General features: G+C 45.9%; 53 protein-coding genes (2 of these 53 cut by a window edge). 33 read left to right on the top strand and 20 right to left on the bottom strand.

Features of this window, described 5'->3' with window-relative positions:
* Positions 1-26, bottom strand: a protein-coding gene (locus N646_RS11410) for an IS3 family transposase (protein WP_102949714.1); it reaches 1179 nt to the left of the window's first position. Within the gene, positions 1-26 belong to an annotated coding region that runs on past the window's edge; the region does not span the whole gene.
* 506 nt (positions 27-532) lie between these two features.
* A complete protein-coding gene (locus N646_RS11420) occupies positions 533-1294 on the bottom strand; it encodes a TatD family hydrolase (RefSeq protein WP_017821949.1) in 762 nt (253 codons plus the stop codon).
* A 184-nt stretch (positions 1295-1478) separates the two neighbouring features.
* On the opposite strand from N646_RS11420, the gene hemB reads away from it, so the two are divergent.
* From hemB to N646_RS25215, 4 genes are all read left to right on the top strand, one after another.
* Positions 1479-2540, top strand: a complete 1062-nt coding sequence (gene hemB, locus N646_RS11425) for a porphobilinogen synthase (protein ID WP_031777176.1) — start codon at positions 1479-1481, stop codon at positions 2538-2540.
* Positions 2541-2667: 127 nt separating this feature from the next.
* Positions 2668-3102, top strand: coding sequence for a GNAT family N-acetyltransferase (locus N646_RS11430; protein ID WP_005379245.1), 435 nt, complete (start codon positions 2668-2670; stop codon positions 3100-3102).
* Positions 3103-3721: 619 nt separating this feature from the next.
* Complete coding sequence (gene polA, locus N646_RS11435; protein WP_005379246.1) at positions 3722-6508, top strand: DNA polymerase I; 2787 nt, start codon at positions 3722-3724, stop codon at positions 6506-6508.
* Positions 6509-6701: 193 nt separating this feature from the next.
* On the top strand, positions 6702-6749 hold the full coding sequence (locus N646_RS25215) for a hypothetical protein (protein ID WP_438356636.1): 48 nt from the start codon (positions 6702-6704) through the stop codon (positions 6747-6749).
* Positions 6750-7255: 506 nt separating this feature from the next.
* On the opposite strand, the gene yihA is transcribed toward N646_RS25215, so the two are convergent.
* Positions 7256-7915, bottom strand: coding sequence for a ribosome biogenesis GTP-binding protein YihA/YsxC (gene yihA / locus N646_RS11440; protein ID WP_017635019.1), 660 nt, complete (start codon positions 7913-7915; stop codon positions 7256-7258).
* 159 nt (positions 7916-8074) lie between these two features.
* Here yihA and N646_RS11445 point away from each other — a divergent pair, with 159 nt between their 5' ends.
* The 5 genes from N646_RS11445 (at position 8075) to hemN (ending at position 12783) form a co-directional block, all read left to right on the top strand.
* Positions 8075-8692 (top strand): c-type cytochrome, encoded by a 618-nt coding sequence (locus tag N646_RS11445; protein ID WP_017821950.1) that lies wholly within the window; start codon positions 8075-8077, stop codon positions 8690-8692.
* 838 nt (positions 8693-9530) lie between these two features.
* Positions 9531-10169 (top strand): class I SAM-dependent methyltransferase, encoded by a 639-nt coding sequence (locus N646_RS11450; protein ID WP_017821951.1) that lies wholly within the window; start codon positions 9531-9533, stop codon positions 10167-10169.
* Entirely contained in the window at positions 10169-10711 is a 543-nt protein-coding gene (yihI, locus tag N646_RS11455; RefSeq protein ID WP_005379252.1) for a Der GTPase-activating protein YihI, read from the top strand. The genes N646_RS11450 and yihI overlap by 1 nt, the downstream gene beginning before the upstream one ends.
* Positions 10712-10718: 7 nt before the next feature.
* The gene (locus N646_RS11460; RefSeq protein ID WP_005379254.1) at positions 10719-11207 is read left to right on the top strand and encodes a DUF2489 domain-containing protein; all 489 of its coding nucleotides are present in this window, start codon (positions 10719-10721) and stop codon (positions 11205-11207) included.
* Positions 11208-11391: 184 nt separating this feature from the next.
* Positions 11392-12783 carry an oxygen-independent coproporphyrinogen III oxidase gene (hemN, locus tag N646_RS11465; RefSeq protein ID WP_017821952.1) on the top strand — a complete coding sequence of 464 codons (1392 nt, stop codon included), beginning with the start codon at positions 11392-11394 and terminating at the stop codon, positions 12781-12783.
* A 69-nt stretch (positions 12784-12852) separates the two neighbouring features.
* Here the strand turns inward: hemN and add are convergent, their stop codons facing one another.
* From add to glnA, 6 genes are all read right to left on the bottom strand, one after another.
* Positions 12853-13857 carry an adenosine deaminase gene (gene add, locus N646_RS11470; protein WP_017821942.1) on the bottom strand — a complete coding sequence of 335 codons (1005 nt, stop codon included), beginning with the start codon at positions 13855-13857 and terminating at the stop codon, positions 12853-12855.
* Between the two features lie 147 nt (positions 13858-14004).
* Complete coding sequence (gepA, locus tag N646_RS11475) at positions 14005-16551, bottom strand: phosphodiesterase GepA (RefSeq protein WP_017635014.1); 2547 nt, start codon at positions 16549-16551, stop codon at positions 14005-14007.
* Positions 16552-16653: 102 nt separating this feature from the next.
* Positions 16654-18057: a nitrogen regulation protein NR(I) gene (glnG, locus tag N646_RS11480; protein WP_017821941.1), complete on the bottom strand. Its 1404-nt coding sequence runs from the start codon at positions 18055-18057 to the stop codon at positions 16654-16656.
* A gap of 57 nt (positions 18058-18114) precedes the next feature.
* Positions 18115-19125, bottom strand: a complete 1011-nt coding sequence (gene glnL, locus N646_RS11485; RefSeq protein ID WP_005379271.1) for a nitrogen regulation protein NR(II) — start codon at positions 19123-19125, stop codon at positions 18115-18117.
* A 168-nt stretch (positions 19126-19293) separates the two neighbouring features.
* Positions 19294-19875 carry a DUF4124 domain-containing protein gene (locus tag N646_RS11490; RefSeq protein ID WP_017821939.1) on the bottom strand — a complete coding sequence of 194 codons (582 nt, stop codon included), beginning with the start codon at positions 19873-19875 and terminating at the stop codon, positions 19294-19296.
* Between the two features lie 195 nt (positions 19876-20070).
* Positions 20071-21480 (bottom strand): glutamate--ammonia ligase, encoded by a 1410-nt coding sequence (gene glnA, locus N646_RS11495; protein ID WP_005379275.1) that lies wholly within the window; start codon positions 21478-21480, stop codon positions 20071-20073.
* A gap of 530 nt (positions 21481-22010) precedes the next feature.
* Between glnA and typA the strand changes: the two genes are divergently transcribed.
* Positions 22011-23840: a translational GTPase TypA gene (gene typA / locus N646_RS11500; protein WP_005379276.1), complete on the top strand. Its 1830-nt coding sequence runs from the start codon at positions 22011-22013 to the stop codon at positions 23838-23840.
* Positions 23841-23912: 72 nt separating this feature from the next.
* Positions 23913-24455, top strand: coding sequence for an AAA family ATPase (locus N646_RS11505; RefSeq protein WP_005382971.1), 543 nt, complete (start codon positions 23913-23915; stop codon positions 24453-24455).
* Between the two features lie 31 nt (positions 24456-24486).
* Here the strand turns inward: N646_RS11505 and N646_RS11510 are convergent, their stop codons facing one another.
* Positions 24487-25128, bottom strand: coding sequence for a DUF2959 domain-containing protein (locus N646_RS11510; protein WP_005382972.1), 642 nt, complete (start codon positions 25126-25128; stop codon positions 24487-24489).
* 34 nt (positions 25129-25162) lie between these two features.
* Between N646_RS11510 and N646_RS11515 the strand changes: the two genes are divergently transcribed.
* From N646_RS11515 to N646_RS11525, 3 genes are all read left to right on the top strand, one after another.
* The gene (locus N646_RS11515; RefSeq protein WP_005379281.1) at positions 25163-26107 is read left to right on the top strand and encodes a virulence factor BrkB family protein; all 945 of its coding nucleotides are present in this window, start codon (positions 25163-25165) and stop codon (positions 26105-26107) included.
* The gene (gene dtd, locus N646_RS11520) at positions 26079-26513 is read left to right on the top strand and encodes a D-aminoacyl-tRNA deacylase (RefSeq protein ID WP_021034088.1); all 435 of its coding nucleotides are present in this window, start codon (positions 26079-26081) and stop codon (positions 26511-26513) included. Before N646_RS11515 ends, dtd begins: the two co-directional genes overlap by 29 nt.
* 106 nt (positions 26514-26619) lie before the next feature.
* Entirely contained in the window at positions 26620-27537 is a 918-nt protein-coding gene (locus tag N646_RS11525; RefSeq protein WP_005379283.1) for a bifunctional GNAT family N-acetyltransferase/hotdog fold thioesterase, read from the top strand.
* On the opposite strand, the gene N646_RS11530 is transcribed toward N646_RS11525, so the two are convergent.
* From N646_RS11530 to hslR, 4 genes are all read right to left on the bottom strand, one after another.
* Entirely contained in the window at positions 27523-29640 is a 2118-nt protein-coding gene (locus N646_RS11530) for an AsmA family protein (RefSeq protein WP_017820688.1), read from the bottom strand. The genes N646_RS11525 and N646_RS11530 overlap by 15 nt on opposite strands.
* Positions 29641-29830: 190 nt before the next feature.
* Positions 29831-31459: a phosphoenolpyruvate carboxykinase (ATP) gene (pckA, locus tag N646_RS11535; RefSeq protein WP_017820689.1), complete on the bottom strand. Its 1629-nt coding sequence runs from the start codon at positions 31457-31459 to the stop codon at positions 29831-29833.
* Between the two features lie 336 nt (positions 31460-31795).
* Positions 31796-32671 carry an Hsp33 family molecular chaperone HslO gene (gene hslO, locus N646_RS11540; protein WP_005379290.1) on the bottom strand — a complete coding sequence of 292 codons (876 nt, stop codon included), beginning with the start codon at positions 32669-32671 and terminating at the stop codon, positions 31796-31798.
* Between the two features lie 31 nt (positions 32672-32702).
* On the bottom strand, positions 32703-33089 hold the full coding sequence (gene hslR / locus N646_RS11545; protein ID WP_005379292.1) for a ribosome-associated heat shock protein Hsp15: 387 nt from the start codon (positions 33087-33089) through the stop codon (positions 32703-32705).
* A gap of 253 nt (positions 33090-33342) precedes the next feature.
* On the opposite strand from hslR, the gene gspC reads away from it, so the two are divergent.
* The 12 genes from gspC to N646_RS11605 are packed head-to-tail and all read left to right on the top strand — an operon-like array spanning position 33343 to position 44651.
* Positions 33343-34269 (top strand): type II secretion system protein GspC, encoded by a 927-nt coding sequence (gspC, locus tag N646_RS11550; protein ID WP_017820690.1) that lies wholly within the window; start codon positions 33343-33345, stop codon positions 34267-34269.
* 36 nt (positions 34270-34305) lie between these two features.
* On the top strand, positions 34306-36324 hold the full coding sequence (gene gspD, locus N646_RS11555; protein ID WP_005379295.1) for a type II secretion system secretin GspD: 2019 nt from the start codon (positions 34306-34308) through the stop codon (positions 36322-36324).
* The gene (gspE, locus tag N646_RS11560) at positions 36324-37826 is read left to right on the top strand and encodes a type II secretion system ATPase GspE (protein ID WP_005379296.1); all 1503 of its coding nucleotides are present in this window, start codon (positions 36324-36326) and stop codon (positions 37824-37826) included. The genes gspD and gspE overlap by 1 nt, the downstream gene beginning before the upstream one ends.
* Entirely contained in the window at positions 37826-39043 is a 1218-nt protein-coding gene (gene gspF / locus N646_RS11565; RefSeq protein ID WP_005382993.1) for a type II secretion system inner membrane protein GspF, read from the top strand. The genes gspE and gspF overlap by 1 nt, the downstream gene beginning before the upstream one ends.
* Positions 39044-39102: 59 nt before the next feature.
* Complete coding sequence (gene gspG, locus N646_RS11570) at positions 39103-39546, top strand: type II secretion system major pseudopilin GspG (protein WP_005379298.1); 444 nt, start codon at positions 39103-39105, stop codon at positions 39544-39546.
* A 29-nt stretch (positions 39547-39575) separates the two neighbouring features.
* Positions 39576-40175, top strand: a complete 600-nt coding sequence (locus N646_RS11575; RefSeq protein ID WP_017635010.1) for a prepilin-type N-terminal cleavage/methylation domain-containing protein — start codon at positions 39576-39578, stop codon at positions 40173-40175.
* Complete coding sequence (gspI, locus tag N646_RS11580; protein WP_017820691.1) at positions 40162-40551, top strand: type II secretion system minor pseudopilin GspI; 390 nt, start codon at positions 40162-40164, stop codon at positions 40549-40551. The genes N646_RS11575 and gspI overlap by 14 nt, the downstream gene beginning before the upstream one ends.
* Complete coding sequence (gene gspJ / locus N646_RS11585; protein WP_017820692.1) at positions 40538-41215, top strand: type II secretion system minor pseudopilin GspJ; 678 nt, start codon at positions 40538-40540, stop codon at positions 41213-41215. The genes gspI and gspJ overlap by 14 nt, the downstream gene beginning before the upstream one ends.
* A complete protein-coding gene (gene gspK, locus N646_RS11590) occupies positions 41208-42218 on the top strand; it encodes a type II secretion system minor pseudopilin GspK (RefSeq protein ID WP_017820693.1) in 1011 nt (336 codons plus the stop codon). The genes gspJ and gspK overlap by 8 nt, the downstream gene beginning before the upstream one ends.
* On the top strand, positions 42187-43389 hold the full coding sequence (gene gspL, locus N646_RS11595) for a type II secretion system protein GspL (protein WP_017820694.1): 1203 nt from the start codon (positions 42187-42189) through the stop codon (positions 43387-43389). The genes gspK and gspL overlap by 32 nt, the downstream gene beginning before the upstream one ends.
* Before the next feature lie 7 nt (positions 43390-43396).
* Positions 43397-43888 carry a type II secretion system protein M gene (locus tag N646_RS11600; protein ID WP_005379305.1) on the top strand — a complete coding sequence of 164 codons (492 nt, stop codon included), beginning with the start codon at positions 43397-43399 and terminating at the stop codon, positions 43886-43888.
* 1 nt (position 43889) lies between these two features.
* Entirely contained in the window at positions 43890-44651 is a 762-nt protein-coding gene (locus tag N646_RS11605; protein WP_017820696.1) for a type II secretion system protein N, read from the top strand.
* Positions 44652-44954: 303 nt separating this feature from the next.
* On the opposite strand, the gene cysQ is transcribed toward N646_RS11605, so the two are convergent.
* From cysQ to N646_RS11625, 4 genes are all read right to left on the bottom strand, one after another.
* The gene (gene cysQ, locus N646_RS11610; protein ID WP_005379308.1) at positions 44955-45782 is read right to left on the bottom strand and encodes a 3'(2'),5'-bisphosphate nucleotidase CysQ; all 828 of its coding nucleotides are present in this window, start codon (positions 45780-45782) and stop codon (positions 44955-44957) included.
* 44 nt (positions 45783-45826) lie between these two features.
* Positions 45827-46396 carry an ADP compounds hydrolase NudE gene (nudE, locus tag N646_RS11615; protein WP_005379309.1) on the bottom strand — a complete coding sequence of 190 codons (570 nt, stop codon included), beginning with the start codon at positions 46394-46396 and terminating at the stop codon, positions 45827-45829.
* A gap of 176 nt (positions 46397-46572) precedes the next feature.
* On the bottom strand, positions 46573-47157 hold the full coding sequence (nfuA, locus tag N646_RS11620) for a Fe-S biogenesis protein NfuA (protein WP_005379313.1): 585 nt from the start codon (positions 47155-47157) through the stop codon (positions 46573-46575).
* 97 nt (positions 47158-47254) lie between these two features.
* Positions 47255-47980 carry an amidophosphoribosyltransferase gene (locus N646_RS11625; RefSeq protein ID WP_025998648.1) on the bottom strand — a complete coding sequence of 242 codons (726 nt, stop codon included), beginning with the start codon at positions 47978-47980 and terminating at the stop codon, positions 47255-47257.
* Positions 47981-48064: 84 nt separating this feature from the next.
* On the opposite strand from N646_RS11625, the gene bioH reads away from it, so the two are divergent.
* Positions 48065-48832 (top strand): pimeloyl-ACP methyl ester esterase BioH, encoded by a 768-nt coding sequence (bioH, locus tag N646_RS11630; protein ID WP_021707605.1) that lies wholly within the window; start codon positions 48065-48067, stop codon positions 48830-48832.
* Between the two features lie 124 nt (positions 48833-48956).
* Positions 48957-49421, top strand: a complete 465-nt coding sequence (locus N646_RS11635) for a hypothetical protein (RefSeq protein WP_005379316.1) — start codon at positions 48957-48959, stop codon at positions 49419-49421.
* Between the two features lie 104 nt (positions 49422-49525).
* Here N646_RS11635 and N646_RS11640 read toward each other — a convergent pair whose 3' ends face one another.
* Complete coding sequence (locus tag N646_RS11640; RefSeq protein WP_017820698.1) at positions 49526-51847, bottom strand: Tex family protein; 2322 nt, start codon at positions 51845-51847, stop codon at positions 49526-49528.
* A gap of 229 nt (positions 51848-52076) precedes the next feature.
* On the opposite strand from N646_RS11640, the gene N646_RS11645 reads away from it, so the two are divergent.
* The 5 genes from N646_RS11645 to envZ all read left to right on the top strand — a co-directional run bounded on the left by N646_RS11645 (position 52077) and on the right by envZ (position 57311).
* Positions 52077-53957 carry an ATP-dependent zinc protease family protein gene (locus N646_RS11645; protein ID WP_021034092.1) on the top strand — a complete coding sequence of 627 codons (1881 nt, stop codon included), beginning with the start codon at positions 52077-52079 and terminating at the stop codon, positions 53955-53957.
* Between the two features lie 117 nt (positions 53958-54074).
* Positions 54075-54566, top strand: a complete 492-nt coding sequence (greB, locus tag N646_RS11650) for a transcription elongation factor GreB (RefSeq protein WP_005379321.1) — start codon at positions 54075-54077, stop codon at positions 54564-54566.
* 105 nt (positions 54567-54671) lie between these two features.
* Entirely contained in the window at positions 54672-55067 is a 396-nt protein-coding gene (locus N646_RS11655; RefSeq protein WP_005379332.1) for a DUF1090 domain-containing protein, read from the top strand.
* A 129-nt stretch (positions 55068-55196) separates the two neighbouring features.
* Entirely contained in the window at positions 55197-55916 is a 720-nt protein-coding gene (gene ompR / locus N646_RS11660) for an osmolarity response regulator transcription factor OmpR (protein ID WP_005379333.1), read from the top strand.
* 102 nt (positions 55917-56018) lie between these two features.
* Entirely contained in the window at positions 56019-57311 is a 1293-nt protein-coding gene (gene envZ, locus N646_RS11665; RefSeq protein WP_017820700.1) for a two-component system sensor histidine kinase EnvZ, read from the top strand.
* 74 nt (positions 57312-57385) lie between these two features.
* Here the strand turns inward: envZ and N646_RS11670 are convergent, their stop codons facing one another.
* A protein-coding gene (locus tag N646_RS11670; RefSeq protein ID WP_005379335.1) for a uracil-xanthine permease family protein crosses the window boundary here: on the bottom strand, positions 57386-57671 show its end. It continues 1103 nt past the right edge of the window; only the last 286 of its 1389 coding nucleotides appear in the window; the start codon falls outside the window, past its right edge — the gene reads right to left on this strand; its stop codon occupies positions 57386-57388.

Consider the following 57671-nt stretch of genomic DNA (forward strand, 5'->3'; position numbering starts at 1 on the left):
TGAGTTCTTTTAGTTGTTGATTTCATAACACTCTCCAATTTTTTTGGGGGGAAAGTGTCAACCTTATTTAGGACGGCACATAGATGTGAAAAGCGGCTCAATTGAGCCGCTTTTTTTTGCGGTTGGTTTTTTCTTGGGCTAATTACTTAACTTTCATGACGTAACCACATTTTGTGCATACGTATACTTCCTTGATGCCCAGCAGCTTTTGAAAAAAACTGCGCGGTACGCGTTGTAAGTAAGCACCATGTGTACACACTTCAACTTCCATATTCATGCTGTTTTACATTTGTGCTAATTAATGGGCGTAAATCAGTATAGAAAAATAATGTGTCGAGTTGTCGACAGTTTTGCAAAGCGGACGAAGTAAAGTGACGATATGAGAAGTAAGTAGAGTTGCTAGTTAATTATTATGTTTATCAATAATTTTGTATGGATTGTTCTACTATTTCAACGGGTTGAATCGTTCATTCAATAGTTTAGGTGATAAAAAAGCGACGTTGATTTCGTCGCTTTTTTCAATTCTCGTGAATTAAATATTAAACAGCTTTTTGGCATTCTCAGTCGTTATGGCATCGATGGTTGCGATGTCGACATCACGCAAGTCGGCAACACGTTGTGCAACGAGAGAAGTGTAGGCTGGTTCATTACGTTTACCACGGTGTGGCACAGGCGCTAAATATGGACAGTCGGTTTCTAAAATGACCCACTGCATATCCAAATGTGGAATGACTTTATCCATCCCGCCATTCTTAAAGGTCGATACGCCACCCAAGCCTAAGTGGAAGCCTAGCTCATTGATTGCTTGCGCTTCTTCTAAGCTGCCTCCAAAACAGTGGAATACACCACGCAGACGACCATCTTGCTCTTGTCTTAGCAAAGTGAGTGTTTCTTCAATCGAATCACGAGTGTGGATAACGACTGGTAAGTCCATCTCTTTTGCCCAGTTAAGTTGAGCTACGAACGCCATTTCTTGCTCAGCACGATAGGTTTTATCCCAATACAGGTCGATACCGATTTCGCCCACCGCAATAAACTTGTGTTTCTCAAACCAACCGCGGATGATCTCCAACGTTTGTTCAACATTGCTGTCCACATAACAAGGGTGGAGTCCCATCATTGAGTGGCACACGTCAGGATATGCCGCTTCGGTTTGTAGCATGGGCTCAATAGAGTCCAGATCGATGTTTGGCAACAGGATTTTATTAATGCCTTGCGTTAAGGCGCGTTGTACTACTTCATCGCGGTCGTTATCAAATTCGCTGGCATAGATGTGCGCGTGGGTATCGATCATCGTTACTCTCTGTGCTTCATAGTTGGTTTCGTATTCGAAGTATACTTGAGTGTGAGTGCTGGGTCATTTTCAGTTTTTTTCATTACCTTTTTCCAGATTGTCACTCGCAACATGCATCAAGAGTGATATGATTTTGTTCACCAGATGATTTGATCATCATAACCGTCCAGACAAGGAGAAAATGGTGTCTGTATCAATTCAAGGTCCATTCCCTGCACGCCGTATGCGTCGTTTACGTAAGCACGATTTTAGTCGTCGTTTGATGGCTGAGAACCAACTTTCTGTTAATGATCTGATTTACCCAATGTTCATTCTTATGGGTAAAGATCGTCGTGAGAGCGTGGAGTCCATGCCGGGTGTAGAGCGTTTGTCGATTGATTTAATGCTAGAAGAAGCACAATACCTTGCAAATCTAGGCGTTCCAGCAATCGCGCTTTTCCCTGTCGTAAACCAAGACGCTAAAAGCTTATGTGCTACTGAAGCCTACAACCCAGAAGGTTTGGTTCAGCGAGCAGTACGAGCGCTTAAAGAACACATTCCTCAAATTGGTGTAATCACAGACGTGGCACTCGACCCATTCACGACACATGGCCAAGACGGCATCATCGATGAAGATGGCTACGTAATGAATGATGAAACCACAGAAGTATTGGTTAAGCAGGCTTTGTCTCATGCAGAAGCGGGTGCTGACGTAGTCGCGCCTTCAGACATGATGGATGGCCGAATTGGTAAGATCCGCGAAGCATTAGAAAACGCGGGCTACATTCATACTCAAATCATGGCTTACTCGGCTAAGTACGCATCGAACTACTACGGACCATTCCGTGATGCGGTTGGCTCTTCTTCAAATCTAAAAGGCGGCAACAAGAAAAACTACCAAATGGACCCAGCAAACATTGATGAAGCGATTCACGAAGTGGCGCTAGACATCAACGAAGGTGCGGACATGGTGATGGTTAAACCTGGTATGCCATACTTAGATGTAGTTCGCCGAGTAAAAACTGAACTTCAAGTACCGACATTTGCTTATCAAGTCTCTGGCGAGTACGCGATGCATAAAGCGGCGATCATGAATGGCTGGCTCAAAGAGCGTGAAATTGTGATGGAATCACTATTGTGCTTCAAACGTGCAGGTGCAGATGGCATCTTAACGTACTTTGCGAAAGACGTTGCTGAGTGGTTGGCAGAAGAGAATGCACAAACTGCTCAACACCTAAATCGTACTCCGGAAGCGACAGAAGAGTAATTATCGCTCAGTGAGAAATACCAGACCAACAAGAGTTGTTCGTCTGTATATACCCAAGTAACCTCAGGCGGATTACAACAGTAACAATCCAAGGTGCTTGGGTATTTTTATTTTGGAGAAGAGAACAATGACAATGCTGATTCGTGAAGGCACATTGGAAGAAGCACTTCAAGTTGTGGCGCGTGTTACCGAGTTTTCGAAAGGAGAAACGGTAGACTCCATGACTCAACGTTTAGAAGAGAAAAACAGTTTAATCCTCGTTGCAGAAAAAAATGGCACGATTGTCGGCTTCAAAATAGGTTACGAATTAGAGGATGGTGTTTTCTATAGCTGGTTAGGTGGTGTTGTCCCTGAAGCTCGAAATGAAGGCGTGGCACAGCTGCTTTTGGAAGCTCAAGAGGATTGGGTGGCAGAACAAGGCTACAACACATTAAAAGTGAAATCTCGAAACCAGTTTCCGGCTATGCTTCGCTTGTTATTGAGAAATGGCTATATCATTGAAAAGTTTGAAGAAAAAGTAAATCTTCGAGAATCTCGAGTGCATTTCATTAAAGCAATGTGAAAATAAATGAGATTTTTTCTCATTTAACTGTTGACTACGAAATGAGAATCATTATTATTAAACCTGTCTTAGGGAATGAGGAAAGTTCACAAGGACGTTGAGTGACTTATTAACAGAAGTTAATTAACTGAAAGTTGAGAAGTGATGAAACATTTTTCCGAGAACTTGCACGAATTCTTTTTGACACGACATTGCTCACATTGCTTCCAGTGTAATTTATAGCTTCTTGGTTAAGCTGCTCTATTTACAGAATTTGCTTTACCACTTCTGCTAGGCGACCCCATTCGGGTCGCTTTTTTCTTTTCTACGATTTCTATTTGACGTCACTATTAATATCTTTTCCACATGCGATGATCATTTTAGGATCGTTGATCTTCTCGCCGTTATGCGAATTTATTATTATAAATCAATGATTTGAGTTGGTGTTTTCTTGTGTTTTTTGTTATTGGATAACCAGTGGATAATTTCTATAAACAGAGTTATCCACAGGAGGTGGTGTTTTCGTGAATAAAGTCGGAAAAATTTACGCGACCTAGATCGAGCGAACAAGATAGATTCGGATCAGCAGTCATGGCATCCTAGGCAGATCTCTCAAGTACTGAATTGGATACAGACAATTATGGCAAGTATTCCTGAAAATCCGTTGATCCTTATCGACGGCTCTTCTTACCTATATCGCGCTTTTCACGCCTACCCGGGCACCATGAGCAATGGTGAAATTCCAACTAATGCCGTTTACGGCGTCGTGAACATGTTACGCAGCATGATGCGTCAGTTTGCGTCTGAGCGCATCGCGGTGGTTTTCGATGCAAAGGGAAAAACCTTTCGTGATGATATGTATGCAGAATACAAAGCGAATCGTCCGCCAATGCCGGATGACCTGCGTTGTCAAATTGAACCATTACACAATGTTATTCGTGCAATGGGTTTGCCGCTGATCTGTGTTCCTGGCGTCGAGGCGGATGACGTCATCGGTACGTTAGCATACCAAGCATCACAAAAGGGCATGCCTGTATTGATCAGTACTGGTGATAAAGACATGGCGCAGCTAGTGGATGATAACATTACCTTGATCAACACCATGACGAACGTCGTAATGGATCGTGAAGGTGTGGTTGAAAAGTTTGGCATTCCACCTGAGTTGATCATCGACTACTTAGCACTGATGGGCGATAAAGTAGATAACATTCCTGGTGTACCGGGTGTCGGTGATAAAACCGCGACCGCACTACTGCAAGGTATTGGTGGTCTGACGAAGTTGTATGAAAACCTCGATGATATTGCAGGGCTTGGTTTCCGTGGTTCTAAAACCATGGCGAAAAAGCTCATCGACAACAAAGAAAATGCCATGCTTTCGTATGAGCTCGCGACCATCAAATTGGATGTTGAGCTTGAGGAAACGCCAGAATCATTGCTGAAAGCGGAACCAAATAAAGACGAATTAGTGAAGCTGTATGGCCAACTGACGTTTAAATCTTGGTTGAATGAACTACTTGAAGGCGGTTCTGGATCTGTGGAGGCTGTAGAGCTTGCAGGATCTTCACAAGCTTCTTCTTCTCAAGCCGAGATGGAAACTTCTGCGGTAACAATCGATCGCAGCCAATATGAAACAATTCTGGATAAAGAAACCTTCAATGCTTGGCTAGATAAACTTCAAACGGCTGAGCTGTTTGCATTTGATACGGAGACCGATAACCTAGATTACATGCTAGCGAATCTAGTTGGTTTGTCATTCGCTGTCGATGAAGGTATTGCGGCTTATGTGCCAGTTGCACATGACTATTTAGATGCGCCTGAACAGCTTGATCGTGATTGGGTACTAGAACAGCTGAAGCCAATTCTTGAAGATGCAGCGAAAGCAAAAGTCGGTCAAAACTTAAAGTATGATGCGTCTGTACTCGCTCGTTACGACATTGAGCTAAAAGGTATCAAGCACGACACGATGTTGGAATCGTATATCTACAACAGTGTCGGCGGTAAACACGATATGGACAGCTTGGCGCTTCGCTTCCTACAGCACAGCTGCATTTCTTTTGAGCAAATTGCAGGTAAAGGCAAAAATCAGCTTACGTTTAACCAAATCGAACTGGAACAAGCATCGCCATACGCGGCAGAAGATGCGGATGTGACCCTTCGTCTGCACAATCGCTTGTTTGCTAATATCGAGCAGGATGAAAGCCTGAAGACAGTTTACGAAGAGATTGAAATGCCGTTGGTGCCAGTTCTTTCGCGCATTGAACGCACTGGGGTCTTTATCGATGAAATGAAGCTGAGTGCGCAGTCGGTCGAGATTACCGCTCGCCTTGATGAGCTTGAAAAGAAAGCGTACGAAATTGCAGAGCAAGAGTTTAACATGAACTCGCCAAAGCAATTACAAGCCATCCTATTTGAAAAAATGGGTTTACCGGTTGTGAAGAAAACGCCATCAGGCACACCATCGACGAATGAAGAAGTTCTGCAAGAACTCGCACTAGACTACCCACTACCAAAACTGATTTTGGAATACCGTGGTCTGGCGAAGCTAAAATCAACTTACACCGACAAACTGCCGAAGATGATCAACCCATCAACGGGTCGCGTGCATACTTCTTACCACCAAGCAGTGACCGCAACGGGTCGTCTATCTTCTACTGATCCGAACTTACAGAACATTCCAATTCGTAACGAAGCTGGCCGTCGTATTCGTCAAGCGTTTGTCGCGCCATCAGGGCATAAAATCTTAGCGGTCGACTACTCGCAAATCGAACTTCGCATCATGGCGCACCTTTCTGGTGACCAAGCGTTATTGGATGCATTCCGTGATGGCAAAGATATCCACGCGGCAACCGCAGCAGAAATCATGGGTGTTTCTATTGAAGACGTTTCAAGTGAGCAACGTCGTCGTGCGAAAGCGGTTAATTTCGGTCTTATTTACGGCATGAGTGCGTTTGGTTTGGCGAAGCAATTAGGCATTCCTCGTGGTGAGGCTCAAGCGTACATGGATACATACTTTGAACGTTACCCAGGCGTGATGCAGTACATGGAAGACACACGCAGCACAGCAGCAGATAAAGGGTATGTTGAAACGATTTTTGGTCGACGTTTGCATTTGCCAGAAATCAAATCGCGCAACGGGATGCGTCGTAAAGCTGCTGAACGTGCGGCAATCAACGCACCAATGCAAGGTACGGCAGCGGACATCATTAAGAAAGCGATGCTGTTGGTTGATCAGTGGATTCAGGAAGAAGGCAATGGTCGTGTGAAGTTATTAATGCAAGTACACGATGAATTGGTCTTTGAAGTTGAAGAGTCATCATTGTCCGAAATTGAAAGTAAAGTACAGAAATTGATGGAATCTGCAGCAGAGCTAAAAGTACCGTTGGTTGCAGAAGCAGGTCACGGTGATAACTGGGATCAAGCTCATTAGTCACTTTTAGACCAAAATAACCAATTAATTATGAGCCAGCGCACAAACGCTGGCTTTTTTTTGAGATTAAAAAAGCTAGCGCAAAGTTAACTTTGATGTTGCTTAATAAAAATTTCATGAAAAAAAACTACAAAAATTCTTTGCAATTCTGACCAATTGTTGTACATTAATACTCGTAGGGTACAGAGGTAAGATGTTCTATCTTTCAGACCTTTTGTTTCACGTTATTGGATTAGGCTGATTCAGCCGCCCCAGTCAGTTTTTGACTGGGGCGTTTTTTATTGGGCGAAAGAAAATTATTCTTTTGGATCAGTAGCTTAAAGTTAGCCTTCAAAAACCTTCTTTTTTGACCTTTCTAAGTCACTGCAAAATCTCGATTTTTCCTTCAAATTTATTGCGTTATTCATCCTGTAAATTTACGTCAGTCACACTATTATTTTTTCTTGAAAGAAACTAAGTTACATCTTTTTGAAGATTTGCTTGGCTTAACTGTCTGAATTGTAACGCTATTGGGTGTTTTTGGAGTGAATGTTTGGTGATACACAGGAAACAAGAGCGCTTTTTAACCTATTGAAATCGAATCTCAGTTCAGCAATGCTTCGTCACATAACAATAATTACCAATTTTTCTCTCCCGTTATCCCTGCCAGGAAGGCGGGGATTTTTATTGCCTGTTATTTAGTTCAGATAAACAAAAGCCCCACCAAATGGCAGGGCCGTGTCGAAGAAATTTAACAAATATTGTTAATTATTCTTCATCGCTCGCAGGTATCTCTTGTTCGTCTTCTTCTATCAGGTGTGCTAGTGCTGGTGCAAACCAGGTATCCAGTTTTGCACGTAGCTGATCGACACCTAATCCTTTCAGTGAAGAGAACACATCAACAGAAACGTCACCACCGAAAGTTTCTACTTGCTTACGAACTTTCAGTAGAGTTTGTTTGCGTGCACCACTTTTTAGTTTATCTGCTTTGGTTAGCAAAACTTGCACAGGAATGTGGCTATCGATGGCCCAGAAAATCATTTGTTGGTCGAGATCTTTCATTGGATGACGAATGTCCATTAGAACCACTAAGCCTTTTAGGCACTCGCGTTTCTGTAGGTATTCACCCAAAGATTTCTGCCATTTGTTTTTCATCTCTACCGGTACTTGAGCAAAACCGTATCCAGGTAGATCGACAATGTGACAACCTTCTTCTACTTTGAAAAGGTTGATTAATTGCGTACGACCAGGTGTCTTTGATGTCTTGGCTAAGCTTTTTTGATTAGTTAGACGGTTAAGTGCACTCGATTTACCAGCGTTTGAGCGTCCTGCAAACGCAATTTCGACACCTTCGTCTTCCGGCAGGTGACGAATATCGGGTGCGCTGGTGATGAAATGCGTATTTTGGTAATGAATTTTTACGCTCACTGTTAACTCCATCTCGACTTTGTGTAGTCGATTGATTACTTTTTTGTGAAAATGTGTAAAATAACCGTGCTCGGCATAAGGTCGCCTATTGTACCATGAGTGTACGCGGTATGTTCACATTCCGTGGTACTGGAAGCTTGATAATTATAATGGAATGTCATGAATAAATTAGCGCTAATTTTGAGTCTTTTAGCCAGTTGCTCAGTATGGGCCCAAGGTAATATTGAGGCTGGTAAAGCAAAATCACAAACCTGTGTCGCCTGTCACGGAGCAGATGGCAACAGTGCAATAACAACGTACCCGAAACTCGCAGGCCAACACGCTAAGTATCTTGAGAAGCAGTTAAAAGAACTTAAGCTAGGCATGACAAGTGGTGGTAAACAAGGTCGTTACGATCCTGTAATGAGTGGTATGGCAATGCCACTGAGCGATGAAGATATCGCAGACCTATCTGCTTACTACGCTTCGCTACCAGTTTCAGAAAACTCAACACCTGAAGATGTAGTAGCAAAAGGCAAAACGCTTTATACCGCTGGTGATGCCGAGCGTGGCCTAACCGCATGTATTGCATGTCATGGTCCTCGTGGCAATGGTACTGAGCTTTCAGGTTTCCCGAAAATTTCTGGTCAGCATGCTGACTACATCAAAGCTCAGCTAGAAAAATTCCGTGATGGCGACCGTGGTAATGATATGAATGCCATGATGCGCGACATCGCGAAGAAAATGACAGACGAAGATATCGAAGTGCTGTCTAAATACGTTGGCGGTCTGCACTAATATACCTAAATCGCTCAAGAACCTGCATCTTGAGCTGGTTGGGTAGATGTCCCTACATCGTTCGAGCAACTTGTAACAAAAATGCCCTAGTGAATCCACTAGGCATTTTTGTTCGTGACAGATATCACAGTCGAGTTTGGATGCGAAAGCGATAGTTGGCTCGGCAGTTTGTGAGACATTTGCCATACTTGATGTTGGCTTTTTCTTGTTAGTGTTTTTAAGTTTTTGATTAAATGATAATTTTGATTTTTTAGAAAAATAGGCGGATTATTTTTTCAACCCATTACTTGTGAGCATAACGGGATGGCGTAAAGTAGAAGTCGTTCACAGGGAGTGAATGTAAGGATTTAAGACCACGGTTTAGGTCTCCAAGGATGTAGCTCGGATGCTTGGTGATTTAGAAAGGGATTTAGATAGGTAGGGAGCCTATCAGATAAGGATGGTCATCTCGTCTGACGGTTAAGACAGTGAAACGGATCAGGCACAGGAAGTTGCTCAGTAGACAGGAAGTAAACGGATAGCCAAAATTCATCAGGAAGATGAAAAACAACTCTTTTTGGCAGGGAAAGCTCTAAAAACAAAGGGATCATTGGTGCACCAAATGTGTGCAACACAGTTTCGCCAATTGATGGCACTTAGAAAGCGACAGTCTGACTGTCGCTTTTTTTATATCCGTTGACTTGCTCAGTCGTAACTTGAATTGATATTACTGCACTTATTTAGCGTTATAGGTTGTAAACAAAGTTTTTTAACAAAAATTGCTGAAAAAATACTCAACAACACTCCAATCCGAGTTCACTTTCTGGTATGTTTCGCATCCCTGTTTGAGGAAGTCAGCATGCATACCTGTCCTTTATGCCAAAATCAGCGCACTCACCATTATTTTGAAGATAAGCGTCGTGAATATCTTCAATGTGAGCAGTGCAGCTTGGTATTCGTAAATCCAGACCAACGTTTGGATGCGGAAAGCGAAAAAGCTCACTATGATTTGCATGAGAACAACCCCGATGATTTGGGTTACCGACGCTTTTTGTCGCGTATTACTGACCCGATCACAGAGCGAATTTCTCCACAATCAAATGGTATCGACTTTGGTTGTGGTCCTGGCCCAACGCTCTCCTTGATGCTGGAAGAGGCGGGGCACAACATGGCGTTGTACGATCTCTACTACCACCCTGATACGTCGGTTTTAGAAAAAACGTACGACTTCATGACAGCAACAGAGGTGATAGAGCACCTCTACCACCCAGATTTGGTGTGGAAGCAATGGTTGAATTTAGTTAAGCCAGGGGGCTGGATAGGCCTGATGACGAAAATGGTCATCGACGTGGAGGCTTTCAAATCATGGCATTATAAGAACGATCTCACTCACGTAGTGTTCTTTAGTCGTGACACGTTCCAGTTCCTAGCAGAGCGGGATAAGCTCGAACTCGAATTTATTGGTAATGATGTAATTTTACTGAGGAAACCCCAGTAATGAGCCGTAGTAAAAAATCTAGAAAACCGGGTGCCGCTGGTGCACCTGAGTTTGTTGTAACTCGTAACCGTACAGAATCTGATGTGGAAGGCCGCTTACGCAAGCGTGCTAAAAAGCGTAAAGGTCTGAAAACGGGTAACCGTAACTCAGAAGTTAACGAGCAGAAAAAGCAAGCTGCTGCACAAAATCGCGACCCGCGCTTAGGCAGCAAAAAGAAAATACCTCTGATTGTTGAACCTGCGAAGAAAATGACGAAGCAAGAGCGTCGTTTGTCGGCAGAGCAAGAACTAGAGATGCTAGAAAATGACGCGCAATTGAACGTGTTGCTAGACCGTATTGAAGCGGGTGAAAACCTGGGCACAGGTCTACAGAAATTCGTCGATGAGAAACTCGATCGCATTGAGAAGCTAATGGACCAACTAGGTTTGTTGGAACCTGAAGAAGAGGAAGACTTCACTGCACCTGCTGAGAAAAGCACGCGCAACGATGATGACTTGCTGGCAGATTTCGACGACATTAATTTCGACGACTATAAAGGATAATTAAGCTATGAATGTAACCTTATTAGCTATTGCTGGTGTTGTGATTATCATCGCACTCGCTTCTTATGCAGGTTACCTTCTGCTTCAATTGAAAAAGCAAAAGGAATTGCAGCTGAAGCATCAAAAATTGGCGATAGACAAACGTAACGCCAACATTTTTGAGAATGTGCATACCTTGTGTCAGGCGGGCATTCAAGGGCAGTGCGATTTATCTGAAATCAGTATCCGTGTGTATAACATCATGGATTATGTACAAGGTGAAGACCGCGTTGATTTCGATAAAACGTACCCTGCGATTTCTGAGCTTTACCACATAGTGAAAGATATGGCGCGTGGCGAAGAACGCCAACAACTTGCCAAGAAAGAGCGTATGCAACAGAACTTGACGCGTCATAAAGCGGAAAGCCGCCTCACTGATGCGATTATTGAGGAGCTCAAAGTGTTGCAGAAAAACGTCCAGCCACTGAATAATCAAATCAATATTCAGATGATTTAAGCGCGACCCCCAATAGTCTCCTTATGACTAATGGGGGTATCGTGATCACGCTAGCACTTCTTTAGTTTTATACTTAAAAAGCCAGTCGGCGTTGCCACGCTTGTCATCGTCGTATGGCAAAATAGCGGCTCTGAATATCGGGTGACGGCTTTCGTTGCCCTAGCATTTAACGGAAAGTACCACCATGTCGAATCAACACACTGAATCGAAACAGCAAATCGTCTGGGATCAAGCGGTATTGGATAAGTACAACTATTCCGGGCCTCGTTATACGTCGTACCCAACGGCGCTGGAGTTTCATGAAGCGTTCACCATTTCTGATTATGATATGGCATGCACTCAATACCCAGAACGCCCATTATCGCTGTACGTACACATTCCGTTCTGTCACAAGCTTTGTTACTACTGTGGATGTAATAAAGTCATTACACGCCATTCGCACAAAGCGGATGAATACCTCGACGTGCTTGAACACGAAATTCGTCAACGTGCTGCATTACTTGTTGGTCGCACCGTGACGCAATTGCATTTTGGTGGTGGTACACCGACGTTTCTCTCTGAAAAGCAAATCACGCGTGTAATGAGCCTGCTACGCCAAGAGTTTACTTTTAGTAGCGATGCTGAAATCAGTATCGAGGTTGACCCGCGTGAAATCGAGCTGACCATGCTGGATCATCTGCGTAGTGAAGGCTTCAATCGCTTGAGCATCGGTGTTCAGGACTTCAACAAAGAAGTGCAAAAGCTGGTGAATCGTGAGCAAGATGAAGAGTTCATCGTTGCGATGGTTGCGCGCGCAAAAGAGTTAGGCTTTCGTTCGACGAACCTAGATTTAATTTACGGTTTACCGAAGCAGACCAAAGAATCTTTTGCCAAGACTCTAGAACAAGTGCTAGAGATGCAGCCGGGCCGTCTATCCGTGTTTAACTACGCGCACATGCCACAGCTATTTGCAGCGCAGCGTAAGATTAAAGACGAAGACCTGCCAAAGGCAGAAGAGAAGATGGCGATTCTGCAAGACACCATCGCGACACTGACTGATGCTGGCTACCAATTTATCGGTATGGACCACTTTGCTTTGCCGGACGATGAACTTGCTGTTGCCCAGCGCGAAGGTATTTTGCATCGCAATTTCCAAGGCTACACCACACAAGGTGAATGTGACTTGGTTGGCTTTGGTGTTTCTGCAATCTCGATGATCGGCGATGCGTACGCGCAAAACCAGAAAGAGCTGAAGAAATACTACGCTCAAGTCAACGAACTTCGTCACGCTCTATGGAAAGGGGTCTCTCTGGACTCCGATGATTTGCTCCGTCGCGAAGTGATTAAGCAGCTGATTTGTAACTTCAAGTTAGACAAGAAAGCCATTGAGTCTGAGTTTAAAGTGAGGTTTGAACAGTACTTTAAAGAAGATTTGCAGCTACTTCAGACCTTTATTAACGATGAGCTGGTGGAAGTGGATGACAATGAAATTCGTGTGACGCTGCGAGGTCGTTTGTTGATCCGTAATATTTGTATGAGCTTCGATAAATACCTACGAGCAAAGGCACGTCAGCAACAGTTCTCTCGTGTTATTTAATCAGAGATACAGATTCAAGATATAAAAAATGCCAGCAGATGCTGGCATTTTTTTATGTTTTCGCTGGATTTAAGCGCGATCTTTTACTTTTTCTCTCAGTTCCGATTTTTCTGCTTCTGAAAGGAACGCAATCTCAAGGCCATTGATTTGCGCTTGGCGAATCTGGTCTTGGCTCAGGCCAGCGGCTGGTGCCGCTACTTCGTATTCGTATGGCAGTTCGATACCTTCAACCGCTGGATCGTCAGTGTTCAGACACGCAAGAACGCCATGCTCTAGGAACTGCTTGAGAGGGTGGTTTTCTAGCGTTTCTACCGTACTTGTTTGGTAGTTTGACGTCAGGCAAGATTCAATACCAATGCGGTTTTCTGCTAGGTAATCCATCAGTTTTGGATCGTGAATCGCTTTTACGCCGTGACCGATACGAGTTGCGCCCAGCTCATTGATTGCTTGCCACATGCTCTCTGCACCTGCTGCTTCACCAGCATGGACCGTTACCCCAAGGCCAGCATCGCGTACTTGCTTGAAGTGAGACACAAAGCGATCACCCGGTTGGCCTAGCTCGTCACCCGCAAGGTCGACGGCAACGATGTGATCTTTCTGGCTCAGAATGCCGTCCAGTTCTTGTTGACATGCGTCAGTGCCAAATGTGCGACTCATGATACCGATCAGGTTGGCTTTCACGCCAAAATCGCGCATACCCGCTTGCACACCGTCCACGACGGCTTCAACAACCCCCGTTACTGGTAGTTTGTGTTTCATCGCCATGTAGTAAGGAGAGAAACGCAGCTCTGCGTAATCGATTTGTGCGTTTAGCGCGTCTTCTACGTTTTCGTACGCGACACGACGACACGCATCTAGATCGCCCAGTACAGCAACACCCCAGTCGAGCTTAGAAAGGAAAGCAACAAGAGAGGGTTCCGCTTCGACAATTTGAACGTGAGGAGTGAGAGACTCAATATCGTACGCTGGTAGGGCAATGCCAAACTTTTGGCCTAGCTCAAGAATCGTTTTAGTACGAATGTTACCGTCGAGGTGACGGTGCAAATCAGTAAGAGGAAGGTTCTTCGTTATCATTTTGTCGATCCGGATAGTTATGAACTGGAACAGGGCCCAAACATCATCTGTGACAATACATGGGTAAGATTTGCAGTTAAGTATAAATAACAGTTGGGTAGATTGTCAGTAGAGGATGACTAGGAAATCAACGATTCTCGCTCTTTTCTACTTCATGTTCACCAAATGTGTTGGCCATTCTTCTAGTGGCATAGGGCGGCTGTAGTAGAAGCCTTGCACCTGATTACAGCCTAAAGAGCGCAGTAATTGTGCTTGATTGCTATCCTCGACACCTTCCGCGACGACATTAGTTTTGAGACCTGCTGTGATATTGATGACGGCAGCGACGACTGAACTGTTTAAGTTTTCTTGTGTGAGTTGATTGATGAAGGTGCGATCAATCTTCAAGCAGGTAAACGGCAGAGAGTGGAGGTAACCCAGTGATGAGTAGCCGGTGCCAAAGTCATCTATCGCGATACCAATACCCATTTCACGCAGTTTAGTCATATTTTCTAGTGTGGTCGGTGCGCTATCAATGATACGTGATTCTGTGATCTCTAGTGTGAGGTTACTTGCTGGTAATTTCGTGATATCCAATACGCTTGTCACCGTATCAACAAAACTTGGGCAAGATAGTTGATTAACGGAGATATTCACATGCAGTTGGAAGTCCGACGGCCACTGTTTGCTTTCGATCGCTTGGTAAGTGTCGCGACAAGCTTGTAACAGAATCTGTTGGCCGATGGCTTTGATCATGCCGCTTTCTTCCGCGATTGGGATAAAATCTAATGGTGACACCATACCTGAGTCGCTATGCCAACGCGCCAGTGCTTCGGCGCCACACACTGTGCCACTGACGAGATCCACAATCGGTTGGTAATGAGGAATAAACTCTCGGTTTTCAATGCCAGTTTGGATCTTGGTCAGCATTTGCGTACGAAACTTTGAAGCGCTCGCTAGTTCTGGGCTGTAGTGACAAACACCAGTCAGTGAGTCTTGTTTAGCGTAACTTAATGCGATGCTGGCGTTGCGTAACCATAAAGGCATGGTTTCGTTTGGCTGGGTTTGTACAATACCAAGTGAAATCTTCATCACTACATTCTCGCCTTCCACCATAAATGGGGTGGAAAAGAGTTGCTGTAATCGACGCTCGGTTTGTTTAATTTTGGTTTCAGTGTCGACATTTGAGAGAAACACCGCGAACTCATCACCACCAATCCGAGCCAATAATGCGTTGTCACGAAACTGCTGTTTTAGCCTTTCAGCGATGCTGACCAACAACTGGTCGCCGTTGTGATGACCCACACTGTCGTTGATATCTCTAAATTTGTTGATACCAAGTAAAAATAAACTGCCGTGACAAAGATGAGACTGATTTTCACAGATTTCGACCAAACCCTGACGGCTATATAAGCGTGTTAGAGAGTCATAAACTAACTGTTCACGCAATGCTTTGAATGAAGCTCTTAGATTGTTCGCCATTTCATTAAAAGCATGAACCAGTACGGTTGTCTCATACACATAACCAGGCTTTGGCATGCCGCTATCCCAATCCCCATTTGCCAGGTGCTGAGCGGCGGCGGCCGTCGCGTTAATTGGTCTGGTAACTCGGTTGAAAATGATCCAACTGATGGCGATCCCAAATAGGCTTACAATAATGCCAACGAGCCAACTCTCTTGCTGGCTTTTTGGTAACAGGCCGAGAAGCTCGGACTCCGAAATGGAGGTGCCAATAAACCATGTTAAGCCATCTTGGTCTCGATACGGGGTTAGCCGACTGAAAATACGTTGTCCATCATGTTCAAATGAAAAAGTATAAGGTTGCTTGGTGTTGTTGAGATCGAAAGACCGGACGCGGCTCGCACTGATTTTGATGATCGGGTCTGCGTTTTCAGCGGCAAGCAAACGCTGCCCTTTATCCGAAAATTTTGTGCCCCATGAGATGACGCTTCCCGGGCCTGAGTGAGCGATTAAACGATGATCTGGGTCCATGATGTAGACCGACGCTTTAGTGTTGTATTTTAACTCGCGCAGGAATTCGTTGAATGTATTGATACGAATGTCTGTCACCAAAACACCAGCAAATTGGTCGTGTTTGTACACCGGCGTCATGGCTGATAGCGTAATATCCTGGCGTTCATCAGCGTTGGTATAAATTTCAGACCAAGTGGCGTTTTGGCTCTCTGCAACGGGCTTATACCATGGGCGAGTGCGAGGATCGTATTGGGAGATAACCGTTCGAATGTTGTTACTCACATGGTTGGTTCCATAAATAACCAGATCACCATCGGTGTGGCGATCTTGCACCATTAAGGTGTAATCGTCGGAAAGTTCGCGGCGAAAGCCTGCAAAGTCGCCGTTTTCTGAACCAAATGCGATTACATCCAACTGCGGTATCGATTGGTAAAGATTTTTGAATGCACTTAGCAGGTAGTTTTGAATGTCTGAGGTATCGTGAGGGCGATAAAGGTTGTGATAGCTGACGTTGTGCGCGAGAGCCATAACCGCAGTAAAAGGCTTACGTAGATAGCTATTGAGGTGGTCGTGGACACTTTCGGTTAACACGGAAAGTTGCTTGTCACTGATATCCGTGACCACTTCTTCGTAACTTTGTTTTTGGACGTAGACAATGACACCGATCGCCAGTAAGAAGATCATGACAAATGGAATCAGAACAGCAGTACGCAGTGTAATTTGAGTCGTAGCAGTAGACATCGCCTAATCACATAGATGGTGGTGCGCCACAATTGTACTGATGTTTTTATTAATATCGAGTGACAAACGACGCTCGTTGTTAACGCACCACGTAAGTGATTGTCAGTACAATTCTTTTAATTTTCTGGTGAGTGTATTTCGCCCCCAGCCTAATACTTTAGCGGCATCTTGCTTATGACCTTTAGTGTGCTCTAAGGCTGCTTCTAATAAAATGCGTTCAAATTCTGGTAAAGCGTAAGAAAGTAGTTCTTTATCTCCTGCTGCGAGTGAATGCCGTGCCCAATCCGCCAATTGTTCTTGCCAACTACCATGTGCAGAGTCTGAAATGGATTTTTTCTCTTCGAGTAGTTCGCTTGGCAAGTCATTTGGTAACACTTCGCTACCACTGGCCATAACGGTTAACCAACGGCAAATATTCTCTAATTGACGAACGTTGCCAGGCCAATCAAGGCGGTTAAGAATCTCCACGGTCGATGGGTGGAGAGTTTTTGTTTCCACACCAAGCTCATCAGCCGCACGGATAAGAAAATGCTGTGTAAGCTTTTCAATGTCTTGCTTACGCTCACGCAGTGCCGGGATCTGCACGCGAATCACGTTTAAGCGATGAAAGAGGTCCTCACGGAAGTCACCTTCTTGCACCAGCTTTTCTAAGTTCTGGTGTGTTGCCGCGACAATTCGTACATCGACACTGATCGGAGAGTGACCGCCCACTCGATAAAACTGCCCGTCAGCTAGAACGCGTAGTAAACGAGTTTGAATGTCTAATGGCATGTCGCCGATTTCGTCTAAAAATAGAGTGCCGCCATTGGCTTGTTCGAATCGTCCTTGACGAACATTGTTTGCTCCCGTAAACGCGCCTTTTTCGTGGCCAAACAGTTCTGATTCAATCAAGTCTTTGGGAATCGCCGCCATATTGAGCGCAATGAAAGGTTTGTTAGCACGTGGACTGTGACGGTGCAGTGCATGAGCAACGAGTTCTTTACCCGTGCCCGATTCACCGTTAATCAAGACTGAAATAGAGGAGCGAGAAAGACGACCAATGGCGCGAAACACCTCTTGCATCGCTGGTGCTTCACCGATAATTTCAGGCGTTTCTGCTGGAATGTCTTCTGGAGAGAGCTGCTCGCGTTTGTTTTCGTGGCTGTGTGCAATGGCTCGTTCAACCAGAGTTAAAGTTTCATCAATATCAAAAGGTTTTGGTAAATATTCAAAAGCACCTTTTTGGTACGCATTCACTGCCGCATCTAAATCTGAATGCGCGGTCATGATAATCACGGGAAGGTCTGGGTAATCGCGCTGTACTTGCTTTAGTAGCTCCAACCCATCAATACCTGGCATGCGAATGTCTGATACTAGAACATCCGGCACTTCGCGTTCGAGCGCCATTAACACGCTTTCCCCATCGGCATAGGTTTCACATTTGATGTTGGCAGAGGAGAGCGTTTTCTCCATTACCCAGCGAATTGAACTGTCGTCATCAACGACCCAAACATATCCTTTACTCATGTAGTAATCCTTGCAGCAAACCGAAAAACTGACGCGACTTGAAGTCCATTAGCGCACTCAGATCGGCAGATAAATAGTAAATGTTGTGTGACCAGGCCAGCTTTCTACGTCTATTTTTCCATTGTGCTGGTCGATCAAATTTTGCGAAATAGATAGCCCTAATCCAGTTCCTCCCTCGCGGCCACTGACCATGGGATAGAACAGCGTGTCTTGTAGTTCCGGTGGAATACCTGGGCCGTTGTCTGTGATTTCGACACGAGCAGCGAGTTTACAGCGTTTGCCGTGAATATTGGCTTGATGCACCGTTCTGGTGCGAATGGTTATTTTCCCGTGCTCTTGATGGCTAAGAATTTGTGCGGCGTTACTGACGATATTAAGCATTGCCTGCTCGATTTGGTCTGTATCCATCAAAATCTCTGGCAAGCTTGGGTCATAATCTCGTTCAATGATGATTGAGCGTTGTGACTCTAATTCAACCAGTTGGCGAACCTTTTCAAGAATTTGGTGCAGATTCTCTTGTGTCTTCTTACCTGGCTTCTGAGGTCCTAGTAATCGATCCACGAGCGCCCTTAAACGGTCTGCTTGCTCAATGATGATGTGTGTATATTCGGTGAGAGAGGGCTCTGGCAGCATTTTTTCTAACAATTGCGCCGCACCGCGTAAGCCGCCAAGCGGATTTTTGATCTCATGTGCAAGCCCTCGGACTAACAGCTTCGCCGCTTGTTGTTGGGCGTGTTGGTTCAGTTCTTGAGAGAGTCGGCGCTGCTGATCAATTTTGCGCATCTCGACCAGAAGCATCAACTGCTTTTGCCAAGTGATAGGGCTAACCGTCACCTCTAGCATTAAAGGGCGGCCATCAACAACGAAAGTGACGTCACTGTCGGTGATGCTTTGGCCACTTTGCAACGGTTGAGTGAGCAGCGCGAGATCCAGCGACGCATGCTGAATCAATTGAGAAAGTGATTGTTCAATAATTCGTTTAGCGCTTTGAGAAAACAGCAATTCGGCAGCCGGATTGGCATAACGGATGGCCAATCCATCATCAAGAATCAGCGTTGCTGTCACCATATTGTTGAGAATGGCACTAGGAAGACTGGTATCCACATTACGTCCTTGTTTTGCTTTAAGATTGTGCGATGCACAATAATGGTGCAATTGAACGTTAAGTATGGCGAATAAATCTTAGAAGAAAAAGTGAAAAGCACCGCTGTGATGTGATTTTTTTCACCAGATATTCTATTTTGCCCCTTTTACGGTCGGCTTAACACTTGCTCTATGTAAATGCACCGTTATAGGGCTAGTAGATGCAATAAGCTTGCCGCTTCTTTTCGCGTGCACAGCAAGTGTGTGAGTGCCTCGGTCAATATTGTTTAACTGCCACACTATATGGTTTTGTGGTGCACCATAGGGTTTTCCATCGAGTAACAATTGCAATTGCTCACCGATACCAAGCTTGCGATTGGTTTCTAATTGAATATTGATGATGCCTCGATTGTTACGGATGGTCTCGTTGTGCTTGGGGGTCTGCATTGAAAGTTGTAATGGAAGAGGCTTCTCGGTTGTTTTCTCTGGCTTGTTTTGTGATGCAGTAGATGGCGTAGTCTGAGGTGCGAGCGATTCAGTACTTTCTACCTCAGGAGCTGGTGCGCTGGCTTCAAGGTTTGGCAGTGCGATCGCTTTTGCTCCTTTGTTTGGCGTATCACTAAAGTGAACCACGCCATTTTCATCTACCCACGTATACGCGACCTGCGCGAAGGCGGTAGAGGCGATTAACAATCCGCTGAGTGCACACAGTGATGGAATAAGCTGAACTTTCATTGCTCACCTTCTCTTGTTCGATGATTTCACGTTTCAATGGCTTAGCTCTTTGACCTGTAAGGAAAAATTCTAAGCGTATTTTTATTATCCCCTCATGTTAAACGTCGAAGCTTGAGTGGCGAATACAAAAAAGGCCCGCCTGCGAGGCGAGCCTAATATTTTATTGCTGTGTTTACATTTTACACAGTGTCGACCTTACACAGAGTAGTAAAGTTCGAACTCAACAGGGTGAGTTGTCATGTTTACACGCTCTACGTCCTGAGACTTAAGGTCGATGTATGAATCGATGAAGTCGTCAGAGAATACGCCGCCCGCTGTTAAGAACTCACGATCAGCATCTAGCTCTGCTAGCGCGTCTTTTAGTGAGTATGCAACAGTTGGGATTTCTGCTGCTTCTTCAGCTGGAAGATCGTAAAGGTCTTTATCCATCGCTTCGCCTGGGTGGATCTTATTCTTGATACCGTCAAGACCAGCCATAAGCATTGCTGCGAAACATAGGTATGGGTTCGCCGCTGGGTCACCGAAACGAACTTCGATACGACGTGCTTTCGGGCTTGGTACCACTGGGATACGGATTGAAGCAGAGCGGTTACGCGCTGAGTAAGCTAGCATTACTGGTGCTTCGAAGCCTGGTACAAGACGTTTGTACGAGTTTGTTGATGGGTTAGCGAATGCGTTGATTGCACGAGCGTGTTTGATGATACCACCGATGTAGTAAAGCGCCATTTCAGATAGACCGCCGTACTTGTCACCAGCAAATAGGTTTACGCCATCTTTTGCTAGAGACTGGTGAACGTGCATACCGCTGCCGTTGTCGCCAACAAGTGGTTTAGGCATAAACGTCGCTGTTTTACCAAACGCGTGAGCAACGTTGTGTACAACGTACTTGTAGATTTGGATTTCGTCAGCTTTGGTTGTTAGCGTGTTGAAACGAGTTGCGATTTCGTTTTGACCCGCCGTTGCCACTTCGTGGTGGTGCGCTTCAACAACAAGACCCATTTCTTCCATTACTAGACACATAGCAGAACGGATGTCTTGAGATGAATCTACTGGAGCTACTGGGAAGTAACCACCTTTAACGCCTGGACGGTGACCTTTGTTACCTTCTTCGTAGTCAGAACCTGTGTTCCATGCCGCTTCTACGTCGTCGATCTTGAAGAAAGAGCCTGACATGTCCGTCGAGAACTTCACGTCATCAAATAGGAAAAATTCTGGCTCAGGACCGATAAGTACAGTATCTGCAACACCTGTAGAACGCATGAAGTCTTCAGCGCGTTTTGCGATAGAGCGTGGGTCACGGTCATAGCCTTGCATTGTTGCAGGCTCTAAGATGTCACAACGGATATTTAGTGTTGCGTCTTCCGTGAATGGGTCAAGCACAGCAGAAGATGCGTCAGGCATCATTACCATGTCTGATTCGTTGATACCTTTCCAGCCAGCAACTGATGAACCATCGAACATTTTACCTTCTTCGAAGAAGTCTGCGTCGATTTGGTGAGCAGGGATCGAAATGTGCTGCTCTTTACCTTTTGTATCAGTGAAGCGTAGGTCAACAAACTTAACTTCGTTTTCTTGGATCAGCGATAGAACGTTTTCTACTGACATCTTGGATAACCTCCAGTGTTAATAAGCGGTAAAAGCTCGATTTATGAATTATTCATGAAACCTGGCATTGATTAATCAATTTGACTTTTCATTAATCGATGCTGTTTTAACTAAAGCCAAAACCGTGCCAAAAAAAATATTCCATTAATTTCAAGCAATTGTGTTTTTGAATGCTAGTTTGGTGCACTTGCTTGCACCAAAATGATCTTTGCTTGCACTATTATGGTGCCAAAAATCATTGTTGCACCATAATGTGACAGGTACATTGCGTATTCAGCCCAGTTTTTGAGCAAGAGTCAATTTGAATTATGCATCGATTAGAATAAAGTTGCGTTTAATCAATTCGTTCTGAGGAAGAAAATGGGCATTAAGCGTAAAAATCGCAGAAATGCTCGGGAGTAGATCACATATTTCTAGGCTTTTTGCTAAAATCTGGTACATTATGGCCGTTTTTTTAATCAGCAAATGTCGCCAGAGAGCACCCGTTCTCAGCGTGGGGGCATTTCATCTATCTAAGTGAATCAATATCCATGGCTACTCCACAGATTGATAAATTAAGAAATATCGCGATCATCGCGCACGTTGACCACGGTAAAACCACGTTGGTTGACAAGCTGCTACAACAATCAGGCACGCTTGAGTCTCGCGGTGAAGCTGAAGAGCGAGTCATGGACTCGAACGACATCGAGAAAGAGCGCGGTATTACCATTCTTGCTAAAAACACAGCAATCGACTGGAACGATTACCGTATCAACATCGTAGATACTCCGGGACACGCGGACTTCGGTGGTGAAGTTGAGCGTATCATGTCGATGGTAGACTCTGTACTACTTATCGTTGACGCAGTCGATGGTCCAATGCCTCAAACGCGTTTCGTAACACAAAAAGCGTTTGCTCACGGTCTAAAACCAATCGTTGTAATCAACAAGATTGACCGCCCTGGTGCACGTCCTGATTGGGTTATGGACCAAGTGTTCGACCTGTTCGACAACCTAGGTGCAACTGATGACCAGCTAGACTTTAAAGTAGTTTACGCATCAGCACTTAACGGCTGGGCTTCTCTAGAAGAAGGCGAAACTGGCGAGAACATGGAACCACTATTCCAAACTATCGTTGATGTTGTTGACGCGCCAAATGTTGACCTTGATGGTCCACTACAGATGCAAGTTTCTCAGCTAGACTACAGCTCTTACGTTGGTGTTATCGGCGTGGCTCGCGTAACTCGTGGTAGCGTTAAACCAAACCAACAGGTAACCATTATTGGTGCTGACGGTAAAACTCGCAACGGTAAAGTGGGTACAGTAATGGGCTACCTTGGCCTAGAGCGTCACGAAGTGGAACAAGCTAACGCGGGTGATATCATCGCAATCACTGGTCTTGGCGAGCTGAAAATTTCTGACACTATCTGTGCACAAAACGCAGTAGAAGCATTACCACCATTGTCTGTTGATGAACCAACAGTAACAATGACGTTCCAAGTAAACACGTCTCCATTCGCGGGTAAAGAAGGTAAGTTCGTAACGTCACGTAACATCCTTGAGCGTCTTGAGAAGGAATTGGTACACAACGTTGCGCTACGCGTTGAGCAAACAGACGATCCAGATAAATTCCGCGTATCAGGTCGTGGTGAACTTCACCTTTCTATCCTGATCGAAAACATGCGTCGTGAAGGCTTTGAGCTAGCAGTATCTCGTCCAGAAGTAATCATCAAAGAAGAAGATGGTCAGTTGATGGAACCGTTCGAGACTGTAACGATCGACGTAATGGAAGAGCACCAAGGCGGCATCATGGAGAACATCGGCCTACGTAAAGGTGAGCTGAAAGACATGTCTCCAGACGGTAAAGGTCGTGTGCGTATGGACTTCGTTATGCCATCACGTGGTCTGATCGGTTTCCAAACGGAATTCATGACACTGACTTCAGGTTCAGGTCTTCTTTACCATACGTTTGATCACTACGGCCCTCACAAAGGCGGTAACATCGGTCAACGTGTAAACGGTGTACTAATCGCGAACGCGATGGGTAAAGCGCTAACTAACGCACTGTTCAACCTTCAAGAGCGTGGTCGTCTATTTATCGGTCACGGTGTTGAAGTTTACGAAGGTATGGTTATCGGTATTCACAGCCGTGACAACGACCTAACGGTAAACGCACTGAAAGGTAAGCAGCTAACCAACGTTCGTGCATCTGGTACCGATGACGCACAGGTTCTTACTCCGCCTATCAAGATGACTCTTGAGCAAGCACTAGAATTCATCGATGACGACGAGCTAGTAGAAGTAACGCCTGAAAGCATCCGTATCCGTAAGAAGTTCCTAACGGAAAGCGACCGTAAGCGTGCTTCTCGTGGCGCGAAATAATTTTCGTTAAGCGATTCAATTAAGAAGAAGCCTCGAGTTATGCTCGGGGCTTTTTGTTTTCTGGAGTTGAATATGAACCCGATTATTATCACCGGTGGGCCTGGTGCGGGAAAAACAACACTGCTGAATGCGCTAGACGCGTGTGGTTATGCCACGTTTCCTGAAGGGTCTCGCGACTTGATTGAGCAGCAAAGCCAGTTAGAAAATGGTATTTTGCCGTGGACGAATTTACCTGAGTTTGCCAAGTTATGCCTTGGGTTGATGGACAAACAAAAGAGTGATGCGCGTTGTCATGATGTTGCGTTTGTTGATCGCGCCATCCCCGACATCATTGCATACCTACAAGTGGGCGGCTGTAAGGTTGACCAAGCTTTCTTAACCGAAAGCGCTGGGTACCATAGTCAGGTGTTTACTTGTCGACCTGAAGCATCCATTTACGTACAAGATGAAGTGCGTCCGCACAGCTTTGAAGAAGCATTGGAGATTCATCAGTCGTTAGTGAGTGTCTATACTGAGTTGGGTTATGAAGTGATAGAAGTACCATGGGGAACTGTGCCAGAGAGAGTAGGCTTTGTTCGAAGAGTCATCGGTTTACTCGGTAAGGTCGCCGACTAAAACCTCCTCACTAGGAGGAGGTCTAAATCATTTACTTTTGATTGAGCTTTTGTAGGAATTTATCGGACTCTGCAATCGCTTCGTTCATTTGTTTGATCGCAAACTGAATGTCTTTCTCTAAGCTAGAGAACTCACCTTGCAAAGAACCAATCGCACTGGCGTTAAGGTTGTGTTTTAAGTACAACGTGTTGTCACGTAGCGTATCCAGTACCGGTGTCATCTTTTTCTCTGCACGCTTCATAGCGCTAAGCATGGTTTTGTACGAGGCTTTGGTTTCACGTAGTTTTTGCTCGCTTGAACGACGCAGTTTCGCACTCGAGTACAGCTCTAGCTCATCTTGCCACTCATCAAACAGTGCGCCGGATACGTCTTCAATCGCAGCAATACGGTCACGTACGTCTTGAGCCGCTTTTTCGCTATCTTCGTATTTGTCATTGATGTTGTTGTAGACATTTTCTAGCTCACCACCATCAAAGTTGGTGATCGCAGACAAGGCTTCAAGTGCACTGGTGAATTCTTCTTGTGCATCTTGTTGAGATTCTTTGGCATCTTCGACGCGGTCGACCATAATATCTCGTTTATGATACCCAACCTGCTCCATTGCTGAGTAATAAGCAGATTGACACCCTGTTAAAGTGAAAATTGATAGTACAATTGCTAATAAATAAGGCATTCTTATGTCCTCGGCGCTAATTATGGGATGAACTATGAACCAGTTATCAGAGAGTTACAAGGCGAGATTAATCAATCTACTGCCAAGTTGCGTCGCGTTTTTTAAGTATCTTCTTAAGCGATTAACGCATGACCGTGTGAATGTGAACGCGGGCTATCTTGCCTACATTACCTTGTTATCCATCGTGCCAATGCTGACGGTATTGTTATCAATATTGTCGAAATTTCCCGTTTTTGCGAACGTTGGTGAGGTGCTGCAAGGCTACATTATTGAGAATTTTGTGCCAGCTTCTGGAGAAGCTGTACATACGGCATTACAGGAATTTGTGGCGAATACGGGCAAAATGAGCGCGGTTGGCGGTGGGTTTTTATTCATCGCAGCGGTCATGCTGATTTCCAACATTGATAAGAACTTAAACTACATTTGGCGAGTTAAAGACAAGCGCCGTTTAGTCTTTTCATTCTCTATGTATTGGATGGTACTCACGTTAGGGCCGATCATGGTCGGTGCGAGTATTGCGGCGACGTCGTACGTGACTTCGCTGCAAATTTTAGAGAATGAGACATTATCTGGTGCGTTTAATCTATTTCTGCGTTGGCTACCGTTGTTGCTGTCCTTTTTTGCTTTTCTTGGCTTGTATATTCTAGTGCCGAATAAAAAAGTACACCTCGCTCATGGTGCCATGGGGGCAGCAGTCGCCGCGATACTGTTCGAGTTGAGTAAAAAAGGCTTTGCACTCTACATCACTCAGTTTCCGTCTTATCAGCTCATCTACGGCGCGTTAGCGGCGATTCCTATCTTATTTGTTTGGGTGTATTTATGCTGGATGATCGTGTTATTGGGGGCGGAAGTTACGGCTGCGCTTGGTGAGCGAGAGCACTGGAGTGAAGATTTAGACATGATACACTCGACCGCTGAATCTCAGTTAACAGATGAAGGAAGCGAGAGTAGTGATAGCGCTAATTCAACGAGTCAGTGAAGCAGCCGTCCGTGTGGATGGTGAAGTCGTAGGAGAAATTGATCGTGGTCTGCTGGTCTTATTGGGCGTAGAGAAGGGCGACGATGAAGCCAAAGCAAAGCGTTTAATGGAGCGTGTTACAACCTACCGTGTGTTCGAAGATGACGAAGGCAAGATGAACCTGAACGTTAAACAGGTGGAAGGTAAAGTGCTGGTGGTTTCTCAATTTACGCTGCCTGCGGATACAAAAAAAGGCACGCGAGCTGGCTTTTCTCGCGGTGCGCATCCTGTGGATGCAGAGCGCTTGTATGATTACTTTTCTGACTTGTGTGAAGAAGTCTTACCCACACAGCGTGGCCGCTTCGCTGCCGATATGAAGGTGTCTTTGGTGAATGACGGTCCAGTGACGTTTTGGTTGCAGGTCTAATCTGGTAACACAGGCGCCATAGTCTAAGCTTTAACTCCAAGCTCATGGAATTGGCTTGGAGTAATTTTTCCGACACTGATTAGTGTTGTGCTTTCAAAGGATTGATATGTTCAAACTCATTACTCCCAAAACCGATAATCAGATAAACAAGTATTATCAGTTTCGCTGGCAACTGCTTCGTGAGCCATGGCGTATGCCGATCGGCTCTGAGCGCGATGAATACGACGAAATGAGCCATCACCGCATGATTGTTGATGGTCGAGGTCGTCCTATGGCGATTGGCCGTTTATACATTACGCCGGACAATGATGGCCAGATCCGCTATATGGCGGTTAAAAATAATCGCCGTAGCAAAGGGATGGGTTCGCTGGTTTTGGTTGCACTAGAGTCGTTAGCGCGCCAAGAAGGAGCGAAACGCTTGGTGTGTAATGCCCGTGAAGATGCCATCGCCTTTTATGAAAAAAATGGCTTTGAGCGTCGAGGCGAGCTGACCGATGAGCGTGGCCCTGTGCGCCATCAGCAAATGGTGAAGCAACTGGATCCGATGGCCAATGTGTTACGTCGCCCTGAATGGTGTACTGAGCTTCAACAGCGCTGGGAGCAACAAATCCCAATTAGCGACAAAATGGGGATCAAAATTAACCAGTACACGGGTTACCAGTTTGAATGCTGTGCGCAGCTTAATCCTAACCTTAATCCGCATAACACCATGTTCGCCGGGTCAGCTTTTACCTTAGCAACCCTGACAGGGTGGGGGATGACGTGGCTGCTGCTTAAAGAGCGTGGGTTGCACGGTGATATTGTGTTGGCCGACAGCTCTATTCGTTATCGTCAACCAGTCGAACAAAACCCCGTGGCGAGTACTTCGTTGGATGGGATCAGTGGTGACCTAGACCGATTGGAGTCGGGACGCAAAGCACGCATCGTTATTCACGTAGTGATTTATAGTGGTGACACGCCAGCTGTTGATTTTGTCGGTACCTATATGCTGATACCGAACTACTCGCAGTTACTCAGTTGCTGATGGGGTAAGCGCCGACTGATCTGCTGGGCGCTTATCTGTTTCACCTTCTTGCTCTGTCGGTGAGAGGGTTTGTTCTGCTGCGGAATTCGTGTCGGGTACTTCATCTTCTTCGATAACTTCTTCGTAAAGCTCTTCCTCTTGAGTCTCCAAATTGATGTTATCAATTACGATTGGCTGCTCGATGGAAGGTTCATTTTTCTGTGGAGTCTCAATATCAGTAGGCTCGGACAGTTTTGATGCGTTCACGCACTCATTACGGTGGGTTTCGCCACTTAGTAGATCGCCTTCAATGTTTCCGCACGACTCTTCCAATTGATAAGTAATGCCACTTAGCGGGTTGTTGGCCATATCAAATGTTCCCCAAACCTTACCACTTATGGCTTTTCCTGAGATGGTGACCGGCTTTATGGCAACTTCCCCTCGTTGCGCGCTTAAACGCAGTGGACTTAAGGTAATGGCTTTGAGCGAATGATCCGCTTGGGACTTCAAGCGGGTATCTCGGAGATTGGCTTCCACTTCACCCGATAAGCTGTAGGCCAGCATGTTGCGATCACCTGATAACCCTTGTAGATCGAGGCTGAGATCGGAAAAACCATCAATAGCCAGTGTGTCGGGTAAAAAATAATCGTGGAAGAGCGATAAGGGAATACCATCAGCATTGACGTTGAGCGCCCAAGGTTGGCTCGGGGTACTCAAATCTATTTGTCCGATGCCTTCTACGTAGCCTTGCTCGAGTGGCGCAAAAAGGCGAGTCAATTGCCAAAAGCCATCTTTGCTTTGCATGGCAAGTGCTGCGTGAGACGTGAGTATTTGGTCATAGCTGGCGTTGACAACGCTGACTTCCAATTCGCCTTGCCAAAGGCCCCAACGTTGAGCCGACTGTTTAATATCAAGCTGTTGCCCTTCGATATTTAAACCGGAAAGTTGCCAATAAGGTTCGTGAGATAGCTGGATAATTTGGCTGCGCTCAATGTCGAGTCGTTCGATTGCAACATGCTCTAACTCGCTGGTGGCGGCGTGCCACCAATTTAGGTTGTCTTCTGGCTGTGTTGCCCACTTGAGGCCTTGAATAGAGGCTTCTTTGAGCTTCCATTGTGTTGGCGTGAACAATCCAGAAACTTGCACTCGACCTTGCTGCCAATCTAAACTGAGCTCGTTGAGCTGGATTACTCCTGGCTCGATAGCGGCACTCAAACGTGGCTCTATTGCGGTTTGCTGCTGGAATCGAACGCTATCCGCCTGCAATGACACTTGAGCTTTTGTCTTCCAGAGAGACAGTGGCAGTGTGGCGTTTTCCACAGAAAGATCCAAGTTCTGCCAGTGCCAGTCGCCCCATTCAATATCGGCGTTAAGCAAATCTAAGCTATTAATATGATTAATGTTAAATGGTAGATCGTGCCAAGGTTTTGCAAGCAGTGATTGGCGCTGCGTATTACTCAGTTTCAGCTTGTTGATGGTCACATTTACTAAAGACCAGCCTTGAGGATACTGCTCCCCTTGCCCAGATATTTGACTGTTACGCCAGTTAAAAGAGGTGCCATAAAGCGTACTGTCTTGCGGTTTGTAGTCTATATCGATTAAGACTTGATTAAAGGCTTCGCCATTCCAATAGAGTTGGTCAGCTGCAAGTTGAACTTCGCCATATGGTATTAATTGACCATTCCATTGTGGTGATTGAATTTGAAGGTCAATGCCATTGGCAGAGAACTGCTCGTCGGCGTAATCAATATTTTTGAGCGCGATTTGATGGAATAAAACGTTGTCTAAAGGTGGGAGCTTTGGTGCGCCATACTGCAAGCTCATACCATCAATCAATAAACTATCAACGATCCATTTACCATCGCGATAAACATCGGGATTCATCCATAAATCGACTTGCTCGATGTAAGACGCATCGTCTCCGCTGGTGTTCACGCGTTGTAAAGTTAGGTGATAGGGAAAGCCATAACGCACGCTTCCGGCCCGGAAGGGAAGAGAAAAGGTGTTTGACAGCAAGCGCCAGGTTGCGTCCGCGTAAGATGTTGTTAGCAGCGCAATCGTAGCGGCTGGAATGGCAACTAAGATAACCAGTAACAGAAGTAGAACTCGACGCGCTGTTTTCATCTTTGCTAGAACCTACGTGTGTTATGAAATAAAACTAGATAGGCTTTAGCTTGTATCAATATTCTGTGGTATTCAATAAAAAGCCCCTCAAAAGAGGGGCTTGAAGCAATTTTTGTAACTTGGCCTACGTAAAGGTGATAAGTTAATGCCAACTTTTCACTGCGTTTACGCGACGTCGCTGTTACTCGATTTAATCAATCTGAGGACCAGCCGCAACCAGGGATTTACCTTCAGCGTTGTCTGTGTATTTATCAAAGTTATTGATAAAGCGCGCTGCTAAATCTTTCGCTTTGCTTTCCCACTGAAGTGGGTCAACGTACGTGTCGCGAGGGTCTAGAATGCTAGGATCCACACCTGGTAGTGAAGTCGGTACTTCAAGATTGAAGATAGGAATGTGCTTAGTTGGTGCATCTTCAATCGAACCATCAAGAATCGCATCAATAATTCCGCGCGTATCTTGAATCGAGATACGTTTGCCAGTGCCGTTCCAACCTGTGTTCACTAGGTAAGCCTCAGCGCCTGCTGCTTCCATGCGTTTAACCAGTACTTCTGCGTATTTAGTTGGGTGAAGCGTTAGGAACGCCGCGCCGAAACAAGCAGAGAAAGTTGGTGTTGGCTCAGTAATACCGCGCTCTGTTCCCGCTAGTTTGGCGGTAAAGCCAGACAGGAAGTGGTACTTAGTTTGCTCAGGTGTCAATTTAGATACTGGAGGCAGTACGCCAAATGCATCGGCTGATAGGAAGATCACTTTATTCGCGTGACCGCCTTTTGATACTGGCTTAACGATATTATCGATATGGTAGATAGGGTAAGAAACACGTGTGTTTTCTGTTTTCGAACCATCATCAAAGTCGATAGAGCCATCGCCACGTACTGTTACGTTTTCTAGCAGTGCATCACGACGAATTGCGTTGTAGATGTCCGGCTCCGCTTCTTTCGAAAGTTTGATGGTTTTTGCGTAACAACCACCTTCGAAGTTGAAGACACCGTCATCATCCCAGCCGTGCTCATCATCACCAATTAGCGCACGTTTAGGATCAGTCGACAGGGTCGTTTTACCCGTACCAGATAGACCGAAGAATACCGCTACATCGCCATCTTTGCCCATGTTAGCGCTACAGTGCATTGATGCGATGTCTTTTAGTGGAAGGAAGTAGTTCATCATGGCGAACATACCTTTCTTCATTTCACCGCCGTACCAAGTACCACCGATAAGTTGCATGCGCTCGGTTAGGTTAAATACGGTGAAGTTTTCTGAGTTCAGGCCTTGCTCTTCCCATTTTGGATTAGTGCATTTTGCGCCATTCATTACTACGAAGTCTGGTTCAAATGTCGCTAACTCTTCTTCTGTCGGGCGAATAAACATGTTTTTAACGAAGTGCGCTTGCCATGCGACTTCTGTGATAACACGAATGCTCAAACGTGTATCTGGGTTTGCACCACAGTAACCGTCAACAACAAACAAGCGTTTGTTAGAAAGCTGGTTTGTGACCAGTTCTTTTAGCTCGTCCCACACTTCAGGAGTGATTGGCTTGTTATCATTTTTCACTTGATCAGACGTCCACCACATATGTTCTTCTGTCGTAGCGTCTTTGACGATGTATTTATCTTTTGGTGAGCGACCAGTAAAGATGCCAGTGTCAACGGCAACCGCACCTAGTTCAGTAACCACGCCGCGCTCATAACCGGTTAGGTCTTCACGCGTTTCTTCCTCAAACAACATTTCGTAGCTTGGGTTGCGAATAACCTCTTTTACGTTATGCAGTCCGTGCTTGGTTAGATCAAGTGTTGCAGCCTTAGTATGTTCCATAACGGTCATAGGTGCTCCTTATAAGGATTTTGTAGGGATTTTGTAAGAATGTTTTAATTTTAATCTGCTCACCATGCTAGCAACGGGGCGGGGAGAAAACAGGGAGATAGCTCAAAATTTACCCATGATTTCAATAAGGCTTTAGGTAACCCGTCACATATTGGTGGGAATAGTCTATCGTGCACGCAATCCTTTGCGCTAGGGCAAAATCATTATTAATTGTTTAAAATTAAGCAGTTGTTTTATTACGCTTGAGGCTAGTTATTACGAGGGGTTGATCACAAAAAGGCCAGCATTAAGCTGGCCTTTTGTAGGGTAAATTACGTGCTTGATAAGCTATGTAAATTAATGCAGGGTTTTCTTGTCCGTAGAAGCTTGTGCATACAGTTCAGTGACTTCAGATTCGTCGAACGTATAAGTTGTGCCACAGTAATCACAATGTAAAGAAACTGATCCAACTTCTGCCAAAATGTCATAAATTTCAGCTTTCTCAACGGTGATGATTGCGGCACCGCTACGCTCACGAGAACAGCCACAATGGAACTCGACAGGTTGCGGCTCGTACAGACGTACTTTGTCTTGGTTATATAGTCGATACAATAACTCGTTCGCTTCTAAACCAAACAATTCTTCATCTTTTACTGTGTCAGTGAGCTGCTCTAGATGTTCGAAATCATCTGGAGAGCCAGTGCCGTCAGGGATCACTTGAATCAACATACCTGCTGCGTGTGCTTTGCCTTCATGCTCACCAGTGCGGATCCATAGGCGCGTTTTTAACTGCTCTGAGTTTGCAAAGTAGCCTTCTAGCACTTCTGCTAAAGTGTCACCTTCTAGTCCAACGACGCCTTGGTAACGCTCGCCGTTTTTCGGTTCGATGGTGATCACAAGGTAGCCCTTACCCATTAGATCGTGAATGTTTGCGTCATCGGCAACATCGCCTTCCCAGCGAGCTACGCCACGAACACGTTGGTTATGGTCACCGTTGATAACGGCAAGAGACACAGGACCGTCGCCTTGTAGCTGGATGGTGATCGAACCTTCGAACTTAAGAGTGGCAGTTAAAAGAGTAGTTGAAACGAGTAGCTCACCCAGCAGTTTCTCTATTGCTGCCGGATATTCCTTGCTGGAGATAACACGTTGGTACGCTTCATCCAATTGTACCAACTCGCCACGTACTGAAAGATCTTCGAATAGGTAGCGGTTTAAAACATTATTTGCCATGGAGTGCTTTCCTCGTTGGTAATTCCGGCTTTTATTGGTGTTTGAACTTAATGATGTCTCGGCGCTGCTTTTTATCTGGGCGGCGTTCCGGACTTGGGTTGTGGGCATTAAGCTTACGTTGAGTCGCGTGTTCCTCACGTTTCGCGATACTCTCATTGGTTTCGCGATATAAGGTTTGTGCGATGGGAGCGCCTCGGCGTTGATCTGAGATTTGTTCGATTATCACGATTTTTTCTTCGTTGCCTTGACGAAGTCTGACTTCAGCGCCCACTTCAACGATTTTACTCGGCTTGCTTCGTTGGCCATTATAGTGGACTTTACCGCCATCGACCATGTTACGCGCGATGGAGCGGGTTTTGTAAAATCTTGCGGCCCATAGCCATTTATCTAGCCTAACGGCTTCATTTAGGGAACTCATAGAACACTACGCTATCTAATCACTGCCCGAATACGGCAATGAGTGATGGATTATTCACCTACAGATGGAGTCAAGGCGTATTTTTTTCAAGGGAGTTGGCAAAAACTGCATAAGAAAAAGGTATGAAAGACAACTTGTGATATAGTTCACTGCTCTTTGTTGAGTAATAATTTTATTGCAAATTTAGCAATTTAAAGTCGATAGCTATCGTTATAGCTTAAATGACGGACGTTAGAATAAAGGAATCCATTCAGTGAAACGTTTAGAGCTAAGTGCAGGATTATCAAGCAGACCGCTACTGGCTCAGATCAAGTCCAATCATTATACCATTCAAGCCAAACTTAGCTTGTTGCTTACCTGTCTGTTTATTGCGATAACCGGATGGATACTTGGCAAAATTGTGTGGTTAGCCATACCTCAATCGTCGGAAGTGCCGCAATGGCGTCCATCGGCGAGTAGCGTTGCTGCGAGCAATAAAGGCGACGCGATAGATTTTAATGCCCTTCAGAATGCCAACCTATTCGGTAAATACACTGAGCAAAAAGCGGTGGTTGTAGAACAGCCTATTGTTAAAGACGCCCCTAAGACGCGCCTTAACCTCACCCTAGTCGGTGCGGTTGCCAGCAGTGATGCCAATACCAGCCTTGCTGTTATTGCTAACCGAGGTAAGCAAGCTACGTACGGTTTGGGTGAAGAAATCGAAGGGACACGTGCGACGCTAAAAGCGGTATTGGTGGATCGCGTCATCATTGATAACCAAGGTCGAGACGAGACCTTAATGATGCAAGGTATAGAATATAAGAAGCTATCTGAATCGCCGCAGGTAGCTAGGGCGCAAGCTCAGCGAGCAGAAGCAGCGACGTCTGACGTTGGAGAGAAATTAGAGCAAATCCGCGAAGAAATTGCGAAAGATCCACAAAGCGTTTTTAAATACATCACCATTTCACCCGTCAAAAAAGACGGAGACATTGTTGGTTATCGAGTATCACCTGGTCGTGATGCCGCATTATTTAATGATGTAGGGCTACAACCTGGTGATATTGCGGTTCAACTGAACGGGATCGATTTAAGTGATCCGTCTTCTTCAGTACAACTGATGCAAGTGATGAGCGATCCGCAAGAATTAAATTTAACTGTTGAGCGAGACGGCCAACAGTACGATATCTATATCCAATTGTAAGACTTAGGCAACCGGCGTAAGTTCAGGGAGACATACGTGAAACATTGGTTCAGCAAAAGTGCTTGGCTACTAGCAGGAAGTTTACTCTGCGTACCAGGTGCAATGGCAAACGAATTTAGTGCGAGCTTTAAAGGCACTGATATTCAAGAATTCATCAACATAGTGGGTCGTAACCTCGAAAAGACCATCATTGTTGATCCTTCAGTACGCGGTAAGATCGATGTCCGCAGCTATGACGTACTTAACGAAGAGCAATACTACAGCTTTTTCCTTAATGTCCTTGAAGTATACGGTTACGCAGTCGTAGAAATGGACAATGGGGTACTTAAGGTTATCAAAGCAAAAGACTCAAAAACCTCAGCAATCCCTGTGTTAGGTGATGGCAGCGCGCAAGGCGATAGTGTTATCACTCGAGTTGTCGCGGTGCGTAATGTGTCGGTTCGAGAGTTGTCTCCTCTACTTCGTCAGCTGATTGATAACGCCGGTGCCGGTAACGTGGTTCATTATGATCCAGCGAATATTATCTTGATCACTGGTCGTGCGGCAGTAGTGAATCGCTTAGCAGAGATCATCAAGCGTGTTGACCAAGCCGGTGATAAAGAAATTGAATTGGTGGAGCTGCGTAATGCATCTGCTGCTGAAATGGTACGCATTGTCGAAGCACTGAATAAAAGTGCGAATCAGAAAAGCACGCCAGAGTTCCTTGAACCTAAAATTGTGGCCGATGAACGTACTAACGCGATTTTAATTTCTGGTGATCCAAAAGTAAGAGCCCGCTTGAAACGTTTAATTCGTCAACTTGATGTTGAAATGGCGACAAAAGGTAACAACCGAGTCGTGTACCTGAAAAATGCGAAAGCTGAAGACTTGGTGGATGTATTGAAAGGTGTTTCCGATAACCTGCAAGCTGAAAAGCAAGCCGGTCAGAAAACATCAGGTGCATCGCGTGGTGAGGTCGTCATTGCTGCTCACGCTGCAACTAACTCGTTAGTTTTAACAGCGCCACCAGATATTATGATGGCATTACAAGACGTCATTTCTCAACTCGATATTCGTCGTGCTCAGGTTCTTATTGAAGCGTTAATTGTCGAAATGTCTGAAGGTGATGGTATTAACCTAGGTGTTCAGTGGGGTTCATTAGAAACGGGTGCTGTAATTCAGTACGGTAACTCAGGAGCCCCGATTGGTCAGGTGATGGTTGGTCTAGAAGAAGCAAAAGATCAAACCCGAACTGAATACTATACCAACTCTAATGGCGAACGAACGCCATATGATGTTACTGAATCAGGTGACTACTCTACGCTAGCGTCAGCACTTAGCGGAGTAAATGGTGCGGCAATGAGTATTGTCATGGGTGACTGGACAGCGCTAATTAGTGCTGTTGCTTCTGACTCCAACTCAAACATTCTATCTTCGCCGAGTATTACCGTAATGGATAATGGCGAAGCATCATTTATTGTGGGTGAAGAGGTTCCGGTTATTACGGGCTCTACGGCTGGCTCAAACAACGACAATCCATTCCAAACGGTTGACCGTAAAGAAGTCGGTATCAAACTCAAAGTAGTGCCACAAATTAACGAAGGTGACTCTGTACAGTTAAACATTGAACAAGAAGTTTCCAACGTATTAGGCGCAAACGGTGCGGTTGACGTTCGCTTTGCTAAACGACAGTTAAACACCTCTGTCATGATCCAAGATGGTCAGATGTTGGTTCTTGGTGGTTTGGTCGATGAACGCGCACTTGAAAGTGAGTCCAAAGTGCCGCTATTGGGTGACATTCCGGTACTTGGCCATCTGTTCAAGTCAACTAGCACGCAAACAGAAAAACGTAACTTGATGGTGTTCATCAAGCCGACGATTATTCGCGATGGTGTGACGGCCGACGGTATTACGCAGCGTAAATACAACTTTATTCGCGCAGAACAGCTTTACAAAGCGGATCAAGGGTTGAAGTTGATGGCTGACGAGAAGATCCCGGTTATGCCTGCCTTTGGCCAGGAGCGTCAGCACCCAACAGAGATTCAAGCGTTTATTGATCAAATGGAAAACAACTAATGGTTGATATGTTAGACACAGCGCCAAGTATGCGTCGTCTGCCATTCAGTTTTGCCAACCGCTTTAAACTGGTGCTGGAGACAGAGCATCCTGAGCGTCCACCTATTCTTTACTATGTCGAGCCGCTTAACCCTGCGGCTCTGGTTGAAGTCCGTCGTGTATTAAAGAAAAGCTTCGTACCACAACCTATCGATAAAGAAGCCTTTGATAAAAAGCTGACCGAAGCATATCAACGTGACTCGTCTGAAGCGCGTCAGTTGATGGAAGATATTGGTGCTGATAGCGATGATTTCTTCTCTTTGGCTGAAGAACTGCCGCACGATGAAGACTTATTAGAATCGGAAGACGATGCGCCAATCATCAAATTGATCAACGCCATGTTGGGCGAAGCGATCAAAGAAGGTGCTTCGGATATTCATATTGAGACGTTCGAGAAAACCCTTTCGATTCGTTTCCGTGTCGATGGCGTATTGCGTGAAGTCCTGACTCCAAGCCGTAAGCTAGCGCCTTTGCTAGTTTCTCGTGTGAAGGTTATGGCTAAACTAGATATCGCAGAAAAGCGTGTGCCTCAAGATGGCCGTATTTCGTTGCGTATCGGTGGTCGTGCGGTGGACGTGCGTGTATCTACGATGCCGTCCTCACATGGTGAGCGCGTGGTAATGCGTTTGTTGGATAAAAACGCGACTCGTCTTGATTTACATAGTTTGGGCATGACACCTTCAGTGCATGACAACTTCCGTCACTTGATTGGCCGCCCTCACGGTATCATCTTGGTGACGGGCCCGACAGGTTCTGGTAAATCCACCACCTTGTATGCTGGCTTGCAAGAGATCAATAGCAACGAGCGCAACATTCTAACGGTTGAAGACCCGATCGAATTTGATATTGATGGCATCGGTCAAACTCAGGTGAACCCAAAGGTCGACATGACTTTTGCGCGTGGTTTGCGTGCCATTCTGCGTCAGGACCCGGATGTGGTGATGGTCGGTGAGATCCGTGACTTAGAAACCGCACAAATTGCAGTGCAAGCGTCCTTAACGGGTCACTTGGTAATGTCTACTCTCCACACCAACACCGCAGTGGGTGCGATTACGCGTCTACGTGATATGGGTATTGAGCCATTCCTTATTTCTTCTTCGTTATTAGGGGTGCTAGCGCAGCGCTTAGTTCGAACGCTTTGTCCAAGCTGTAAAGAGCCGTATGAAGCCGATGCTGAACAGAAGAAACTGTTTGGTATGGAAGCGCATGAACCACTAGAGCTACACCGTGCTAAAGGCTGCGAAGCGTGTAACCAAAAAGGTTACCGAGGTCGAACAGGTATCCACGAGCTCATTATGGTCGATGAGCAAGTGCAAGAATTGATTCACCGAGAGTCTGGTGAGCAAGAAATTGAGAGAGCCGTTCGCGCCCATACGCCAAGTATTCGCAGTGATGGTCTAAGCAAAGTACGTCGTGGTATTACGTCACTTGAAGAAGTGATGCGAGTGACGAAGGAAACCTAATGGCGGCATTTGAGTACAAAGCGCTAGATGCAAAAGGCAAGCATAAAAAAGGCACGATAGAAGGGGACAACGCCCGACAAGTGCGCCAGCGACTCAAAGAGCAAGGGATGATCCCGATTGAAGTGGTTGAGACGAAAGCTAAATCGGCTAAGTCTTCAGGCTCAGTCAGCTTTAAGCGCGGCATCTCAACATCTGAGCTGGCACTCATCACACGTCAATTGTCCACGTTAGTCCAATCAGGCATGCCTCTGGAAGAATGTTTGCGCGCGGTCTCTGAGCAGGCTGAAAAGCCGAGAATTCGTTCTATGCTGGCTGCGGTTCGCTCGAAAGTAACCGAGGGTTATCCGCTCGCCGACAGTTTTGCTGATTACCCACACGTGTTTGATGAACTGTACCGCTCTATGGTTGCGGCGGGCGAAAAATCAGGTCACCTCGATACCGTATTAGAGCGTTTGGCAGACTATGTCGAAAACCGCCAAAAGATGCGATCTAAATTGCTTCAAGCCATGATTTATCCTGTAGTTTTGGTGGTATTCGCGGTTGTCATCGTTTCGTTCTTATTGGCGACAGTGGTTCCTAAAATCATTGAACCCATCATTCAGATGGGCCAAGAGTTACCTCAATCGACGCAATTTTTACTGGCAGCCAGTGAGTTTGTGCAAGATTGGGGGCTGATTATTTTCGTTGTGCTGGTGGCGCTTTTCTATGGCCTCAAACTGGCGTTGCAAAAGCCAGACTTTCGCTTAGCTTGGGACAGAAAAATCTTGAGCTTACCGCTAATAGGTAAGATCTCTCGAGGTTTGAATACCGCACGATTCGCACGAACACTTTCGATCTGTACTTCCAGTGCTATTCCAATTCTCGAGGGTATGCGCGTTGCGGTAGATGTTATGTCTAACCGTTATGTGAAGCAGCAAGTCTTGCTTGCAGCGGATAACGTCCGAGAGGGCGCTAGTTTGCGTAAGGCGTTGGACCAAACTCGCTTGTTTCCACCAATGATGCTACACATGATCGCCAGTGGTGAGCAAAGTGGTGAATTAGAGAGCATGTTGACGCGGGCAGCCGATAACCAAGATCAAAACTTTGAATCAACAGTCAATATTGCTCTGGGTGTGTTTACTCCTGCGCTGATTGCATTAATGGCTGGATTAGTGTTGTTCATTGTGATGGCGACCTTGATGCCAATGCTAGAAATGAATAACTTGATGAGCGGATAATTTCGAATTAAGACGTGTCTACTAACGGCATGGCTTTAATCTAACTTTCGGAGAAAAAAATGAAGTTTAAGCGTAGTAAACAACAGGGTTTTACACTTTTAGAAGTGATGGTTGTTGTCGTTATCCTGGGTATTTTGGCAAGTTTTGTTGTTCCAAACCTATTGGGTAACAAAGAGAAGGCAGACCAACAAAAAGCGATTACGGACATTGTCGCGTTGGAAAATGCCTTAGATATGTACAAGTTGGACAATAGCGTTTACCCAACAACGGACCAAGGTCTAGAAGCATTGGTTAGCAAGCCATCTAACCCAGAGCCACGCAACTACCGTGATGGTGGTTACATCAAACGTCTTCCTAATGACCCTTGGGGCAACCAGTACCAATACTTAAGCCCAGGTGATAACGGTACAATCGATATCTTCACTCTAGGCGCAGATGGCCAAGAGGGTGGAGAAGGTCCAGCTGCAGATATTGGCAACTGGAACATGCAAGACTTCCAATAATTGAGCCTAAGCCAGCACTAATGAAACAAATGCGAAAACATAACGGTTTTACATTGATAGAAATTCTATTGGTGCTGGTTTTGCTATCTCTTACGGCTGTGGCCGTGATCTCGACGTTACCGACTAGCCAAAAAGATCTTTCCAAACAGTATGCTCAAAGCTTTTTTCAGCGTTTACAGCTGCTCAATGAAGAAGCGGTGCTGAGCGGTAAAGATTTTGGCGTTCGAGTGGATGATGCCAAATCGACCTACGCTCTACTGAGTTTAACCTCAGAAGGTTGGCAGCCTCTGAAATTAAAGCAGATTCCGAGCAAAACCAAGCTAGAAGAAGATATTACGCTACAACTCGAGCTCGGAGGTGGTGCTTGGGATAATGATGAGCGCTTATTCAAACCAGGTTCTCTTTTTGATGAAGACATGTTCGCAGAAGAAGAGGACGAAAAGAAAATTGAGCCACCGCAAGTGTTTATATTTTCCAGCGCCGAAGTCACGCCATTTACCCTGTCTTTTTTTCCGCAAAATGGTGATGCCTTTAATGACGGTTGGCGAGTCATTGGCAAAGAAAGTGGACAAATTTTGTTATTAGCTCCGGGCGAAGAAGTGAAAGAGGATGAGAATGCGCAATTTTAAGCAAGCTCACCCAAATTTGAGTCATCGCCGGACGAGAGGCATGACCTTACTGGAAGTATTGGTCGCACTGGCAATTTTCGCCACCGCTGCCATCAGTGTCATTCGCTCCGTGAGCCAGCATATTAATACAATCAGTTATTTAGAAGAAAAAATGTTTGCAGCCATGGTTGTGGATAATCAGATGGCAAATGTGATGTTGAATACCGGAGAACTCAAAGCGAAAAACGGCACAGAAGAGCTGGCAGGACGCACTTGGTTCTGGAAAGTCACGCCAGTCGCCACGACGCAGCCATTGCTGAAAGCATTTGATGTGAGCGTCTCGGTAGAGAAAAGCGCGAGCCCTGTAGTAACGGTACGAAGCTATGTGGCGCAATAATAATCCCCGCGCAAATACGCGCCAAAGGGTAAAAGGTTTTACACTTATTGAAGTGTTGGTATCGATTGCCATCTTTGCCAGTTTAAGTGTCGCTGCGTACCAAGTGGTATCGCAAGTACAGCGTAGCAATGCGCTATCACAAGAACGAACCCAACGCTTAAACGAAATTCAGCGTGCCATGGTGATGATGGATAACGATTTTCGTCAAATGGCGATGCGTCAAACACGTACTAATGGTGAAGAGCCTGCTAGCCGGCTAATTTTTTGGTCCGATTACCTGTTGGACTCCGATACCAAAGGACTGATGTTTGCCCGTTTAGGTTGGCACAACCCTCAGCAGCAGTTCCCTCGTGGAGAAGTAACCAAGGTTGGCTATCGCTTAAAAGAAGAAACACTACAGCGAGTATGGTGGCGCTATCCTGATACGCCGGTTGGGCAACAAGGTACTGTTACTCCATTGCTAACGCAGGTCGAGTCATTTGATATGCGTTTCTATGATGGTAAGCAATGGAAAAAAGAGTGGGCTGAAGAAAAAGCGCTGCCGAAAGCGGTTTCTGTTGTTCTAACTCTCAAAGACTATGGAGAAATTACCCGCACTTATCTCACTCCTGATGGCACATTGAGTCAGAAAGAGGAAAGTTCAGGAGACAGCAATAATGGTTAACCGTCAGCGCGGTGTTGCTTTGATTATAGTGTTGATGTTGCTGGCGATTATGGCGACGGTTGCCGCCAGCATGTCGGAACGTTTGTTCTTGCAGTTTCAGCGAGGCGCTAATCAAATCAATTACCAGCAAGCGTACTGGTACAGCCTTGGCGTCGAGGCGCTAGCAAAAGTGGGTATCGAACAAAGTTATAAAGACACCGATACGATTAATATGAGTCAACCGTGGGCGATAAAAGAGCAAGTCTATCCGTTAGATTATGGTCAAGCGGCGGGACGAATTAGAGACAAGCAAGCGTGCTTTAATCTAAATGTATTGAGTCGTGTGCAACCAACGGGTCAGCAAATTACAAGACCATATTTAGTGAATGTATTGCAGCGCATATTAGAAGAGTTGGATGTCGAGCCATATCAAGCAGAAATCATTGCAGACTCTACTTGGGAATACATTGATGCTGATGACTCTGTCCGTTCGACTACTGGGGTTGAAGACAGCACATATGAAGCGATGAAACCTTCCTATTTGGCATCAAATGGTTGGATGGCAGATGCTTCCGAGTTACGGGCTGTCTATCAGGTGAGTGGTGAAATTTTCCAAAAATTGGAGCCGTTGGTCTGTGCATTGCCAAGTGATGACTGGCGTTTAAACGTGAATACGATTGATGTTGAGCAAGCTCCGATTTTGGTGGCAATGTTCTCACCAAACTTAAGCAGTAGTGATGCGATTCAGCTAATTGAAAAACGCCCATTTGATGGGTGGGATAGCATTGATGAATTTTTAGCAGAGTCAGAAATGGCTGGCTTAAGTGAAGATGTAAAGAAAAACGCCAAAGGCTATTTGGGTGTAGATAGCGCCTTTTTTGAATTGGATGCACAAGTGTTGGTGGATGAATCACGTGTACGTATCCGAAGCCTTTTGCAAAGTACAAATAGAGAAACGGTGACCGTAGTTCGCCGTCGTTTTGGAGGGATCAGTGAGCGAGTTTCTGACCGTTCGGCTGAGTAGCGAACAACAAAGTACCATTCCTTGGGTGGTGTGGTCGACAGATCAACAGGAAGTGATTGCTAGCGGTGAAATCGCCGGGTGGGAACACTTAGATGAATTGGTCTCATATGCTGGTCAGCGCCAAGTTGTGGCGCTGTTGGCGAGTAATGATGTAGTCCTGACGCAAGTGGATATACCACCTGGTGCAACACGCCAATTCGAGGCTATGTTACCGTACTTAGTGGAAGACGAAGTTGCTCAGGACGTTGATGGCCTGCACTTTAGCGTGTTGGGTAAACAAGCGGATAAAGCGCAGATTTGCGCAGTTGAACGTGCTTGGATTCAGACTGTACTGCAACGTTTCTCAAGCCAAGGTATCGCCATTAAACGCATTTTACCCGATGTGCTTGCGTTACCGGTTCGTGGAGATCACAGCAGTGCTGCAATGATTGGCGAGCAATGGCTAATTCGTCACTCTGCGACAGAGGGCGCGGTTGTCGACGCTTCTTGGTTAGACCTTTACCTCTCTTCTTATCTACAAAATCATGAAGGTTGGAAGCTCGATTGCTTTAGCTCGGTCCCGGAATCTGCGTTACCTGAAATATGGGATCCGCAACCAGAAGAAATGACGATGGCTTTACTGGCGAAGGGGGTGACAGAAAGCAAAGTCAATTTGCTGACTGGGATCTTCAAGCCGAAATCTTCTTGGGGTAAATACTGGAAGCTCTGGCAAAAAGCCACCATTGCTGCGGGGGTGCTTATCGTCGTTATGGTTGCGCAGCAGTTGCTCGTGGTCCATAAGTACGAAGCACAAGCTCAAGCGTATCGTGAGGAGAGTGAGCGTATTTTCCGCCAGGTGTTCCCAAATAAACGACGCATTCCTACCGTTAGTTACCTCAAACGACAAATGGATGATGAAGAGCGCAGCTTATCTGGTGGAAGTGGTCAGCAGGCAATGTTGTCATGGTTGGCGGCATTACCCGCGACACTTGGTCAGGTCAGCGACTTGGAGATCACTAGCTTTAAATACGACGGACAACGTGGCGAAGTACGTATTCAGGCTCGTAGTTCAGACTTCCAACCTTTTGAGCAGGCTCGTGTGAAATTGGCAGAGAAGTTTAATGTTGAGCAAGGTCAGTTGAACCGTAGCGATAACGTTGTGGTTGGCAGCTTTGTTTTGAAGCGTTTGTGAGGTGATGATGAAAAACTTAATTTCTCAAGCTCAGGTTTGGTGGAGCAGCATCTCGCAGCGTGAGCAGCGTTTGGTCATGGGATGTGGCGCTATTGCCGTTATCGGTATTATTTATTGGGGTTTATTACAGCCAATGAGCCAACGTGCGGAGCTAGCTCAGTCACGTATTCAAAGCGAAAAACAGTTGCTAGCTTGGGTACAAGATAAAGCGGATGGCATCATTGCACTGCGAAAAAGCAGCGGTGTGAGCTACTCTAGTCAACCGTTGAATCAGTTGGTTTCTTCTTCAGCTCGTCGTTATAAAGTTGAGTTGATTCGCGTACAACCTCGTAATGAGAGCGTTCAAGTGTGGATCAAACCACTCGCGTTTAATCAACTAGTGGATTGGTTACGTTACTTGAAAGAGCAGCAGGGTATTGAAGTCGAATTTTTAGATATCGACCGAACAGAGCAAGCGGGCATGATCGATGTAAACCGCCTTCAGTTTAAGCGAGGTTAAGGTGAAGCGAGCAGTACTTTACGTTGTTATCTTTATCGTCTTTTTTTCAGTCAGTCTTTTAATGGGATTACCAGTCTCTTGGGTGTTACAACAAGCACCAACAGTGAGAGGCCTGGACATTCAAGGAACCAACGGTTCGGTATGGCAAGGTCAAGCTTCTAGTATTCGTTGGCAGCGCCAGAACCTTGGAGAAGTTAATTGGGATTTCCAATGGTCGAGTCTACTGACAGGTAAAGCTGAGTTTGCTGTGCGCTTTGGTCGTGGTAGTGAAATGGACGTTCGTGGGCGCGGTTTTGTCGGCTATAGCTTAAGTGATGGCCCTTATGCCAAAAACTTAGTTGCCTCGATTCCGGCGGTAAAAGTTGTTGAGCAAGCGCGCCTCCCTGTGCCTGTTGGTGTTGATGGGCAACTTGAGCTGAATATTCGTCATGCGACTTATGCTGCGCCTTGGTGTAAGAACGGTGAAGGCACTTTAGTATGGAATGCCAGTGGTATTCAAAGCCCCGTTGGCAGCTTAGATCTCGGTCCTGTGATTGCCGATATAAACTGTCAGGGTAGTGTATTGACGGCAACTGGTGAGCAGAGCAGCGAACAAGTCTCTGCGGCGTTCTCAGCAGAGCTGATGCCTAATCAACGATACTCAACCAAAGCGTGGTTCAAACCTGGAGCAGAGTTCCCATCCAGCATGGGGGAGCAATTGAAATGGTTGGGTAAGCCGAATGCTCAAGGTCAATATGAGTTTAATTACCAAGGGCGCTTCTAACCAATCGTGACAAAATCCAATATCTTAAAAGAGCTGCTATTGTGCAGCTCTTTTTGCTTTTGGATCATCGTAAGCTAAAACCTCTATTCGCTGTACATTCGATCTTGATTGGGAATGAGTGAAAGTTTAAAACCATGATTTTTAATTGATTTGTTTTCTTTCGTTCAGCTTTGCAAGCAATTGGAACATAGTAGGCCAAATACTCCAAGTGCTGTACAGAAGGTCAAAAAGAAAAGGCCACGAAGATATTCGTGGCCTTTCTATTGCTAGAATTTTGTGCTCTAAATTTTACCGATAGGGCGCTTAATCTTTGCGTTGTAAAATCTCATTCCAAGGTAAATCCGCATCACCAAGAACAATAAAGTTCGGGTTTTCTAGTGTTTCCCGCTCGTTATATGACAGCGGTTCTAATTGCGTGCTGAGAATACGTCCGCCAGCTTCTTCAACAATGCATTGTGTCGCAGCGGTGTCCCACTCACCTGTTGGACCTAGTCGGAGATAGCAATCTACCGCCCCTTCCGCGACGAGGCATGCTTTCAATGCTGCAGAACCGAGCGGTATTAAGTCGTAATTCCAGGCGCTACTCATACGGTTAGTAATACGATTGATGTCTTGGCGACGACTAATAGCAATTGCGATGCTTTGCTCTGGCTGTTCGTGTTTGTGTGTATGGATTTTGACGCTGTCCGACATGTCGGGAATTTTCCAGGCGCCTTTGCCATTATAAGCGTAGTAAGTCACGCCAGATACAGGGCCGTAAACGACGCCCATGGTTGGTCGATTGTTGTCGACCAACGCAATAATAGTGGCAAAGTCACCACTGCGAGCGATGAATTCTTGAGTACCATCAAGAGGGTCGACTAACCAATAACGTTCCCACTGAGCGCGTTGCTCTAAGCTTATGTCTGCGTCTTCTTCTGACAACACGGGAATGTCAGGCGTCAGATCACTCAAGCGTTCAGTGATGAACTTGTGAGCTGCAATATCTGCACTTGTTACGGGAGTTTCGTCACTTTTGGTGTAGGCCTCGTATTGCTTCTTTTCATATATTTCGAGGATCATTTGCCCAGCACTGCGGGCAATCTCGATGACTTGAGGAAGTAGGTGAGATAGATCTTTTGTCATTGGCATAAGTGATAGTCCTTACTCACAGTGTTATTCGGTTCTAATGACCGTTATTGGTTATGCTTGTGAGTGGTGTTTGGTAAGTGTTTCAGTGCCAACATTAGCGCTGTGATGCTTCGTGCTTCACAGAAATCCATGTGAGTTAATAACTCTTCGGCTTGCGCAAGTGGCCAACGCACAATTTCCAGTGGTTCAGGCTCATCGCCTTCTTGCTTCTCTGGATAAAGCGCCTGTCCTAAAAATAGAGTCATTTTGCTCGAAAAGTAAGATGGCGCGAGGATAACTTGTTTCAACGGGGTTAACTGATTACAGCCAAAGCCGATTTCTTCTTTTAACTCACGATCCGCAGCTTGGTGTGGTGTTTCTCCTGGGTCAATCAGCCCTTTTGGGAAACCTAGCTCGTAGCGTTCAGTTCCAGCGGCGTATTCACGCACCAGTAATAAATCGCCTTGTTCTGTTACAGGGACTACCATTACAGCATCTCGTCCACTTGGCTTCATACGCTCATAAGTACGGTGCTCACCATTGGAAAAACGAAGGTCGAGCGCTTCCACAGCAAACAGTTTGGATTTTGCAACCGTCTGGCATGAGAGTATCTCTGGTGGGGTTCGTTTCGGCATGACGCTGGCTCCTTGGTGTCGTTGGCGTTTACGAGATGCGTAAGATTCTTAATATATGAGAACTCCGCCTGAGTTTCTAGCGGATTTTACGAGTCGAGCTAAGCATCTCAGCATCACCTCAGTATCGATACAAAAATGGGAGACCGAAGCCTCCCATTTTCTGACAGTGTTTACTCTTAGTAGTAAGAGTGATCACCACGGTCATGTTCTGTAGCATCACGAACTGCGGTTAGTTCACCAATGAACTGGTTTAGCAGTTCTTTCTCGATGCCTTCTTTTAGTGTTACGTCAACCATAGAACAGCCATTACAACCACCACCAAATGCAACAATCGCAACACCGTCTTCAGTGATCTCAACCAAGTTTACGTGACCACCGTGGCCAGCAAGTTGTGGGTTCACTTGAGTTTGGATAACGTACTCAACGCGCTCAACCAGTGGTGCGTCGTCCGCAACTTTACGCATTTTAGCGTTAGGTGCTTTTAGCGTTAGCTGAGAGCCCATTTTATCGGTAACAAAATCGATTTCAGCGTCTTCAAGGAATGGCAGGCTTAGCTCATCCACGTAAGCTGAAAAACCGCTGTAAGAGAGTTCAGTGTCGGTCGATTCTACTGCTTCTGGTGGGCAGTAAGACACGCCACACTCAGCGTTTTGTGTACCTGGGTTCACAACGAAAATACGAATGTTAGTGCCTTCAGGTTGTTGACCTAAAAGGTTAGCGAAATGCGTTTGCGCAGTTTCTGTAATAGTAATATTTGACACGACGAATACCCGAGTAAATTTGTAGGTTACTGCTGCTATTCTACTCTTGTTGACGTATGGGTCTAGTCTTTTTGATGCTAAGGCATGGCGAAGCGATCTAGAGAGAACGAGGAGCAGGTGTTCTGCAGATGCAGTAAATATCGATGCTTTCTACGCCAACTTCAAGTAGTAAATGACATAATTGTCGGACGGTACTGCCTGTGGTGACTACATCATCGACGATGGCAACATGGGAAGAGTGAGGTTGCTTATTGAGAATAAACGCGCCTTTTAAGTTTTGTTCACGGCTTGTTTTGGTATTACCACGCTGTGATTGGGCGAGCTTTACTCGACGAAAGACCTTCGCATCAAAATTAGTCTGCAATTGCTTGGCGAGGTGTCGGGCTAAAACATCACTTTGATTAAAACCCCGGCGCAGGTAACGCTGCCAGTGCAATGGCACACTGGTAATGATTGGAGCTGGCGTGGTGATGCGCTGTGCCAGTTGCTCGGTTAATGCTTTTACATGCCAAGACTCTCCGTGATCTTTAAAGCGTTGTACTTCCCGTGAAAGGGGAAAGTCGTAATCGCCTAACGTGTATAGCCTTTGCCATGGCGGTGGCTCTGAAAGACATTCACCACAAATACTATCCGTACTCATTTCTTCTTTCTGTAATGATAAACCGCAGCGTTGACATCGTTTTACCGGAGTTAGGTATTTTAAACAGTGCTCGCACCAGCGCAGAGTATTTGTGTGGCTTGGTGTTTGAATAGGGAACCGACACAGGCCGCATTGACTGCTCAATACACGATGCATGATGTTTTGCCAGTGATGAGATAACATAGCGTTTATTCATGATGATATTTTACTCAGCCTAACGCTTGGCTGAAGCCGTAGGGAATAAAATAAGTGGGAGAGATTGAGAGCATGAGCACGAAATTACACTGGCAGTCATTTGGTCAGGGACCAGATTTGGTGTTACTTCATGGGTGGGGCATGAATGGTGCGGTATGGCAGCAGACAGTCGAGTCTCTTCAACCTTATTTCCGAGTTCATGTGGTTGACCTTCCGGGGTACGGACATAGCGCCGAATCTCATGCTGAAGATTTAGACCATATTGCTAACTTGGTGGTGCAAGGTGCGCCAGAGAAAGCGATTTGGCTTGGTTGGTCCCTCGGAGGTTTAGTGGCGACGCATGTGGCATTAAATATGCCCGAGCGCGTGGCTAAGTTGATTACGGTTGCCAGCTCACCTAAATTTGCCGCAGAAAAACCGTGGCGCGGCATTCAACCGAATGTACTGAGTGCGTTCACCTCTCAGTTGCTAGAAGATTTCTCACTGACCATTGAGCGCTTTATGGCGTTGCAAGCGATGGGCAGCCCATCAGCGCGTAAAGACGTTAAACAGCTCAAGCAAGCGATACTATCGCGCCCTCAGCCAAACCCTGAATCGCTGTTGGTTGGGCTAAACATCCTTGCTGATGTGGATCTGCGCGATGCGTTGACGTCTCTTTCTGTTCCAATGTTGCGTCTTTATGGCCGTTTAGATGGGTTGGTGCCAATTAAAGTAGCTAACGATTTAAGTGAACAGTTGCCTCATACCCAGCAGTTTGTTTTTAATCAGTCCTCTCATGCGCCTTTTATCACCGAACATGACGAATTTTGTGTTCAAATCCGAGAGTTTGCTCACGATTGAGCAAGTGCGAGCGGAAACACCTCAAGTTGTTTAAAAAGTGGTCGATATAAAGGCTGGTGAGGTTTTATTAGCCAATAAAGCTAAGCCATATTGACGAGTTGGGCGACTCTGAGGAGGGTTCGCAATGATTGTGTCACCGACCAACGTAAGTGTGCCACTGATCGCCCCATCCGTGAATGTGCAGACGGAACAAGCAGCTCGCGACAATAAAGTCCGAGAGCCTGTAACGCCAACGGTCGCATTGGCCAAAACCAATGCAGAGCGAAAAGTAAAAGGTGATGACAAGCGCCGACGTCAGTCTTCTTGGGATCCTTCAGAGCATCCTGATTATGATATGGAAACGGAAGTCGACACGCGTTATCAAGAAGAGCCGGAAGATACACTAGAACGGCTTTTTAGTTTGCTTGCGCTCAAATCGTATAGTGAAGACCAGGGGAAAGGCTACGCGATCCGCTTTCGCTTACCAAAGCGCATTTTGGATGCTGCGATCAATGAAGGATTAATGGAAAAGCGCAGGAAGGTGATCAAGTTTCATTATGGTCATGCAGTCGCTCCCCATACCCCGTCAGAAGTGATAGCAGTATTATGACGACTCAATATCCTACTCAAACAAAAACGCTCCAAGCAGGTTGACTGATTGGAGCGTTTTCTTTTTAGTTATGAAAGCTCGTTAGCGGTGAAGCCTAGGTAAGGTTACTTTTTCGCTTTAGCAAACGCTGCAGCAAACGCACCGCCCATCGCGCTGTTCGATGACGAATCATCACGGCGAGGCTGACGACGCTGCGGTTGGTCATTACGACGTGGCGCTGCTGATGAGCGTTGGCTGCGGTTGTCTTGACCCGGTTCGTCGTTCATACGCATCGATAGACCAATACGCTTACGCTGCACGTCAACTTCCATCACTTTCACTTTGACGATGTCGCCCGCTTTCACCACTTCACGTGGGTCAGACACATAACGATCTGTCAGTGCAGAAATATGCACAAGACCATCTTGGTGAACGCCGATATCAACGAAGGCACCGAAGTTGGCTACGTTAGACACCACGCCTTCTAGAATCATGCCCGGTTCCAAGTCAGATACCGAGTTTACACCTTCTGCAAAGGTCGCCGTTTTGAATTCTGGACGTGGGTCACGACCCGGCTTGTCTAACTCTTTGATGATGTCTGTAATGGTTGGAACGCCGAAGTTATCGTCGGTGTAATCGACCGCATGCAGACCTTTAAGGAAGCTTGAATCACCAATCAGTGCTTTGATGTCTTTGTTGTTCTTCTCAGAAATCGCTTTGACCACTGGGTACGCTTCTGGGTGAACCGCAGACGCATCAAGTGGGTTCTTACCATCCATAATACGCAGGAAGCCCGCACACTGCTCGAACGCCTTAGGACCTAAACGAGGTACTTTCTTCAAGGTTGTACGTGCTTCGAAGCGGCCGTTCTCATCGCGGAAGTCGACAATGTTCTGCGCGATGGTGCTTGATAAGCCTGCTACGCGCGTCAGTAGCGCCGCAGAAGCAGTGTTCACATCAACACCAACCGCGTTTACACAGTCTTCCACAATCGCATCTAGGCGTTTTGCCAACATAGATTGGCTTACATCGTGCTGGTATTGACCCACACCAATAGATTTCGGATCAATTTTCACGAGTTCAGCCAATGGATCTTGCAAACGACGTGCAATCGACACTGCACCACGCAGTGATACGTCCATATTCGGGAACTCTTTTGCTGCAAGCTCAGACGCAGAGTAAACCGAAGCCCCCGCTTCACTTACGATGATCTTCTGAACTTTCAGGTTGCCACGTTTGATGACGTCTGCGACAAAGCTGTCGGTTTCACGTGAAGCCGTACCGTTACCAATCGCAATCAAATCCACATTGTACTTACGCACCAACTGATCAACGATTTGTGCTGACTTGTCGTATTGTTTTTGTGGTGGGTGAGGGTAGATGGTTTCGGTTGCAAGCACTTTACCTGTTGAGTCGACAACCGCGATTTTTGAACCTGTACGCAGACCCGGATCGAGGCCAAGTGTTGCACGAGGGCCAGCCGGTGCTGCCATCAACAAGTCTTTTAGGTTAGTGGCGAATACTTCAATCGCTTCGATTTCAGCGCGCTCTTTCATTGCGCCCATTAGCTCGGTTTCCATGTGCATCGATACTTTGATGCGCCATGCCCAGCTGATCACTTGCTTACGCCAGGTATCCGCCGGTGCGCTGCTTAGCGTTACGCCATAATGGTCGGCGATAATCGTTTCGCAGTAAGACTGACGAGCGCCTTCTTCCTGTTCTGGATCAGCGTTCATCGCCAATGTCAGGAAGCCTTCGTTACGGCCGCGTAGCATCGCCAGTGCGCGGTGCGATGGCACTTTGCTTAGGGGCTCGTTGTGGTTGAAGTAATCTTTAAACTTCTCGCCTTCTTGCTCTTTGCCTTCAACGACTCGTGAAACCAGTTCCGCATTGCGATTTAAGTGGTTGCGAATTTTTTCCAGTAAGTTTGCGTCTTCTGCGATGCGCTCCATGATGATCGCGCGAGCGCCATCCAATGCAGCTTTGGTGTCTGCGATGCCTTTGTCTGCATCAAGGTATTTGCTTGCTTCGCTTTCTGGCTCGGTTTGTGGATGATTCCAAAGTTGATCTGCGAGTGGCTCAAGACCAGCCTCAATCGCGATCTGACCTTTCGTACGACGCTTGGGTTTGTAAGGTAGGTATAAGTCTTCAAGACGAGTTTTGCTGTCTGCCTGCGCGATCTCTTGTTCTAGCTCTGGCGTCAGTTTGCCTTGCTCTTGGATTGATTTGAGGATGGTTTGACGGCGATCATCCATTTCACGAAGGTAAGACAGACGGCTGTCCAAAGTACGCAGCTGGGTATCATCAAGGCCCCCCGTCACCTCTTTGCGGTAACGAGCAATAAAAGGGACAGTGTTGCCATCATCAATTAGGGTGACAGCGGCGTTGACTTGCTCTGGGCGAACATTCAGTTCTTGAGCAATCATGCGACAGATAGCTTGGCTCATCCGTGTTTTCTCTTTTAATTCGGTTTGGGTTGTATAGAACATTGGGGTCATTCGAAGAATTTGCAATGTTTTAAATTAACGAGGCAAAAATTTACCGGGCGCTGGTGGACATCAGTCAGATTTATGTCAAAACTGTAATTAAATTGAGAACTTATATCCGCAGTTATCGACTAACCTAATTCCACGGTTGTTGATATCACTAAATGTACCTCGGCTTATACGGATAATCATGATGAAAAAAATGTCTTTGGCGTTAGCGCTTACGAGTGCCTTACTTGTCGCCCCGCTTAGTTGGGCGCAATCTATCTCAGGAACCACACAAGCTCCCGTTTATCAGCTCGATAACAAATTGGTACTAGGGCGTGTGGAGAGCGTCTACTACAGTGACATTCCGGAACTAAAAGCGGTGCCATTTATTGGCAAGATTGATACTGGTGCAGATACGACATCGATGCATGCGGAGAATATCCATGTCAGTAGCTCACACCCAGATTACCAAGATTTGAAAGATAACGAGTTACTTTGGGCGATTGTCGATGACTTAGGTGGTACGAAGGCAAAGTGGGACGCCGACAGCTTTAAGCCATATCAAGTAAAGGTTAGCTTTACGGTTCCTCACCCTTATACAGGGAAGGAAATACAGATTACCGATGATCTGGAAAGAGTGAGCGCGATTCGCAGCCGAACAAGCAAAAAGCCCATCCTACGCCCGACAATAAAAATGCCGATGACAATCGCTGGTCACACCGTTGATACGGAAGTGAACCTGACCAAGCGTACGCAATTCTCTTCTCCTATCTTGATTGGTAAAACCTATCTCGATGATAACGCATGGGTCTTCGCTGGTTACGATTACCTTCAAGAACAGCCACGCGCAAAAATGATTGGCAAAAAAGAGACGGTTGAAGTCGAAGGTGTGCCATATAAGATCAGCATCTCAACTTCTAGCCGTTATACCAACGTCCATGCACTGGACATCAAGGTAGACAAAAAGCATAACGAAGTCTCTTTTATGTTAGAGGGCGAGAATGGCAAGCGTCATCCAATGACATTACCCTTGGTACGAATGCTGAAAACGACCAAAAGCGAGCGCCCTTTAGTCTATTTACCCGTCAAAGTCGGCGAAAATGAAACTCAACGTTGGTTGGTGTATCTGCGTGATCGCAGTAAGTTCAGTTCGCAAATTCACTTAGGTCGGGACGTCGCGAGTCAGCACTTTGTTATTGATACGGACAGAGAAAATCTACTGGGTGGCGTAGAAAAAACGTTCAAAAGCGCGCTCAAATCAAAACCTCTTGTCGTTTCACCAGAAGAACAGGTCACCATTGATGGTTATACCGTCCCTGCTTACCCCACTTTTACTGTGAAAACGCCATTACTGCGTGTAAATGGGTTTGAAGTAACAGAAAAAGGTAAGGATGAGTCCGTCACGTTTTATTTAATGAACGATGAGGGGAAAGAAGAAAAAATCACCAAACCAGTGTTGAAAAAGCTCAAGGTTGGCAGCGCGGTGCGCCCTGTTGTTGAAGGAGACTTTCTTCTCGGTAGGAAAGACACATCAATGAAGTTTGCGCTCGATGTGCTTGATGAGGGTGACACTCAACCCTTTTTCGTCTTTGGTCATGACATAGCCAAGGGGGGTGTGTTGCTGAACACTCGCGCAGACCATCTACTAGATGTAAGGCCACTTTTCAAAGCTGGCCATATCGAAGTGGCGGAAGTTGAGGGGATGTCTTTCCCTGTGAAGTTAGACACGGGTGCAGATGTAAGCTCAATCAATGCTAAGAACATCAAGCAGTTTAAGAAAGACGGCAAAGACATGGTGAGCTTTACCTATGAGAACGATCTTGGCATGAAACAGGCGTTTACTAAGCCTGTTGTTGACGTCATGCGTATTAAAGCGAAGAAAGGCGAGAAAGCGAACGTACGCCCTGTGGTTGAAATGCATGTTAAGCTTGGCGAATTAGAGAAGAAGATCCGAGTCAACTTACAGGACCGAGGTCGCTTCCATTACAGCATGATTTTAGGTAAAAACTTCCTAAAACATGGCGCGGTTGTTTCGAGTGATACGAATTACATCGTGACGCAAAAACCGGATTACGAAAAGTAACACTCTGGCCGCCTTATCACCTTGATACCCAAAGCCTGAAAAACATTGGATCTTTGGGTATATCATCTCCTTAATGCTGCCAAAGAGCAGCATTTTTTAGTTGAGATAGGAGTTAATTTGAAAACTAAGCTGATTACACGAGAAGGTTACAACAAACTCAAACAAGAGCATGATTACCTTTGGAATGAAAAGCGCCCGGAAATCACCAAGATCGTCACTTGGGCTGCGAGCCTGGGCGATCGCTCAGAAAATGCGGATTACACCTTCAATAAACGTTTACTCCGTCAGATCGACCGTCGTGTCCGCTTCCTTCGTAAATTCCTGCCAGAAGTCACGATCGTTGACTATTCTCCGCAACAAGAAGGCAAAGTCTTTTTTGGTGCATGGGTGGAAATAGAAAATGAGGCAGGAGAAGTGAAAAAGTTTCGTATTGTCGGGCCTGAAGAGATTTATGGCGATGCGAAAGACTACATCTCTATCGATTCACCTATGGCGCGAGCGATGTTGAAAAAACAAGTGGATGAAGAGTTCACGGTACGCACCCCAGAAGGTGAAAAAGAGTGGTTCATCAACTCAATTGAATACACTCAACCGGCCTCGGAAGACTGAGGCTTTATCACCGATTCAAGTCTCATGAAGTTCACTAGAAGTGACTTGGGTCTCAACGTCAGAATATTTGGTATAAAGGCATGGTGCCTTTCTCGGAGAAGTAAAATGAACAAAGCAGTCATGTGTAGTGCTGCACTAACAATAGGTTTCTCACTTTCAGTTTTTGCTCAAGATGAAGTGAAAGGCTGTGACGCTAAAGAGTTAGCGGTAGAGCAGCAGCTTGAGTATGCAAAAGCGCAAGGTAATGAGCATCGCATTAAAGGCTTGGAGCAAGCACTTTCCGCTATCCAGAATGAATGCTCGGAAGGTGAGCTGCGCCAAGAGCTGCAAACAGAAGTGGAAGAAAAGACTAAAGAAGTTGAGGAGCGAGAGGAAGAATTAGTCGAAGCTCAGCATTCAGGGAAAGCAGACAAAATTGAGAAAAAACGTCACAAGCTGGCTGAGGCACAGCAAGAGCTGCTTGAGGCCAAACGTGAACTGGAATGGAATTATGGTCAATAGTAGGTGCTGAAAATATCTGCTAGAGAGAGAATAAAGCGCTTAAGATAAAAAGAGTAACAATTTGCTTGAGCACGTTAGGAAAAACAGTGATACATTTTCGACAATAGACGCTTCTGAAAGGATGTTTCAATGCAAGAAAATCATAAAATTTTAGTGGTTGATGACGATGCTCGTTTACGTGCTCTATTGGAGCGTTACCTTTCTGAGCAAGGTTTTCAGGTACGAAGTGTCGCCAATGGCGAACAGATGGATCGCCTACTAACGCGCGAAAACTTTCACTTAATGGTGCTAGACCTAATGTTGCCAGGTGAAGACGGTTTGTCAATTTGTCGTCGTCTACGCCACGCGAACAATATGTTGCCAATCTTAATGCTCACCGCGAAAGGTGATGAAGTGGACCGCATCGTAGGTCTTGAGGTAGGGGCGGATGATTATTTGCCAAAACCGTTTAACCCACGCGAATTATTGGCTCGCATCAAGGCCGTATTACGCCGCCAAACCGTAGAGTTGCCGGGTGCACCAAGCACGGAAGAAAAAGTGGTGGAGTTCGGGGAGTTCCGACTCAATCTAGGCACTCGCGAGATGTTCCGCGGTGACGAGGCAATGCCACTCACCTCTGGAGAGTTTGCTGTTCTAAAGGCGCTCGTGATGAATGCACGTGAGCCAATGTCACGAGACAAATTGATGAACATGGCGCGTGGCCGTGAATATTCTGCAATGGAACGTTCTATTGACGTACAAATCTCACGTTTACGTCGCATGTTAGAAGACGATCCGAGCAAGCCGCGCTACATTCAAACCGTATGGGGCCTAGGTTATGTTTTCGTCCCAGACGGCAAAGAGGTGTAATCTCTTCACTCCATAGCCAGCACTTGGCTATAGCAACTTCAGCCTTCATTACCTTCCCTTTGAAGGCTGAAATTTCGCGATTAGGACCACTAGGAACGTTCCATGCGCATCCGAAGTTCACTGACACAATCTATTCTGCTGTTCATCTCTTTGCTTCTCGCGAGCCAAGTTTTCTCTTACTACGCCGTTTTTAACTACGCGTTGATGCCGAGTTTGCAGCAGTTCAATAAAATTCTCGCCCATGAGCTCAATTTGGTGCTTGATGATGAAGGACCTTTAAAGTCTGATGCACCGTTAAGGCGTCAATTGTTAGAAAGATTAGGGGTGACGGTTCATAGTCTCGATAGCGATAAGGCGATTGAATTTCATCACGCAATGTCGATTGATTTGATGTCTGAAGAAATGAGCCAAGAGCTGGGTTCGCCCACAGAAGTGCGCTTATTGCTTGGCGATGAAAGTTACATTTTGTGGATGCACATCGAAAAGTTGCCGAACTCCATCATTCGTATTCCGTTATCTGAGCTGCAAGAAGAAGATTTTGCCCCGCTGTTTCGTAACAGCTTGATTATGGCGCTGCTGATCATTGCAGGTGGTTGGTTGTTTATTCGTTTGCAAAACCGTCCACTTTTGGCTTTAGAGAGAGCCGCGAAAGACGTCGGTCGAGGTGAGATCCCGCCCCCCTTAGCAGAGAAAGGCGCATCGGAGATTCGCTCTGTAACTCGAGCCTTTAATCAAATGTCGAAAGGTATTCAAGAGCTAGAAGAAGACCGAGCCTTATTAATGGCAGGGATTAGCCATGACTTACGAACACCTCTGACGCGTATTCGCCTAGCGACAGAAATGATGTCTCCTGAGGACAGCTATCTTGCGGAGGGGATCATTAGCGATACGGAAGAATGTAATGAGATCATCAGTCAGTTTATGGATTACCTCAAACCGGTGAACCAAGAATCGTTTGAAGCGGTTGATATCAGTACGATTGCCAGTGACGTCGCCAGTTCTGAAGGTGGTTATGAGGTTGAAATTGAAACAGATCTTAATCTTAACTTGCCGCCAGCCAAAGGAAGCGCGATTGCGATTAAGCGGGCGATCAGTAACTTAGTTGTGAATGCGCTACGCTATGGCAATGGCTGGGTCAAAATCAGCACTGGTGTGACAGCAGATAAGCAGCTAGTGTGGATTTCAGTAGAGGACAACGGACCGGGTATCGAGCATTCTCAAATCGCGAGGTTATTTGAACCCTTTACGCGTGGTGACACCGCTCGCGGTAGTGAAGGCACTGGGCTAGGGTTGGCGATTGTGAAGCGTATAATCAGCCAACATTCAGGCTCTGTGGTGATGCGTAATCGCAGTGAAGGCGGTTTAATCGCTCAAATCAGCTTTCCTACCAAGTAAGTCGACGATGGCCCGCACCCTTTAAACAAAAAGCCCAACCTAAATAGGTTGGGCTTTTCTTATTCTCAATAATCTTAAGACTCTTTCACTTCCTGAGGAAGTTCATCTTCGTCTTCCAGTTTCTCTGGCAGAAGTAGATTTAAAATGATCGCTGTGATGCCACCTGCTGCAACACCAGTTGAGAAAATACTCTTAATAAATTCTGGCATAAATTGCAGGATCTCTGGTTTTTGTGCGATACCAAGTCCCATTGAGAAGGATAAGGCCATGATCAGAATTGCGCGGCGATCGAGCTCAACACGAGAGATAATACGCACACCAGCGGCAGCAATCGTACCAAACATGACAATCGTTGCGCCG

This window comes from Vibrio alginolyticus NBRC 15630 = ATCC 17749 (genome assembly GCF_000354175.2).
Classification (GTDB): Bacteria; Pseudomonadota; Gammaproteobacteria; order Enterobacterales; family Vibrionaceae; genus Vibrio; species Vibrio alginolyticus.

Excerpts from the sequence above, each read along its gene's own strand:
- N646_RS11490 (WP_017821939.1), bottom strand. The coding sequence starts at position 19,875 with ATGAAAGTTCAGCTTATTCCATCACTGTGTGCACTCAGCGGATTGTTA.
- N646_RS11505 (WP_005382971.1), top strand. The coding sequence starts at position 23,913 with ATGAACCCGATTATTATCACCGGTGGGCCTGGTGCGGGAAAAACAACA.
- gepA (WP_017635014.1), bottom strand. The coding sequence starts at position 16,551 with ATGTCTACTGCTACGACTCAAATTACACTGCGTACTGCTGTTCTGATT.
- cysQ (WP_005379308.1), bottom strand. The coding sequence starts at position 45,782 with ATGCCAATGACAAAAGATCTATCTCACCTACTTCCTCAAGTCATCGAG.
- yihI (WP_005379252.1), top strand. The coding sequence starts at position 10,169 with ATGAGCCGTAGTAAAAAATCTAGAAAACCGGGTGCCGCTGGTGCACCT.
- gspJ (WP_017820692.1), top strand. The coding sequence starts at position 40,538 with ATGTGGCGCAATAATAATCCCCGCGCAAATACGCGCCAAAGGGTAAAA.
- N646_RS11625 (WP_025998648.1), bottom strand. The coding sequence starts at position 47,980 with ATGTTATCTCATCACTGGCAAAACATCATGCATCGTGTATTGAGCAGT.
- hemN (WP_017821952.1), top strand. The coding sequence starts at position 11,392 with ATGTCGAATCAACACACTGAATCGAAACAGCAAATCGTCTGGGATCAA.
- bioH (WP_021707605.1), top strand. The coding sequence starts at position 48,065 with ATGAGCACGAAATTACACTGGCAGTCATTTGGTCAGGGACCAGATTTG.
- gspE (WP_005379296.1), top strand. The coding sequence starts at position 36,324 with ATGGTTGATATGTTAGACACAGCGCCAAGTATGCGTCGTCTGCCATTC.
- N646_RS11460 (WP_005379254.1), top strand. The coding sequence starts at position 10,719 with ATGAATGTAACCTTATTAGCTATTGCTGGTGTTGTGATTATCATCGCA.
- hslO (WP_005379290.1), bottom strand. The coding sequence starts at position 32,671 with ATGGCAAATAATGTTTTAAACCGCTACCTATTCGAAGATCTTTCAGTA.
- pckA (WP_017820689.1), bottom strand. The coding sequence starts at position 31,459 with ATGACCGTTATGGAACATACTAAGGCTGCAACACTTGATCTAACCAAG.
- glnA (WP_005379275.1), bottom strand. The coding sequence starts at position 21,480 with ATGTCAGTAGAAAACGTTCTATCGCTGATCCAAGAAAACGAAGTTAAG.
- N646_RS11640 (WP_017820698.1), bottom strand. The coding sequence starts at position 51,847 with ATGAGCCAAGCTATCTGTCGCATGATTGCTCAAGAACTGAATGTTCGC.
- gspG (WP_005379298.1), top strand. The coding sequence starts at position 39,103 with ATGAAGTTTAAGCGTAGTAAACAACAGGGTTTTACACTTTTAGAAGTG.
- N646_RS11600 (WP_005379305.1), top strand. The coding sequence starts at position 43,397 with ATGAAAAACTTAATTTCTCAAGCTCAGGTTTGGTGGAGCAGCATCTCG.
- typA (WP_005379276.1), top strand. The coding sequence starts at position 22,011 with ATGGCTACTCCACAGATTGATAAATTAAGAAATATCGCGATCATCGCG.
- N646_RS11430 (WP_005379245.1), top strand. The coding sequence starts at position 2,668 with ATGACAATGCTGATTCGTGAAGGCACATTGGAAGAAGCACTTCAAGTT.
- N646_RS11525 (WP_005379283.1), top strand. The coding sequence starts at position 26,620 with ATGTTCAAACTCATTACTCCCAAAACCGATAATCAGATAAACAAGTAT.
- N646_RS11655 (WP_005379332.1), top strand. The coding sequence starts at position 54,672 with ATGAACAAAGCAGTCATGTGTAGTGCTGCACTAACAATAGGTTTCTCA.
- glnL (WP_005379271.1), bottom strand. The coding sequence starts at position 19,125 with ATGGTGACAGCAACGCTGATTCTTGATGATGGATTGGCCATCCGTTAT.
- N646_RS11450 (WP_017821951.1), top strand. The coding sequence starts at position 9,531 with ATGCATACCTGTCCTTTATGCCAAAATCAGCGCACTCACCATTATTTT.
- N646_RS11635 (WP_005379316.1), top strand. The coding sequence starts at position 48,957 with ATGATTGTGTCACCGACCAACGTAAGTGTGCCACTGATCGCCCCATCC.
- hslR (WP_005379292.1), bottom strand. The coding sequence starts at position 33,089 with ATGAGTTCCCTAAATGAAGCCGTTAGGCTAGATAAATGGCTATGGGCC.
- N646_RS11575 (WP_017635010.1), top strand. The coding sequence starts at position 39,576 with ATGCGAAAACATAACGGTTTTACATTGATAGAAATTCTATTGGTGCTG.
- nudE (WP_005379309.1), bottom strand. The coding sequence starts at position 46,396 with ATGCCGAAACGAACCCCACCAGAGATACTCTCATGCCAGACGGTTGCA.
- glnG (WP_017821941.1), bottom strand. The coding sequence starts at position 18,057 with ATGAGTAAAGGATATGTTTGGGTCGTTGATGACGACAGTTCAATTCGC.
- N646_RS11420 (WP_017821949.1), bottom strand. The coding sequence starts at position 1,294 with ATGATCGATACCCACGCGCACATCTATGCCAGCGAATTTGATAACGAC.
- add (WP_017821942.1), bottom strand. The coding sequence starts at position 13,857 with ATGATAACGAAGAACCTTCCTCTTACTGATTTGCACCGTCACCTCGAC.
- N646_RS11510 (WP_005382972.1), bottom strand. The coding sequence starts at position 25,128 with ATGCCTTATTTATTAGCAATTGTACTATCAATTTTCACTTTAACAGGG.
- gspK (WP_017820693.1), top strand. The coding sequence starts at position 41,208 with ATGGTTAACCGTCAGCGCGGTGTTGCTTTGATTATAGTGTTGATGTTG.
- envZ (WP_017820700.1), top strand. The coding sequence starts at position 56,019 with ATGCGCATCCGAAGTTCACTGACACAATCTATTCTGCTGTTCATCTCT.
- N646_RS11445 (WP_017821950.1), top strand. The coding sequence starts at position 8,075 with ATGAATAAATTAGCGCTAATTTTGAGTCTTTTAGCCAGTTGCTCAGTA.
- N646_RS11530 (WP_017820688.1), bottom strand. The coding sequence starts at position 29,640 with ATGAAAACAGCGCGTCGAGTTCTACTTCTGTTACTGGTTATCTTAGTT.
- N646_RS11515 (WP_005379281.1), top strand. The coding sequence starts at position 25,163 with ATGAACCAGTTATCAGAGAGTTACAAGGCGAGATTAATCAATCTACTG.
- gspI (WP_017820691.1), top strand. The coding sequence starts at position 40,162 with ATGCGCAATTTTAAGCAAGCTCACCCAAATTTGAGTCATCGCCGGACG.
- N646_RS11645 (WP_021034092.1), top strand. The coding sequence starts at position 52,077 with ATGATGAAAAAAATGTCTTTGGCGTTAGCGCTTACGAGTGCCTTACTT.
- gspF (WP_005382993.1), top strand. The coding sequence starts at position 37,826 with ATGGCGGCATTTGAGTACAAAGCGCTAGATGCAAAAGGCAAGCATAAA.
- ompR (WP_005379333.1), top strand. The coding sequence starts at position 55,197 with ATGCAAGAAAATCATAAAATTTTAGTGGTTGATGACGATGCTCGTTTA.
- polA (WP_005379246.1), top strand. The coding sequence starts at position 3,722 with ATGGCAAGTATTCCTGAAAATCCGTTGATCCTTATCGACGGCTCTTCT.